This window comes from Nostoc sp., assembly GCF_036919575.1.
Classification (GTDB): domain Bacteria; phylum Cyanobacteriota; class Cyanobacteriia; order Cyanobacteriales; family Nostocaceae; genus Nostoc.
The window spans coordinates 1-57,671 of record NZ_JBALBY010000025.1 but is presented as its reverse complement, the minus strand read 5'-3'; the positions used below and the strand labels follow the sequence as shown (position 1 = coordinate 57,671).

Sequence of the window (57,671 nt, the reverse complement as noted above, 5' to 3'; positions counted from 1 at the left end):
TGATGGGGCTTATGAATTCCTGGTGTATCTACAAATATTAACTGCGCCTCTGGTGTCGTTAATATACCGCGCAAACGGTTACGTGTTGTTTGTGCGATCGGTGATGTAATGGCAATTTTTTCTCCTACCAATTGATTCATCAAAGTAGATTTACCGACATTAGGACGACCAATAATGCCGATAAAACCTGATTTAAATTCAGGAGGAGCCTGCGGGATTGTGGCTTCTCCTGAAAAAGAGAAGTTGTAATTATCAATACTAGTCACCTTTGGCTCCACCCTCATATTTTACAGCTGGGATAACTTGATTTTTTCTTAAACACAAAACAAACATAAAATCCCCCTGGCATTTTTAGCGATTATTTTTGCCGAGGTTTAATCTACTACTGGCTCTACACTTATATTTTACAGCTGAGATAACTTGATTTTGTTTTTAGATTCAAAACAAACAGTTCCATGACAAAGTTTGTATTAGCCTCAAGGGACTCTGTGTATAATTGAGCAATCAATTCCTCCGTAGGGGCAATTCATGATCCGTAGGGGCAATTCATGAATTGCCCCTACTATTCATAAAAGTAAGTGAATTTACAGATGACCGATAAACGAGAGCTTTCAGAACAGGATATTTGTACACAGTATATTTTACCTGCTTTGCTTAAATCAGGGTGGGATGTCAGCAAGCAAGTCCGAGAACAGGTCTATTTCACTGATGGTCGGATTTATGTAAAAGGGAATCAAACGCAACGCGGGAAGGGGAAAAAAGCCGATTATATTCTTTATTACAAGCCGAATATTCCGATTGCTGTTATTGAGGCTAAGAAAAACATTTATCCTGTTGGTCACGGGATGCAACAGGCTTTAAACTATGCAGATATTTTAGATTTACCTGTGGCTTTTAGTTCTAATGGTGATAGTTTTTTAGAACATGATAAATCTGGTTTTTCTAGTTTAATTGAACGAGAATTAAGTCTTGATAATTTCCCGACACCTGATCAACTTTGGCAGAAATATAAGAAGTTTAAGGAGATTGAAACCCCAGAAGTGGAAGAAATAGCAACTTTTGATTACTTTTTTGATGCTAAAGGTCGCCAACCGCGCTATTATCAGCAAATTGCGATTAATCGGACGGTGGAAGCGATGTCTACGACGGGCTACGCCTACGCTAAAGGTCAAGATCGTTTTCTATTAGTGATGGCAACGGGTTCTGGCAAGACTTACACCGCTTTTCAGATTATTTATCGGCTATGGAAAAATGGCATCAAAAAACGAGTTTTGTTTTTAGCTGATCGCCAATCTTTAATTAGTCAAACAAAACGCGGTGATTTTAAGCATTTTAAAAGCAAAATGACGGTGATTAAAAATAAGAATATTGACACCGCTAATGACTAGCTTTAATGAAGCGAATAAAATCTAATGCTTCAGTTAGTAACTCTGGCGGTAATGACTCGATTTCTTGAGCTAATAATTCTCTCTTCAGCATCTTACACCAAACTTAACTATTTTTAATCCTAGCAGCATGATTGTATTTTATATAAAAAACCGACTCTACAGATCTCTTTATGGAATCGAATAATATAGTGTTTCCTAATCACATCAGGTACGTCTTAGCCCCCTCTCAAAGAGCGGGGAGGGGGTTGGGGGTGGGGTTCTTATACCTCACTCAACCGATAACCGCTATAAATCAAACAGTGGCGTAGAGGCAGAAATTTAAATTTAGTTGTTAACTAATAATTCCCAATACAAACTCGCCTTGATTCACAGCTTGATTGGTTGCAACATCATAAACCAAACCATCTTTTTGAGCGCGGACATCAATTACACTCGGTAAATTACCCTCTTTATTAAAACTGAGAATTTGATAGAGTTTTTCTCCAGCTTTTACATAACTACCTAATTCTATTCTCCATTGAATCATCCCACCTGCGATCGCATAATATTTTTTCCGATTGCTACTAGATGCAAAAGTCATTTCATGGTTTTTTATCTCATCCGATAAATTAGGAATTTGCAGTATACCTTTTTGCGCTAAATAGTTTTTCAAACCGCGTACACCTTTAGCGACTGAATCAGGGTTTATTTGCATTCCTGTTCCTAATTCCAATGTCCAAGCCTCCACATCAAACTTGATTTCTCTACCAAACTCTTTAAAACAAGCTTCCAGTGCTAACCAAGGTTTGATAAAAGCTTCATCAAAAGCATCACCATCGTATTTATCAAGTAAAATTCCAAAATCAAGCCCGAAGTATTTTGCACTGTCTTCTCGATTTCGGAAGTAATAAAGATAGTCTAATGCTTGATTTGAAGAAGTATGTAAGTCAATTAAGTAGTCTGCATCTAAACTCAGATTTTGTAGTTTATAGCTAAAAAGCTCAGTGTAAGGCACACTACTGGGAGAATTAATTTTTTCTAAACTTTTGGCAAATTGTTGCTTAATTATAGTTAGATAATTTTGTCGAACGACCTCTAAATCAAGATGAAGTTGAGATTTCGTAAAAGCTACTAAATTATCAGCTTCTTTCTCGTAATCCCAAAATATGCGATTCCAGTCTTTGGCTTCGTAAACGCAATATCGTCCAGGGGAAAAATGGTGCGATCGCTCATTCGTCCCCATTGGATTACAAACAGGAACTAGCCAAATTTCTCCAACTAAATCTGAATCATTTATTGTTAGCAAAAACTCAATTAACTGATGAATAACGGCATTACCAGCAATTTCTGCACCGTGCAGATTAGATTGAATGTAAACCTTTTTACCAGGTTGATCGCCGATAAATTTGTAAACTTGTAAAGACAAGCGATCGCCCGAAGCCATTTGACGTAAAGCAATAGTTCCAATAACTGGCAGCATAAAAGAACTTGGTGATAATTTGAGTTAATTATGTCCGTATCTGCCTTTAGCTTGCAACCTTTTCTAAAAAACTGTCGAAAGTATTCATGTTAATTAAACCATTTTCTAGCAATACTCGACGTACAGCTAGCAAATGTACAAGCTGAACATACGCTTGCTGTTCGTAAGGTGGTAAGATGACTAAAGTTCCCAATGATGGATGTTGATAGACTTGTTGAGAGCCAGTTGTTGGTACTTTTGCAAAACCTATTTTTAAAAGTAATTCTTCTAGGTCAATAAACTGAATATTTCTAAACATTATGACGAATCACTCCCTTTAACTGCTTTAGAATATTTAATTGTAGATAAATCTGACCATTTTCAATCTCATTGTTGACATCATACGTAAAGATGATTAAATCAAAACCATAATCATACTCAACTCGCTCTACAGAATAACCGGATAAAAACACATATTTTTCGACATGATTGACGCTTAAATCTGCTATGATATGCTCTCTCGGTCGCTTCTTTTTTGCCATTAATTAAGTTTATTATCAAAACAGAATTCCGGTGTCACATATCAGCATGAATTTACCAGAATTTGGTTTTCATTATCTTATTTTAAGATTTAGAGGGTGTTTGAAAAGTATTTAGTTGTGATTTTAGGCACTTCTAGATCCCCCCTAACCCCCCTTAAAAAGGGGGGAACCGGAATCAAAGTCCCCCAATTTATCGGGGGATTTAGGGGGATCTAGAACGTTTTGCTACCAAGAAGAGGACTTTTCAAACAACCTCTTAGCTAAAATCGCTGATTTTACCGTTGAGGGGCAAAGTCTTTTAGAAAACCAAGCAAAGCCTCGTTGACTTTTTGGGGATACTCTGCGGGAACCCAGTGACCAGCACTAGGGACAATAATCTGTCCTTTCAAGTTCGGAACCAACTCCGCCATTGCATTAAGATTCATTCCTGGAAACTTCAATACAACATCTTTCTCACCAGCAATAAACAATGCTGGTTGCGATATCTTTTTACCTGACAACTGGGGAGTAATTTCCATATTGCGATCCATGTTGCGATACCAGTTCAGGTTGCCACGAAAGCCGCTCTGTTTGTACTGTTCAACATAATAGTCTAGATCCTCTTCTGTCATGCCTTTTGGTAGCTGCTGGGGATCGATCAGTCCGTCAAGAAAACCAGAAGTTGATGGTTTCGGATTCAGCGTGATTCCTTCAGGAGCAGAAGCGCTAATACTATAGTGAATTATACGTATGGAACGACGGATATCTGTTTCAAATTCCGCTTCGGCAATTCCGGGCTTTTGGAAGTAGACCATATACCAGAAGTTGTCCCCAAAATTCTCTTGCTTTGTTAATGCTCCAATCGGGTAACGCGAGTAAGGAACACTCATTCCCACAACAGCATTAACTCGTTCCTCATATAGCAGTGCTGTATTCCAAGCTACAGGCGCACCCCAATCATGTCCCACAACAATGAAAGTTTCCTGACCGAGAGCGTCAGCGATTCCGACAACATCCCCCGTTAAATTAAGTATGTCGTAAGCCTCGATCTCTTGTGGAGCATCACTACCGTCATATCCCCGTTGGTTGGGAACGGCCACTTGGAAGCCTGCTTCTACAAGCGGATCGATCTGATGACGCCATAGATACCAGCACTGCGGCCATCCATGAAGCAGGATAACCAAAGGTCCCTGACCCTCAACAACTGTGTTTAGACGAACTCCATTTGTCTCAATCGTGCGAAAGTTGCGGTTTTTCATAATTGAAACTCCTTATCGACATACCCACCAGCTATCAAATAATTTACATGACAATGACTATAGTCAAACCGAGAACAACAATAATTTTCAAAGGTTGAATGCGTGGAGCAATCTAATCAGGACTGACGCAAACAATAGTCGAAAAGAGTGATTTTCTTCTTAGGGCAATTCATGAATTGCCCCAGAGAGCGTGTGGTTTTGCGTAAGTCCTACTAATCTGCGATTATCGATAAATAATCAGACTCACACTGCCCTTTACAGAAATGGAGGATAAAGCAATGGTGCAATATCTGATCAGTCAACAACATTATTATTTCACTCTAAAGTTTTTCTCAGCACTGGGCTGCGGGTTGATAGCCGGAGTCTTCTTTGCCTTCTCGACCTTTGTAATGAATGCCCTTGCCCGACTCCAGCCAGCACAGGGCATTACCGCCATGCAATCCATCAATATCACGGTGATCAATCCGTTATTTATGGCAGTGTTCTTGGGAACGGCTGCGGCTTGCATCCTTCTGGCTATCTCCTCGCTATTAAGGTGGCATCAACCCAGCGCCGTCTACTTGCTCCTCGGCAGCTTGCTCTACCTCGTTGGCACCTTCGGCGTGACAATCGTTTTCAATGTGCCGCTCAACGAAGCGCTGGCGAGAGTCGAGCCGGACAGTACTATAGGTGCGAGCCTATGGTCTAGCTACCTTGCCAACTGGACAATCTGGAACCACATTCGGGCGGCAGCAGCGCTAGCAGCCGCAGCATCGCTCACGATCGCACTCTGCGATCAAGGGGCGTAATCGTAATGTTATGCGATCGCTTGTCTTCATCATCTGCAAGGCGGAAAGAAAAAAGTCAGAAGCGGGTTTATAAGAAGAATTCAGAACTCAGGAGCGGAGCCGGAGACGTTTCCGTTAGCTCCGGTCAGAATGAGCCTATGAATTCTGTACGAGTGAGTGATGAATATTGGTTAAAAGCGAGTGGAATGGTGGGCGAAAAAAATTAAAATATTCTCGCCTTAAAACTCAATACCTTTATGGGTAGAGTATTCACCAATTCTGAATTCTGAATTCTGACTCCTGTTTTATCACTGGCTGTTCCCTTGTTGTCGTAGCAGGTAGTCTAAAATCCGGTCGATACGCTCTAATGCGGCGTTGTTACTACGCTGATTTTCCTCAAGTCGCTCTAAAACCGTTGCCTGTTGGTTAAACAGACGTTGTGTTTGATTTACAAATTCGTTTAGGCGCTCAGAAAGTTGGTCAACCCTTCCCCCTATCTGGTCAACCCGCACCCCTAATTGGTCAAGCTGAGATTGGGTACGGTCTTGTTTTATAGTCAATTCATCAAGCCGCCTGTTTGCTGATTCGGCGTAGCTAGCAGTAGACACTAGCAATCGTTTAACAGTTTCAAGTTCATCTTCTACATGGTCTAGTCGCTGGGCGTTGGTCATTTTAGCGATCGCCTCTTTATCTGTCTGCTAATTTCCATTATTTCAGTTATGCATATCTCGTCTCAATACCATATTTATAAACTTTAAGGATTATTATACTAAATACGTATGTAATTATTTTCTCACATATTTTTCTTAACTGGGAAGCTACAACCGATTTCATTTTCTTAAAAGAACCGCACTCAATTTAATTCGCTACGAATTAATGAAATGCTGTACTCAGAAAACCTTGGCGTGAGGTTTTTAGAAAAATCATTACATACAGGTAATATTTGGAGGCAATATTCATGCAGCACTTGCATCAGGTACTAGAAATAAAAAACTCGGAGTTAGCCCGGTTACTGCGGTTTAGCCTGTATGGACTAGAGGCTACTTTAAATCAGGCTCGCACAGAATTTCCACTAGATCCAGGCGCCAAGGTATGCGATGATCTGCTGCAAGAACTTCATAATCTGTTGCAACCTGCACCCCCACAGCAAAATACTGGTTGGGAAGATGCGCCAGATGATTTAAAATTAAGTCGCCTCCGGGAAGCTTTCGATTCTGACTTAGAACTTAGTTATTATCTGGGTAATTCCCAACTGCAAAGCCAAACAGATTCTGATTTGTGGAATGAGATTCAACGCAAACTGCTGCGGATACCAGAGGATTTGGCTGCATCTTGGCGATCGCACACTTTGGATCTGGCTCAAGAAGTTGGTGCGATCGCAGATAATTCTAATCTGTTTCAACTTCCCTTTATCCGCGATGAAATTATCTACCCCGGTCTGAGTGGTACTATTCAGACTCAGGGATTGAGTTTATCTCAACAAGCTCTTTTAAACTCTCAAATTACCCAAGATAATACATCTGATTTACCAGCAGGTTTCCTATATTTATATATAAAATTTATTGAAATAGACCCGGATTTACATCATGCTTTAAAAAGCGTTTTTAGCTTTGATGTCATCTCTTTAGACTCCAAACCAGAACAGCGACATCAATATATTGACGCTTTAAGCGATCGCTTCCAACGCACCCAAAAAGCTGAGGAAAACGCTGATCCTCTGTCAATTCTCCGTGCTTGGATTGACATGGACGAAGCAATACACTCTTTAGTATTCGTACCACCGGCTGAACGCTATTCTTGGTGGGGAAAGCTGCAACACGAATCACGACGAATCCTGAAGAAAGTCACAAATCAAGCGATTAATGCTGGTAATGAAGTGCGAATTCGCCAATTATCGGGACTTTATGCGGATATCTGTGCTTTATCTAAGGATGACTTACAACTAGACTGTGGTGGTATTCCTGGCGAAGTCTTAACTTGTCTTCGGGTATATGCGCGAATTAATCAAGAAGAATCTCCAGGTCGTGTAATATTTCGCTCATCACGCTAGTTGCTGGCGAGTTTTCTAATTCTTGACATTATCAGGCAAGGCAGACGATTTTGCGATCGCCCCCTTGCCTGATAATCTATTACAGCAGAAATCATGTATTTGAACCACATCTGTCGTAGGGGCACAGCATTGCTGTGCCCCTACCGCGTGGTCTATTTACCTGAAAAAACCTTTAAATCTAGAGGATGCCCCAGAAGTGTAAAATCCCTTGACCAGAAAACGCTTCAAGTGCAACGGCAGATAAAAAACCAATCATTGCAAAACGACCGTTCCAGTTTTCGCTCTGAGGAGTGAAACCCCAGCGCAAAGCATTAGGATCTTCTGAAACCGAAGGCGTAGTCTTCTTAACGTCTGCCATAAATAATACTCCGAGCTTTTATGTTCTAACAGTTATGACTGCATGTAAAGTAATGTAACAGATTTTTACAAAAATGCAACATTTACAAAAATAAATTTAGTTAGCTAGCATATATTAAGTATACGTAATTTTCTGTTAATATGCTGGCGATGGTTAGGATTAAAAGGTCATGTATTTTGAAGAAGAATTCAGAAGTCAGAATTCAGGAGTCAGAATCAATCAGTCGGGGATTCAGACCGCGCAGGAATTGAAGACCACCAAATTTTCAATTTGGTGGGGGTGCAAAAACGCCGATTATTCATCCGCCAGTCGTACAGAATTCATTCTGAATTCTGACTCCTGACTCCTGAATTCTGTTTGATCAAAAAACTAAATTAATATGACATTCATAATTACCTATAGTAGCTGAGGTGTAGTGCGGTGAGTCAGGTGTTAAGCTTGGAATTAAGTGATGAAGTTTACGCGGCATTGCAGCAAAAAGCTGAGGTTACAGGCGTATCTCTTGCAGAATTAGTAGCTACTTCCATAGAACAGCAGTATAGTTCTCTAAGACGTGAAAAGTCGCAAACTGAAATAGAGAAAGAAGCATCTCGTCAACGCTTCCGAAGTCATGCTGGAAGCATTAACCTCGGTTATGCTACAGGAGCGCACAATGAAAGCATCGACGCTGATTTGGTCAAAGCATATAGTGATAGCTCTGAGTAAACAAATTGAGTATTTGTTATTACCCTAAGTGTGACGATTTCTACGAATTATGCTCAAAAGTCCCCTACGATATCCTGGTGGTAAATCGAAAGCAATCAATCAAATAGTTGAATATTTACCAGAGAGCTTTTCTGAATTTCGAGAGCCTTTTGTCGGCGGTGGTTCTGTATTCATTTATTTAAGACAAAAGTTTCCTAATCTAAAAATCTGGATTAATGATTTAAACCGCGAACTATTCTTATTCTGGAAGCTTGCCCAATCCGATCTAGCTCAGTTAGTTAAAGAAGTTCGACATATTAAAGTTAAATATACAGATGGCAAATTACTCTTTGCAGAATTGGCCAATGTAGATGTCAGTAATTTATCTGATTTAGAAAGAGCCATTCGCTTTTTTGTCCTTAACAGAATTACTTTTTCTGGAACTGTAGAATCAGGTGGCTTTTCTGAAGAAGCATTTCATAAAAGATTTACTGATTCTTCAATAGAACGACTAGAAAAGTTAGAAGATATTCTATCAGAAAATGTCCAAATCACTAATTTAGATTATAGTCACCTATTAAAAGAAGGAGAAGATGTATTTTTATTTTTAGATCCACCATATTTTAGCGTTACTAAATCAAGGCTATATGGGAAAAGGGGTGACTTGCACACCTCTTTTGAACATCAGAGATTTGCTGAACTTTTGCAACAATGTCATCATCCCTGGCTAATTACCTACGACAACTCACTGCAAATTCGAGAAAGTTTTCAATGGGCTAATATTTCAGAGTGGGAATTGCAGTATGGGATGAATAACTATAAACAAAATGGTGCGGCTAAAGGAAAAGAGTTATTCATTACAAACTACGAAGTTAAACTTTATTTGGATGAAAAATTACAAGTTCAGAATCTTGCTAACCCAGCTTTGCAGTTAAGCCTTGATCTTTCAAACTAACTTTGATAGCTGACAATTTTCCGGTAGGATAACCCATAGCTCTCAATATAGCGACAACATACAACCCTTAGCTATGATAACTTCCCCGATCGCTGCTCAAGAATCCTCTGTTAGCTGGTATCTCCTGCTGCAACAATTAACAGATGGCCAATCATTGTCCCGTACTCAATCTGCTAAATTGATGCAAGGATGGCTCAGTGAAGCGGTTCCCCCAGAGTTATCAGGGGCTATTTTAACAGCGCTGAACTTTCAAGGCATTTCTGCCGACGAGTTAACCGGCATGGCTGAAGTATTACAATCTCAATGTTCCCCACTCAGCGCTCACCAGTCAGCACTCACTACTGTAATAGATACCTGTGGCACTGGTGGAGATGGGTCATCAACCTTTAATATTTCCACAGCAGTTGCATTTGTCGCCGCAGCCTATGGCATACCTGTCGCCAAACACGGCAATCGTTCTGCTTCAAGTCTCACGGGAAGTGCCGATGTCTTGGAAACCTTGGGTGTAAACTTGAGTGCCTCTAGTGAAAAAGTGCAAGCAGCACTACAAGAAGTGGGGATCACTTTCTTATTTGCCGCTGGTTGGCATCCAGCACTCAAAGCGGTTGCCCAATTGCGACGGACTTTGAAGGTGCGAACAGTTTTTAATTTGCTTGGGCCCTTAGTAAATCCCTTGCGTCCAACTGGGCAAGTGGTAGGGTTATTTACTCCCAAACTTTTGGCAACTGTTGCCCAAGCTTTACAGAATTTGGGCAAGGAAAAGGCGATTGTGCTGCACGGGCGAGAAAAACTCGATGAGGCTGGGTTAGGAGATTTAACTGATTTGGCGGTGTTATCAGAAGGAGAAGTGCAGTTAACTACGATTAATCCTCTGGATTTGGATTTAACGCCTGCTCCCATAGGTATGCTTCGGGGTGGGGATGTCCAAGAAAATGCGGAGATTCTTAAGGCGGTGCTGCAAGGTAAGGGAACTCAGGCGCAACAGGATGCAGTAGCGTTGAATGCGTCGTTGGCGCTGCAAGTAGCGGGTGCGATCGCATTCCTCGATCACGCCCAAGGGATTAAAATCGCTAAGGATATCCTACAAAGTGGGGCGGCTTGGACGAAGTTGGAGCAGTTAGTTGAGTTTCTGGGGGATTGATTTGCGATCGCAGTTGCGGGCGGAATTCTACCACATTACGTTTGATAGTGACATCGTAGTTGCCAAAAAAGTCATGTCCTAAAAGTCCAGTTTCAAGTTCCGCACCGGCGATCGCTACTGCGACTTTATTCACTATTACCCCGCCAACTGCCATCGAATTAACATAGCCCACAGGAAATTCTACAGCTCTGGAACTCGCGGTGTTTGCCTTCGCTTTCCCCACTGGCACGATTCCCAAAGCATCAGCCATCTCTTGGGTGATGACAGTGCCACTCGCTCCGGTATCCACAATCATCTCAAATTTTTGCTGGCCATTGAAAGTGACTTCGACAATTGGCGTGCCACCAATCCGCCTTTTAATCGGGGCTGTAAATACTGCTTGATCGGGAATCAGCACTGCTGACGAGGGCAAACCTGGCTCTGGTGATAACGGTTTTGTTGCGACAGGAGGTAATGAACGTAAGGTAAACTTTGGTGTAGTTGCTGCCTGGGGAACAACAACTACTATTCTCTGACGTTCGGCAACGCGCACAGGGCGAGGATTCGCTTGCTGTTGGGCATATTTGATTTCCCGCCGATATTCACTAATCTTGGTTTGAGCGATCGCAAATTCTAGGCTTTGCCGTCGTACTTTTCGCATCAGCGCGATCGCATCCTGATACTGCCTCACCACCAAATTCCAATCCTCTGGAGATTGAGCAGATTGGCTGATACTCCAAGCGCCAACAGCTTTGTCTCGCCCCATCTCAAAAAGACTTGGTTCACTTTCAGACGGCTCTAGCGGCTGCGCTTCTGGGATAGCTGCTGGTTTTACTGGTTTGACAGTCGGCTGTACTGATGCCAGATCCCCAATTGGCGTAGGTTGCTCATTGCCACCAGTCGCAGTGTCCCGTTTGTCTTCACTACAGGCAACACACAAAACTGCCAGAGCGCTTGATAGAAAAATTAGAGTTGCACGGGATAAAAAAGACTGAAGCATAATTAATTCTAACTGCCCAAGCTTTGCCAAATCCATTCCCGCTACTTTATTTAATTCCCTTTTAATTTTAATTAACTATCCTAAAAATTCCCAATTGCTCAACTCATGGCATAATTAACAATCGTAGTATTGGGAATGGGGAATAGGGAGTAGGGAATAGGGAAGAGTTTTCCCAATGCCCAATGCCCGATCCTCACTCCCCACTCCCCACTCCCCACTCCCCACTCCCCACTCCCCAATCTACTATGACTGACACAATACCAGCTTTACTTGTCCTAGCAGATGGAACCACTTATCGCGGTTGGTCTTTCGGTGCTACGGGAACCGCGATCGGAGAAGTGGTGTTCAACACTGGTATGACCGGCTACCAAGAAGTATTAACCGACCCTAGTTACTCCGGTCAAATTGTGATTTTTACCTATCCTGAATTGGGGAATACTGGTGTCAATCCTGAAGATGAAGAATCATCTCATCCTCAAGTGCAAGGTGCGATCGCGCGTAATATTTGTCAACGACCAAGTAACTGGCGATCGACACAATCCTTACCTGACTACCTGAAACAAAACCAAGTACCAGGGATCTACGGCATCGATACCCGCGCCCTCACCCGCAAAATTCGGATGTTCGGAGCGATGAACGGTGGCATTTCCACAGCCATTCTCGATGAGGCAGAATTGCTAGAGCAGGTACTAGCGGCTCCCAACATGGCGGGATTGAATCTGGTTGGTGAAGTCACCACCTCAACGGCTTATGAATGGTCAGATGCCACAATTCCAGCTTGGGAATTTAACTCTGAGGCTGCGGAAAATCTTGGGGAACCTTTTATTGTTGTTGCCCTTGACTTCGGCGTAAAACGTAATATTTTGCGTCGCCTCGCAAGTTACGGTTGTCGGGTGATTGTTGTGCCTGCTGATACCTCACCAGAAGAAATTCTCAACTACAATCCAGATGGTGTGTTTCTTTCTAATGGCCCTGGCGACCCTGCTGCCGTCACTGAAGGGATTGCAACTGCAAAAGCGCTCCTGTTGAGTCAAAAACCCATCTTTGGTATTTGTATGGGACACCAAATTTTAGGTCATGCACTAGGGGCAGAAACCTATAAACTCAAATTTGGTCATCGTGGTTTGAATCAGCCTGCTGGCTCACAACAACGAGTAGAAATTACCAGCCAAAACCATAGTTTTGCGATTAACCCAGATTCTTTACCTACGGCAGTTGTGGAAATCAGCCACCTAAACTTAAACGATCGCACCATTGCCGGGATACGTCACAAATCTCTACCTGTATTCTCCGTACAGTATCACCCAGAAGCCAGTCCTGGCCCCCACGATGCTGATTACTTGTTTGAGCAATTTGTTCAAGCCATGCGAACAGCACGTCAAACTGTGGCAGAGGTGAGGTAAAAATAGGGAGTAGGGAGTAGGGAGTAGGGGAGTGGGGGAGTGAGGGAGTGAGGGAGAAGAATTTAGTAACCAATGCCCAATGACAAATGACAAATGACAAATGACAAATGACAAATGCCCAATGCCCTATTCCAGCAGATTGTAGACAACTTGCTCAAAAACCATCTATACTTGAGCGTTCACTTTAACTCATGAGGAGGGAATTATTGCTGAGCCACTAAATCTAACCGTTAGCCTGAGGGGCACTCGTGAAGTCCGGGATAACTGTCAGCTATTCCGCCTCACAGGTTTGTTAGATGCTTTTTCTGAGCCGACATTTCGCAAGACACTTGGCAGCAAGATTGTCGAAGGGCCGAAGCACATTATTTTGGATCTCTCACAAATCGATTTTGTTGATAGCTCTGGCTTGGGTGCTTTGGTGCAGCTAGCCAAGCAGGCTCAAACTGCTGAGGGTACTTTGCAAATTGTCACAAATGCCCGCGTCACTCAAACGGTCAAGCTTGTTCGCCTAGAGAAGTTTCTCTCCCTGCAAAAATCAGTTGAAGACGCTCTAGAAAACGTCAAGTAGTCTTGATTGCTTGAACCCAGAGACAAATTCAGCTATCCAAATTCAACATCGGATAGCTTAATTTTAAAACTTCTGGCAGAAAACCTCTCTCCTTGTGGGAGAGGCACAAAGCCAGTTGAGCTATTATGTTTAAAGTTGAGCAGATATAGATACCCAGTTTTGGGGTATGTAATTATTGGCTAGAATATTTGGATAAACAACCAACTATGAAAAAGTTGTCAGAAATACAAAGCCAGCAGATTTATCTATAGTTTAACTTGACTTAATACTGTATAGTTAAAAATTGTCGCTTACTAAGTAAGCATGGCAACGGGATCAAGTAACAGGGTGAGTTTGATGTCAGAATTTTACACCATCTTAGGCACAGAACACAACAAGCAGGCGAAATTTGGTTTATAGACGTTGACATCAGGGTGATCAAAATGCCAACTCTCAATCAAAAAGATGAAATTAGGAAGTAATTCTGATAGTATTGATTATGCTAAGTATACTATCATGGCATACTTCATAAAAATCAGTCTTTGCGAAGAATGCCTGCCAAATTTAGCCCGTCAAGGAATGATTTATTTGTGAAGTCAGAGGAGGAAGAGCTATTAGATGGACAAGATGAAACTCCCAAACAGAGCTTATCTTGGACTCAAGCACTCTTGGCAACCACAGCGCCATTCCAACAGATTTCTTTCTCACAAGTGCAAAAAATTTCTCCTGCTGCTTTAGCATTTTTGGGGGATGCAATTTATGAGTTGTATGTTAGAATCTTCTATCTGCTGCCATTGCAGCGTTCAGGAATTTACCATCGTTTGGTAGTGGAGCAGGTAAGAGCGGAAACCCAAGCGCTACATTTGCGATCGCTGATTCCTCATCTCAGGGACACCGAATTAGAAATTGTCCGACGGGGTAGAAACGCCGCGACAGGACGCCCTAAGCGACTTAATCCCGAAATTTATCAACAGGCAACTAGTCTAGAAACCTTAATTGGCTACTTATATCTCACCGATTACCAGCGTCTAACCGAATTGTTGCAAATACTTCATATAGAAAAAGAGTGAGAACTCAATTTCACAATGGCCACAACATTAGATTAGGCTCAATAAATTGAGGTAATCGGGATAATCAACCATACGCTATATCCATAACTCAAATGCAGAATAAACCGAGAAAAGTCAAGACTTCTAGCGAACCCAATCGTGGACAACCGGTAAAAATTCAAGGTAAACGTGTTGTTACAAATCCAACTCGCAATCCCAGGAAAGTAGATAGCAACCCGATTTCTGTTGCCAATCCGACTCGCAATCCCCGGAAAATAGATAGCAACCCGATTTCTGTTGCCAATCCGACTCGCAATCCCCGGAAAATAGATAGCAACCCGATTTCTGGCAACTCCCGCCAACGATATAGCAACTTATCCCAGCCATCTGTATCTACAGAATCGACAGAAGATAGCGATCTCATCTACGGTCGTCATCCAGTATTGAGTGCGTTGCAAAATCAGCGCAATCTCAACCGTCTCTGGATTACTACCCGTCTGCGCTACGATCCCAGCTTTCACCATTTTCTTTTACAAGCGAAGGAAAATGGCACAGTTATTGATGAGGTTGAACCCAAGCGCTTAGACTATCTCACCAACGGGGCTAATCATCAAGGTGTGGCAGCACAAATTGCTCCCTACGGTTATATCGAATTGCCCGATCTTATTGAGCAGTCCAAATCTGTAAGCGATGCCGTAATTGTCGTGGCTGACGGAATTACTGATCCCCACAACTTGGGAGCAATTATTCGCACCGCCGAAGCAATCGGCGCTCAAGGATTGGTGATTCCCCAAAGAAGAGCATCTGGGATCACTTCTACTGTGATGAAAGTGGCAGCAGGTGCTTTAGAAAATTTTGCAGTAGCGAGAGTTGTCAACCTCAGCCGCGCTTTAGAAGACTTAAAAGAAGCTGGCTTTTGGATTTACGGCGCGGCTGCAAGTGGGAGTGAACCTGTGCATACAATCAATTTCACTGGCCCAATCGTTTTGGTCATCGGCTCAGAAGGTGAAGGTCTGGGTATGTTGACTCAACGCTCCTGTGATTTCTTAGTATCGATTCCTCTACAAGGTAAGACTCCCAGCCTGAATGCCTCGGTAGCGGCGGGTATGGCGCTTTATGAAATTTATCGCCAGCGATCGCAAAGTACGCTGTACTTAGATAAATTACAAAAAATTTCTTTGAAAAAATAACATTAACAGAGTATAAAGAAATGTAAAAGATAATAAAGTAGCATGTCGTTTAACACCCTCTAGCACGTTTATAAATCAGCGAAAACCATGAGAACCATTTGGCATAACCTGAAGGAAGTGTTGATTAATGCATTCGACTATATCGGCTTGGCTTGGTGGGTAGAGATTGTAACGCAGAATCCCCGATGTACCTATTACTTCGGGCCATTTCTGAGTTCTTCTGATGCCAGATTGTCAAGCATTGGATATATAGAAGATTTGGAGATCGAAGGGGCGCAGGGAATTGCTGTGCATATCAAGCGCTGCAAACCCAATACCTTAACAATCGCTGAAGACTTGGGGGAAAGATTTGACCGCAAAGTACAGCCTGTCTTTGGCGGTCAAATTTAAATTAGGCCACTTCCCTACAAGGAAAGGAAGGGGAGTAAAAATCAAAGCCTCTCTCCGCTTCGGGGAGAGGTTTGGAGAGGGGTTCTAAGAAGTAAGTTGCACATCGCGTTAATTCGTAATTTCGAGTTCTAATTACGAATTATTTGCTCAAGAGTCAAAAACTCTTGGACTGTTAACTAGCAATTACCTGCGGGTGTTCTTCCAGCCAATGATCAATATCATTCAGCACCAGCTGGGGAACTTCCCACGGGAAAAGATGGGCGGTGTTGGGATAGCACTGCCACTGAGAATTTTGGAGATGTTGAGCAGTTTCTAAGCTGGAATCAGATGTGATGTGGCGGTCTTGATCTCCAGCAAGTATTAAACTAGGACATTGTATTTGTTGCAAATCTGGAAGTCGGTTGTATCCCGATTGAATTGCACTATAGAGGGCGCGAGTAGCAGCAGGAGAGGTTTGCAAATAAGCTGGTACTGCAACGGTTGCGATGTAATTGTAAGTAGTGGGTGTGTGTTGTTGGATTAGGTAGCGAAAAAGCGATCGCTTGCCGAAAGTTTCAATATTCCATTGCCAACCCGGTTTTATATAGTTTAGTAGGGCAGCAACCCCAGTATATAAATTATCTTGCCAAGTGATAGTCGGATGACTGCCACGGGGTTTTGCGGCTGTGGCCACCAAAATCAGCCCTGTAATGCGCTCTGGCAAACGTAATGCCAACTCCATTGCCAGAATGCCCCCAAGTGACCATCCCAATACTAGGCACTTTTCAATCTCAAAGCGGTCTAGCAGCGCTTCTAAATCAGTCAAATGGTCATTCATATCAAAATTGCTATTGCAGCGACTTTTGCCGTATCCCCGTAAATCAGGGGCAAAAGTTTGATAACGTTTTGATAAATGATTAGTGAAGACAGAAAGACTATGACCAGAACCAGGATGACCGTGTAAACCCAGAATGGGAAATCCTTGACCTTGGATGTAGACATTGAGACGTCTAGCAGTAGTATGATGATGGCGATCGCTCATGACTCGCCGTTCTCCTGTCTACCGAACAAGTGTTCTAAAATGCGTTGAGTCTCAGTTCTCAATCCTCTAATTTCAGTTCTAATTTCTCTGAGTTCAGTGACAATCCCTTCAAAGTTACGCTGAGTTGCTTCATGGTTTAGCTGATGTATCTCAACTACCTGCACCAAAGAATTTACGGTTGAGCGTAGTTGATCCATCGCAACTCTATCAGCTTCTCTAGCAGCCGCGTTCGCTTCTATAGCAGCCGCGTTCGCTTCTATAGCAGCCGCGTTCGCTTCTATAGCAGCCGCGTTCGCTTCAGCCCTTCGTGCTGTCCGCTCTAAGATTGCTTCAATTCGGTCTAACCTTTCTGTCATATAGGAATCATATTTGATTTCTGAAAAAATCTCGGTAGTCTTGTAGTGGACTGTCTACGCTAAAATGTTGCAAAAAAATTGTAGGTTGGGTTACGCAAAGCCTCTACCCAACAGCCTGATATATGTTGGGTTGCGCTCCGCTCCACCCAACCTACGTCTACTTCAATTCAGTCTAACCTTTCTGTCATAGTAGTTCGATCATCTTATTCCTCTAATTGTGTCATACAGCTAATTCTGCTTTGAGGATTTTAAGAAATCGGTTCAAAAACCATTTGGGGAATCAACACTTCGTCTTGTAATTGCCCAATACCTAAAAAGCGAGTTTCTTGATCATAAACTCGCACTATTTCAGAAACATCGAAAGTTAGAGAAATTCGCTGACCTTGACACCATTTTTGAGCAGATGTTGCTGGTAAAGTCACGGATGACAAATGTTTCAATGCTGCATCAGATACAAGAGGTTGAAATGTCTCGGCTTGGAGTTTAGTTTCTAAGTCTGACAAAGTGAGACTATCTGTTAAATCGAAACCACTGCTTTTAGTGCGGATCAAAGCTGCAAGAGTGCCACCAGTTTCTAAGATTGCACCTAAGTCACGAGCGATCGCTCTAATATATGTACCAGAACCACAGGCGATCGCCACATCCAATTCCGGGAAATCTCCTTCTCTCCAGTCCAAAATATCTATCTGAAAAACTTCCACTGTTCGCACTGGAACTTCCACCGTTTTCCCTTGGCGTGCTAAGTCGTAGAGACGTTGACCATTCACTTGGATTGCAGAAAAACTCGGTGGTATTTGCTCAATCTTGCCTTCAAATTGTGCCAGTGCAGTTTTCACTTCTGCTAAACTCAATCCAGCACAAGATCCAGAAGTGATGATTTCGCCTTCTAAATCATCGGTTGTAGTACGTACACCCAGCCGAATGGTAGCCTTGTAAGCTTTGTTTTCTGGGAGATATTGCAATAATCTTGTGGCTTTACCAAGTGCGATCGGTAACACCCCAGTAGCTGCTGGATCTAAGGTTCCCGCATGTCCGACACGTTTGAGGCGCAACAGTTTTCGCACCCGCGCTACGCAGTCGTGGGAAGTCCAGCCAAATGGTTTGTTTAAGTTGAGAAAACCTTGAAATAACACAAAATGAATAGTTACAGCTTCTAAATTCTATTAAATACTTATTTAATGCGATGTGCGACTTATTCTTGAAACCCCGCTTCCATTCCTCTCCCCGAAGCGGAGAGAGGCTTTGATTCTTGCTCCCCAACGCTGGCAGGGAAGGGGTTGAGGGTTAGGTTTGAGAGAAAGTTGCACACAGCGTTATTTAATGCCCAAAGCATTAATATTTAGCAATCCAGGCTTAAGACCCCCACTCGATAGCGTAGCAATAGCGAGTCCGCGTACTCCTGCAAAGAAGCAAGCTACGCGTATCGTCTCGTAGAGAGCGTCTTGATTCTGAATTCTGGATTCTGAATTCTGAATTCTGAATTCTTCTTCCTCCGTGTCCTCCGCGCCTCTGCGGTTTGTTTCTCCCAAAATGCTCAATCAAAACCAAACACCTCTATTAGATGCCTTAAAAGCCAATGCAGCAAGACCTCATGCGCCTTTTTACACTCCAGGACATAAAAAAGGTGAGGGAATATCTCAACCCTTGACTGATTTACTTGGCAAAGCTGTCTTTCGCGCTGATTTAACCGAATTAGCAGATTTAGATAATCTCTTTGCACCCCAAGGCGTTATTCAAGAAGCACAACAGCTAGCGGCTGAGGCTTTTGGCGCTTCGCAAACATGGTTCCTTGTCAATGGTTCAACCTGTGGTGTTGAAGCAGCAATTCTCGCTACTTGTGGCACGGGTGATAAAATTATTTTGCCTCGGAATGTGCATTCTTCTGCGATCGCTGGTTTAATTCTCTCCGGTGCAATACCCATTTTTCTTAATCCTGAATACGATCCAGTTTTAGATATTGCCCACAGCATCACGCCCCATGCTGTAGAATCTGCACTCCAACAGCATCCCGACGCGAAAGCAGTGTTGACAGTTTACCCCACATATTACGGCGTTTGTGGAAATTTGAATGCGATCGCTCACATTACACATCAATATAATATCCCTCTACTCGTAGATGAAGCACACGGCGCACACTTTGCCTTTCATCCAGAATTACCCACTCCAGCTTTAGCCGCAGGTGCCGATTTAACTGTACAATCCATTCACAAAGTACTCGGTGCGATGACACAAGCATCAATGCTGCACATCCAAGGTAATCGGATAGATAGCGATCGCATCAGTAAAGCTTTGCAACTTGTACAATCTACCAGTCCTAGTTATTTACTTTTAGCTTCTTTAGATGCAGCGCGTCAGCAAATGGCACTCCAGGGAAAAATGCTGATGTCTCGCACTTTGCAACTTGCTGAGGAAGCGAGAACGAGAATCAGCGAAATTCCGGGATTATCAGTTTTGAAAATGCCTCGGTTGGGGAAATCTCCCGGCTTTCTGGCTTTAGATAAAACACGGCTAACTGTGACTGTTTCTGGTTTAGGCTTAACCGGATTTGAGGCAGATGAAATTCTGGATGAGAAATTTGCTGTCACTGCGGAATTCGCCTCACTGCAACATCTCACCTCGATCATTAGTTTGGGCAACACCCCAGCCGATATTGAGCAATTAGTCCAAGGTTTTACCACCCTTGCCAAAGAATATCGCCGAACCAACTTGACTGTTAAAAGCCATCTTTGGCAGGATCTTTTCACTACACAGTGTCATGCTTTATGTTGTTCTCCCCGTGAAGCCTTTTTTGCTGTCAGTGAAATACTACCTTTGATACAGACTAATAAACACATCTGTGCCGAAATCGTCTGTCCCTATCCCCCAGGAATTCCCGTGTTAATGCCGGGAGAAGTCATCACCAAATCTGTCCTTGATTACCTGCAACAAATTCAGGCAAAGGGGGGATTTATCAGTGGTTGCAATGACACTAGCCTGAAAACTTTGAAAGTTGTGAAAAAACGTCCTAACTCATAACTCCTGAATTATTGTTGATAAACATTTAATTAATGCAGTCAACAGTAAATCTACGCCTCAACGGAGAATGTAAGTAAAAACACACACTAATGCTGCCAGATATGAAACTTCAATGAAAATAGGTAGCAGACTTATGCCATCTGTGATTTATACCCGTAGCATGATGTTGATGATTCATTCATAAATCAAAAGATGAAATCAAAAACCTATGATATTTGGGGAGTAGTAGTAGCTCCGATTGTAGTCACTCTAGCGCTGGGTTTCTCAGCAAGAGCGAATGCCGTTGAGTTAGGCGCTGCCTCTGATTACAATGTATTTGTTTTAGGAGATATCTCTCAACAATATACAGATATTGAAGGAAAACTTGCTGCTGGCGGTAACGTGAATTTCGTCGGCGGACTGGGAAGTAAACTTTCTAACAATAGCGGCAACGTAGTAGTAGCTGGACAAAACTTAACTCTGAGTAATGGTCAAGTCAACCACGGTAATGCTGTCTACGGAGGTAGTGCCAATGTGTCCAGCAATGAGGGATTTCCACAGGGAACTCTTAGCAAGAGTAATCCCATTGACTTCAATGAAGCCGGGAAAGAATTGCGAGGGCTATCTCAATATTTGGCAACCTTAACTCCTACTGGTAAAACAACAGTTCAATCTTGGGGTGGTATTAACCTTAGTGGCAGTGGTACTGCTTTCAATGTTTTTAATCTTGCAGGCTCATCTGTCTCCAAGACAAACGATTTTCAAATCAAAGGGGACGCAAATTCGACTATTGTTGTCAATATCAGTGGTAAGGATGTGTCGCTGCAAAACTTTGGGTTCAATATCCAAGGCACAGATAAACAAAAGGTGATCTACAACTTCTATGAAGCGACAAACATAACTGCCAGTGCGATCAGTATACTAGGTAGTATTCTTGCTCCTTTGGCTAATTTCAATTTCACTAACGGTCAAGTTAACGGCAACGTGGTAGTAGCTTCTTTGACAGGAAATGGCGAGTCTCACAATTATCTGTTTAATGGTGATCTGCCGGATCTGCCAACTCAGTACTACACTAAGCCTCCTATTCGTACTCAGGTTCCAGAGCCTGCAAATCTGCCCGGTTTAGGATTAATTGCTGTAGTATTTGGTTTATTTCGCCACAAACGCAATCAAGCAACTTGCTTAAAATAATCAGAAATTTTTGGCAGCATGGCGTATGACGCGAATTTTTTAGAGATTTTCGCTCATGCGCTCTTTCCTTGCTCCCTACCTTCTACAATAAAGATAGACTTTATTGAGATTTGTATAGTTGGGGATAAGCTGTCATGGCTCCCGCCGTTTTCATTCAAAATCTGCAAAAGCGCTACGGTACAGTTGTCGCCGTCCAAGATGTTTCCTTTCAGGTAGAACCAGGAGAAATCTTTGGTTTACTAGGCCCCAACGGTGCTGGTAAAACTACTACCTTGCGTGCCTTGTGTACACTGACCACACCAGATGCTGGCAAAATCGAAGTATCTGGGATCTCTGTGTTGGATAATCCGAAAGTAGCAAGACAACGACTAGGCTATGTAGCTCAGGAAGTCGCTATAGATAAGGTGTTGACTGGAAAAGAACTGCTGCAATTACAAGCAGCACTTTATCACCTCCCAGGCGCGATCGCCAAACAGCGCATTCAGACAGTATTAGATTTACTCGGTTTGCAAGAATACGCCAATAAAAAAACCGGAACCTACTCTGGCGGTTTACGCAAGCGCCTAGACTTGGCTGCTGGATTGCTCCATTCACCAGATGTTTTGGTATTGGATGAGCCAACTGTAGGGCTTGACATAGAAACCCGTTTTGTGGTATGGGAATTCCTGAGAAAATTACGCGCCTCTGGGACGACGGTAGTAATTACCAGCCATTACTTAGAAGAAATTGATGCTCTAGCCGATCGTGTGGCAATTATAGATCGGGGCGTTGTGATTGCTAGTGGTACACCTTCACAATTAAAAGATCAAGTCGGGGGCGATCGCATCACCTTGCGAATCCGCGAGTTTTCCGCCATTGAAGAAGCTGAAAAAGCGAAAAACCTCCTGCAACCTTTGCCATTTGTGCAAGAAGTGATCATCAACAGCGCTCAAGGTAATTCCCTCAACTTGGTGGTAACACCTCAGAATGACGGTCTGATTAACATACAGCAAGCGCTGAATGCTGCTGGCTTGCCCATATTTGGCATCGCCCAATCTCGCCCCAGCCTCGATGACGTTTACCTCGCCGCGACAGGACGCACACTGATGGATGCAGAACTCGCAGCAGTTGCCATCCGCGATCCCAAGGCTGAGAAAAAGCAGAATATGAGATAGGGGATAGGGAGTAGGGAGTGGGGAGTAGGGAGTAGGGAATAGTAAAAAATAACAGGTAATCAGCAATGCCCAATTCTCCAGTCCCAATTCTCCAGTCCCAATTCTCCAGTCCCAATTCTCCACTCGCAATTCTCCACTCGCAATTCTCCACTCCCCACTCCCCACTCCCCACTCCCCACTCGCAATTCTCCACTCCCCACTCCCCACTCCCCACTCCCCACTCGCAATTCTCCACTCCCCACTCCCCACTCCCCACTCCCCACTCGCAATTCTCCACTCCCCACTCCCCACTCCCCACTCCCCAATTAATTATGAGCGTTACTCCTAAATCTGATATCAATTGGCAGCCAGCGACATTACCACAAATTGACGCTAATGCTGCACCTAACTTTTTCGGTGAATTGGTACAAGAGACGTTGGCTTTAACTCGTCGCTTGTTTATTCAGTTGCAACGCCGTCCCTCATCTTTGGTTGCTGGAATTATTCAACCAGTGATGTGGTTAGTGCTATTTGGGGCTTTGTTCCAAAATGCACCTAAAGGTATATTTGGCAATACAACAAATTATGGACAATTTTTGGCCGCTGGCATAATTGTGTTTACAGCCTTTGCTGGGGCGCTGAATGCTGGTTTACCCGTAATGTTTGACCGCGAGTTCGGCTTTTTGAATCGTTTACTCGTAGCACCCTTAGCATCGCGGTTTTCCATTGTTTTTGCTTCGGCAATTTTCATCATTAGCCAAAGTTTGCTGCAAGCAGCAGTGATTGTAGCGGCGGCGGCGTTTTTGGGGGCTGGACTACCAGATGTAGCGGGTTTAAGTGCGATCGCTCTAATTGTCTTTCTCTTAGCTTTGGGTGTAACAGCCATCTCTCTCGGTTTAGCTTTTACCCTACCCGGACACATTGAATTGATTGCAGTGATTTTTGTCACTAACCTGCCATTATTGTTTGCTAGTACTGCTTTGGCACCTCTATCCTTCATGCCTCAGTGGTTGCAGGTTGTAGCTACCCTGAATCCTCTCAGCTATGCGATCGAACCAATTCGTTATCTTTATCTTCATAACAGTTGGGGATTAGGTAGTGTAGTCATGCAGGCTCCTTGGGGTAATGTTACCTTTGGGGGAGCGTTGCTGGTGTTGTTTGGCTTTGCCCTTGTCGCCTTGCTGAGTATTCAACCCCAACTGCGTCGGACTCTTGCTTAAGATAAAATAGAGCAATTTTAGGGTCAAAAAACCATGAAAAAACCATTTTTACAAATTACTAGACTCTTTGTAGCTACCGTGGCCGGAATTAGCTTTGCTTCCTTGCTGATGGCTCAACCAAGTTCGGCTCAAGTCAGCAGCCCAGCAGATGCTTTTCCCAGTACTAGTACAACAGACCAAAATACCGATCCGTTCTCCCGTTCAAACTCAGACAATTTCAATATGCTTGACTTGGTTCATCGGGCGAATTTCGGAACTCTCAACTGGAATTCTGACCAACAGAACGAAGAATTAGACTCAGCAGCAGCAGCCTTTAAAGCAAGGCAACAAAAACTAATTCCAGGTCAACAACGAGCAACTCCCGGTTCCCCATCGGTCATCATACAACCATCACTTACCCCGCGATCGCTTACACCACCATCAGGTAACTGAATTCAAACAAAGAACCCCAAGCCTTTAGGGTTTGGGGTTGAGACTACGCTCTTAAAAAATCCTTAGTTATCAGGTAAAAAACTACAGCCCAAGTGCAGCTAAAAGATCGCTAGCATGGGTGGTGGTATTTACAGCACTATCAACATGGATAATTTTGCCGTAGGGGTCAATTACGTAGGTAACGCGCTTGGCATAACCGCCGCCATCCACATCGAAAGCTTTGATCAGGGATTTGTCGCTGTCAGCCAGTAGGGGAAAATTCAAATTATATTTTTGGGTGAATGCCTGATGGGAGACTTGATCATCTGCACTCACTCCCAAGATGACAACATTTTTACCTTGATATTGAGACTGGGCATCCCGAAAACTACAGGCTTGTTTGGTGCAGCCTGGCGTGTCATCTTTGGGGTAAAAATACAAAACGACCGTCTTTCCGGCAAAATCAGCTGACGAGACTGTGTTGCCGTTTGTATCTTTGGCGGTAAATGCCGGTGCATTCGTACCAACTGCTAGAGACATAATTAACCTTTCCTGTTTGAGATTGTTGATGCACTTGAAATTTTACATTACATTATTGATTAAAATAATTACCGAAGAAGAATTCAGAATACATCCGCCTGAATCCAGAATGGATTCTGTACGATGGTTACGTAGCTCTGCCGAACTACTGGATGGAGAATCGAGGTTTAGAGCAAGCGATTTGAAACGCGCGTGATATTAAATTCTTTCCGTGACCGAAACCCCTGACTTGACTGCTGGGGTATTCTGAATTCGGAATTCTGACTCCTTCTCATTGAAAAATATCATAACTCTAGTTTAAATAACTAATTTTGGTTAAATCAGGTAGCTGGGACAAGAAAAAATATATCCTTAAATAAATCTTATTAGAAGAAAAATTTCTACCCATACACAATGGCTGCCGTTGATTCCCAAAACCCAAATATTTTTGTCTATCCTCAAAGCACAGTAGAAAGAGCCGAGCGATCGCTAGTGTGTTCACCCTTTAATCTATCTTTATTTGAAGTCATGGGACATCAGAGTGTGTCATTGAGTGCGATCGCTCTGGAAAATGGACTCAAGCAGGGCTATACTAAACGCCCTTTATCAGAATTAGCCTGTGACAACGCCTTGGGCTGGCTGATCCAAGTGGGTGTATTGCGGCGAGAAGTCGATGGGCAAGGAATTACAGATAGTTTTCGCCTCACTCCCTTGGGACGGCAGTTGGTGGAACAATATCAGGGAAAAAATTGGCGGACTCCTTCATGGCGCGATCGTTTCTATGATGCTGTGATTCGTTGGTTGCGGATACCTTTTTAGAAAAAAAAACCAAAGAGTTAGGATTAGGCAATCAAAGGGAACAATATATACGGAAACATCACATCTATTCATGAAGTCTTTACCATAATCATTTGACTAAAATTTGTGATGCTGGGCATTGGGCATTGGGCATTGGGCATTGGGCATTGGGCATTGGGCATTGGGCATTGGGCATTGGGCATTGGGCATTGGGCATCGTATATAGTTCATCTCCCCCATCTCCCTCATCTCCCTCATCTCCCCCATCTCCCCCATCTCCCCCATCTCCCCCTGCTCCCCTATTGTTTGCTCCTAAAAATTCATCCTGTATCTGGAAAAACTAACTAATAGCGACTATGAAATCAATTATGGTGGTGGGGACAACATCTCATGCAGGGAAATCACTTTTAACTACAGCTATTTGTCGCATTCTGTCGCGGCGTGGCTGGCGAGTGGCTCCCTTTAAAGGTCAAAACATGGCTTTAAATGCTTATGTCACTGCCAGTGGTGGAGAAATTGGCTATGCCCAAGCAGTACAAGCTTGGGCTGCGGGAGTCGTGCCTTGGGTAGAAATGAACCCAATTTTACTCAAACCCCAAGGGGATATGACTTCCCAAGTAATTATCAAAGGTAGGTCTGTAGGCAAAGTGAGTGCCTCAGATTACTACGAGCAATATTTTGAGCTAGGGTGGCGGGCAATTGAAGAATCGCTACAGCATTTAGGTACAGAATTTGACTTGGTAGTTTGTGAAGGTGCCGGTAGTCCAGCAGAGATTAACCTCAAACACCGCGACTTAACTAATATGCGGGTGGCAAAATATTTAAATGCGCCAACCATGTTAGTAGTTGATATTGATCGGGGTGGTGCTTTTGCCCATGTCGTTGGCACCTTAGAGTTATTAGAACCAGATGAACGCGCCTTAATTAAGGGTGTAGTAATTAACAAGTTTCGAGGACAGCGATCGCTCCTAGATCCGGGAATAAAATGGTTAGAAGAACGTACAGGTATCCCCGTTATCGGTGTTATACCTTACTTACAAGATGTGTTTCCAGCAGAAGACTCTCTTGACCTACTAGAACGTCAATCATCGTCGAATAAAGCCCAAACTGACCTCAACATTGCTGTCATCCGCTTACCCAGAATTGCCAACTTCACCGACTTTGACCCACTGGAATCAGAAAGTACAGTTTCAGTAAAATACCTCAGTCCTAAGCAAGATTTGGGACATCCTGATGCCGTGATTATCCCAGGAACAAAAACCACAATTGCTGATTTGCTACTGCTGCAAAAAAGCGGTATGGCAGAAGCTATCCAAAACTATGCTGCTTCTGGTGGAACGGTTTTAGGTATCTGTGGCGGCTATCAAATGCTCGGTCAAATCATTGCTGATCCAGAAGGGATAGAGGGACAAGCTGGTAGATTTCAAGGGTTAAATCTTTTACCAATTAGAACTGTAATTACAGGACAAAAAATTGCTCGTCAACGCCAAGTTACCTCAAATTATCCCCAACAGGGCTTGCCAGTGAATGGCTTTGAAATCCACCAAGGGCGATCGCGCATTGAACAGCAAGGCATAGATCCCGAATCCTACCATGCCCTATTTGACGATATTAATTTAGGGTTAGTAGATAGTTGTCAATCGGTGTGGGGAAGTTACCTGCACGGGCTTTTTGACAATGGACCTTGGCGACGGGCTTGGTTAAATCGCCTTCGTCAACAGAGGGGTTTAAAATCTTTGCCCACAGGTGTTGCTAACTACCGGGAACAGCGAGAGCAGATTTTGGACTCCCTAGCCACTGAGGTTGAAAGCCATTTAGACTTAAGTCTGTTTTTGTCTTAAACTAAAGTGCTTGAAGAAGAATGCAGAATTCAGAATTCAGAATTCACCAATCTTTCAGTCAGGGATTGGGACCCGCCACTACGAAAGTTGACCACCAAATCGTAGATTTGGTGGGGTCTTAAACCCGGTTATTCATCCGCTTTTTCGGTCAGAATTCATTCTGACTCCTGACTCCTGACTTCTGAATTCTGTTCGATGACAATACTCAATTAAATGCGTAATTATTGATGATTGTTCGTGTCCACTTTTTACCAGATGATGTCACAGTAGATGCCGAAGTGGGAGAAGCCCTGTTAGATGTAGCAGATCGGGCTGGGGTATTTATTCCCACAGGTTGTCTCATGGGATCTTGTCACGCTTGCACCGTCGAATTAGAGGATGGAGAGATCATCCGCGCTTGTATCACCGCAGTACCGCCACGCGAGGAATTGACGATTAATTTGTTTAGCGACCCAACTTGGTAATGTCCCTCCTGTTACAATACCCTTGGATTAAGCATTTTTTTCTTCTCTCTGTTTCCTCTGCGCCTCTGCGGTACCCTGCGGGAAGCCGCTTTGCGTCTACGTTAAATTGACTTTTGATAAAGAGTTTTAGCCTTAACCCAAGCGTATTGCCTCCTGTTATTGATTAGATTTTTTGGATAGACAGCAAGAAACTTTGACCCATTGTTTCTGACTGTGGCGATCGCATTTTTTAAGAAAATTAATGCCAAAGAAAATCCGGTAACTGAAGCAAATGCTTTGTCAATCAGGTTTTACAGAAGTCCCACGAAAAGGCAGTCACACCAACTGGGTGCATCCCCTCTATAGTGGAAAAATCACGATTTCAGGCAAAGATGGAGCAGATGCTAAACGCTACCAAGAGAAGGAAGTAAAACAGGCAATTGAGGAAGTAGAAGGAAAAAAAGAAGATGAGTAAGCTTAAGTACCAAATGGTTATTCAGTGGTCTGAGGAAGATGATTGTTTTTTAGTAGGATTCCCTGATTTTCAAGGACAACGCTGGCGGACTCATGGGGATACTTACGAGTTGGCTGTGGTAAATGGAATTGAAGCCTTAGAGTCTCTAATTATTGCTTACGAAGCTGTAGGTGATCCACTTCCAGAACCAACAGTAAGTAGGATGCGTTAACGCAATTTACTAGGTTGTAACTAATGCTTAACAATTTGCGCGATCGCGGGTTATTTTGGTTTAAATAGTATTTTCACGTATTATTACTGATTTTTTACATTTAGAGAATTTTTATAGTTAAGGACTAGGAATCCTATTGTCATAACAGGCAATAGTTAATATGTCAAATCAAATAGTTGCAAGGATTACACGTAGAATTACCAAGCCTATTTTATATATTATTGCGGTTATTTTGTATTTAAAAAATTTGTCTAGTTTAGTGAATAAGAAGCTTGCTGTAAAAGAAGATTTTCGCTTAAGTCAAAAAGGAATAGATTGGCTGGAAGAATGGAATACTGAAGCAGAAATAGCTACCAGTATTTCTCAAATCGCTCAAAAAGTTGTTGAAATATTAGTCAATGTCCCAGGTATAACTCAAGCCCACAGTAGAGATTTCAGAAGAGCAAGACCGGGCGAATAGAATTCGCGGCTACACAAACGAAGTCCGCCTGCGCGGACTAAGGTTTCTTAAGGTTTCTTAACCCACGGAGGTGGGTTTTGCCTGTGTAGACGCGGTTTCTAACCGCCCTTTTAACGTTAAGTTGACACCAATGAGCAATGCTGTGCCCCTACCAAGGTATTTGTATCATTATTAAAGTAAAACGGTATGACTTCTGAATTCTGACTTCTGACTTCTTCTTCAAAAATCAAAGGTTGTGCGAATCACACCCACATACTGCGGATCATTTCTGCTGTCGTTTTCCGGGTTAAGAATCACCCAAAAACCAGGAGTCACTGAGATGTTATCATTTAGTCGGTAGCGATAGAATGCTTCGATATGGTAAGTGTTGTCTCGGTCTTGACGGACATTACTGTTAGAGACATGCGGCGGTATACCAAAGAGAATTCCTGGCAAGTTACCCCTACCCCCCACATCTGGAAACGACATCCCAATCGCCCCAAACCAGACATTGGCATTGTCACCACTGTTAACAAATAGAGAATCGCTTCCACCCCTGCCATTGGAAATATCACTCAAACCAGAGTTCTTGGCATTTGCCCAGATATATCCACCCCAAGCATGGATTTGGAAATTCGGGGAGAAGCGATAGAATCCCTGTGCGCCGACAATATCGTTGGAAGTAGCAATGTTGTTGCCAAAGGGAGCGTTTGACAGGACACTACCCGTCCCAGCAGCGATATCGACTACTCCAGCAGGGCTATAGCCATGAGAGTAGGCCACACCAATAGCTCCTTGCTTACCATAATAAGCTAAGTGCGCCAGGGCGTTGTAGCCGCCATCAAACAAGCCGTTGCTAGCCGATGGGACATTGGGACTGCTTGCTAAATAGCCCAAGGTGAGAATCAAGTCTTTGCTAATGTTCCAGTTAGCGGCTGCACCGCCGCCACCTCGCCGGAATAAGGGACTGTATGACCCAAAAAGTGAGAGAACGCCATTGCCGTCGTCAGCGATTGTGGCGGGAGTGACGGTGGTTGAAATATCGGTGTAACCAATGCCTGTGGGACCAACAACGAAGTTAAGAGAATCACTGACTGGGAAGTAGTAACGAATGTGGGGAACTAAAAGTGTATTGTTGCTATCATAATCGAAGTTCAGGCGTGTCATCCCTGTGCCTGTGGCTGCGGCAATTTGGCTTGTACCATTGGAATTCGTAAAGTTGCCAAACTCCAGCCGGACTCGCAACAAATCTTTGCCGGTGAAACTGCTCTCAAAGTTTAGACGACCCCGGTTTGCAAAGTAGATACCGGATTCATTGCGATTTCCACCCACCCTATTACCAAAGGTATCGCTAATGGCGGTAATAATTTGAGCATTCAGTCTGGTAGTGGTGGAAAATTGCTGCCCTTCTAGCGTTGCTGTATGTGCCTCCAGCGTATCCACCCGCCCACGCAGAGTTGTCAATTCTGCCGCAAACTCTGTTTGCAAATTTTGCAGCACTGCCAAATCTTCTTTCTTGACTAAATCGCTAGTACCCGCAGCAATTAATTCATTCACCCGGTCTAAGCAGGCATTTAAACCAGCTGCAAACTCGTAACGACTCAAAGCACGATTGCCGCGATAGGTTGCGTTAGGATAACCGGCAATACAGCCATAACGTTCGACTAGCGATTGCAGCGCCTGGAATGCCCAATCGCTCGGTTTGATATCAGAAAACTGGGAAACAGAATTGACTTGCCCCTGCAAATTTGTATTAGCATCTGCTGCATTGGAATCATCTTTTTGAGGTGCTGCCCAAACTGCTGGAATTGCCAAAAATAAGATAAAAAAACTATGAAAAAGAATTTTAATCATTGACTTATTACTTGAAAATGGTTGAATTCTGACTTTCTAACTAAAGAGATTACACTCGAACCAAAGCTTCGAGATTATGAGCCAATACGCTTTAGTTAAGGCTTAACTCTTTGTCGAAGTAAATTTTTTTAACGAACCGCTAAGGACGCAAAGAACGCAAAGGAAGAGAAGGAAGAGAAGGAAGAGAAGGAAGAGAAGGAAGAGAAGGAAGAGAAGGAATAAACGCTTAACTCAACTGTATTAGGTTATGAGCTAATCAGCATGAAAGTTACATATTTTAAGTTGAGGTTTTAGCTTACTTAAAGTAACGCTATGACTTTTTGCTCATTGCTACTTTTAGTCGCCGCTTCTATAATTCTCATTACATTAATTCCGTCTTCGGCAGTAACCGCAATTGGCTGATTATCAACAATTGATTTGTACACTGCATCGTAATAACCTAAATAACTGCCTTGTGAACTTTTTACTTTTTCCCGAATTACTTTTGTGTCTTTTTCTGTATGAAGTAAGCCATATTCACTTTCCGGCTCTGTATACCAATCAAGTGTGTTAGGCTTCATACCCGCTACTAAATACTCTTCTTGTTTATCAGCCCTGCTTTTCAGAAAAGAACCCTTAGTACCATGTATGATATAGGCAGGCGTAGGCTCACGCACAAGGAAACTTGCTTTTAATTTGACGCGCAGTTTGTCATAGTATAGTATCAACTCAAAATAATCATCTACCTGCGATCGCAGCCTAGTGATGCGGATGTCTGCAAAAATAGCATCAGGCATCCCAAATAAATGCAAAGCCTGATCTATTAAGTGCGGGCCTAAATTGTTTAATGTTCCTGCCCCCCAACCTGGAATTTCTACATGTTGTTTACGACTGAGGGTTGGTTTATATTTTTGAATTTGAAATTCTGCTTCAACAATATCACCCAGCAAGCCCTCCTGTACAATTTTTTTAACTGTTTTAAAATCACTATCCCACCTGCGGTTTTGATATACAGATAATTTCTTTCCCTGTTTGTGTGCCAATTCTTTCAGGTTTTTGGCTTCTGCTACCGTTGTGGTAAATGCTTTTTCTACCACTACATGTTTGTTTGCAAGCAAAGCCTGTTTAGTATAATCGTAATGGGTATAAGTGGGTGTATTTATTACCACTAATATCACTTGATCATCTGCTAGCAATGCTTCCAAAGAAGGATAGCTTTTTACTCCAGGATAATCTTGCTGTATCAGTTTTTTGGATCTTTCCCAAGAACCGGCTAATTTAAATCCGGGATGCAAATCAATGAACGGCGCATGAAATACCATGCCGGACACACCATAAGAACAAAGAGCCGTATTGATAGTTTCCATCTTTTTACTGATTGACTGAAGCGAGAGTTTGTATTTAGTTCACCAAATTAATTTTGAGAAGTTCGTAGTGGGTGGCTCTAGTACCGCAAGGCGGAAGTCAAAAGTCAAAAGTCAAAAGTCAAAAGATTGATATAGCGCTTCTCGGCCTTGTGAGGTACAAGAACCCCACCCCCAACCCCCTCCCCGCAAGCGAGGAGGGGACTATGATGTACTTCATGTGATTAGGAAACGCTATATATCAAGGCTTGTGCCTGTTTGAAATGGTAGGTTTATTTACGCCGTGTTGTACTAGCCCTTGTCTAAGCACTAAAGTACTTACTACAAGCTCCCTTAACCTGTGATAATATTTGTGGCAAAATCAGGACTGTGAGACTACGAATTACGAATTAGGAATTACGAATTACTAATTACATATCTTCTAACTCAATTCCTTTGGTTTCTTTAATAAAAAAGAGAATGAAAAAGAATGAGATAGCCGCCGCAATTGTATAAAGTCCATAGGCAGAACCTAGACCGAAATATTGCAATATGGGAGGAAATGTTGTGGAAATGACGAAGTTGGCAACCCATTGCATGGAAGCAGCAACTGAAAGTGCAGCAGCTCGAATTTTGTTATTAAACATTTCTCCTAATAGCACCCAAACTACTGGACCCCAGGAGAAACCGAAGCAAAACACATAGAGGTTGGCTGCGATGAGAGCCACGGTACCTGCGCTTCCGGTGAGATTGGGGTTCCCAGCAGCATCTAGGGGAGCAGTGCCAAAAATAGAAGCCATCGTCCCCAAGGTGAAGGTCATGCCAATCGACCCTAGTATGAGCAAGGGCTTGCGACCAAATTTATCTACGAAGGCGATCGCAATCAATGTTGTAATAATATTTACGGCTCCTGTAATCACTGTGATTGTTAAAGAATCTTTTTCGGAAAACCCGACTGCCCGCCACAAAACACTGCTGTAGTAGAAGATTACATTAATACCAACAAATTGCTGTAATACAGATAAGCCTATTCCTATCCAAACAATGGGGAGGAGTCCGCCACTTCTGCCTAAGAGGTCAGAAAACTTGGGTTCGCGCTCTTGAAGCACTGTTTGCCGAATTTCTTCGATTTTTGCCAGGACATCACCCCCCAATATCTTGGTCAGAACGTTAGTAGCTTCTGGCTCGCGTCCTTTGGCAACTAAGTAACGGGGGGATTCAGGAATTGTAAAAGCCACCATCCCGTAGAATACTGCTGGTGGGACTGCTGTCCAAAACATCCAGCGCCAGGCTGCAATCCCAAACAAAAACGGCGAGTCTGCTGAACCTGCTGACACAGCAATAAAGTAATCGGTCAATAAGGCGATGAAAATTCCTACTACGATCGCTAATTGTTGCAGAGATCCTAACCTTCCGCGCAAATGGGTGGGAGAACATTCGGCAATGTAAGCTGGCGCGATGACGCTAGCAACGCCGATTCCAATCCCACCCAATACTCGCCAAAAGATAAAATCCCAGATAGTGAAGGCCATCCCAGAGCCAATGGCACTGATAGTAAACAACGCCGAAGCAACTACCATTGCCTTGACTCGACCATAACGGTCTGCAATCTGTCCGGCAAAAAAGGCTCCTACCGCAGAACCCAGTAACGCTAGGGACACTGCTAGCCCTGTTAACCAACTACTGATGTTAAAAGCTTTTGCTATAGATAAAACCGCGCCGTTGATAACTGCGGTGTCAAAACCGAATAGAAACCCGCCGAGTGCCGCAGCACCAGCAATCAAAATTACATAAAATGTGTTGGATTTACGACGAATAGTAGTGGAAGACATAGTTATAAGGAGTGGGGAGTGGGGAGTGGGGAGTGGGGAGTGGGGGGTAGGAGAGTAGAAACCAAAGGTTCATATAATGGAGTTCCAAGGCTCATTAATGGAGTTCAAAGGTTCATTAATGGAGTTCAAAGGCTCATTAATGGAGTTCAAAGACTCATTAATGGAGTTCAAAGGCTCATTAATGGAGTTCAAAGACTCATTAATGGAGTTCAAAGACTCATTAATGGAGTTCAAAGACTCATTAATGGAGTTCAAAGGCTCATTAATGGAGTTCAAAGACTCATTAATGGAGTTCAAAGGCTCATTAATGGAGTTCAAAGACTGATTAATGGAGTTCAAAGACTGATTAATGGAGTTCAAAGACTGATTAATGGAGTTCAAAGACTCATCCTCTATTCTCAATGCCCAATACTTTGACAACGCTCAGTACAAGTGGCCAATGCCCAATTCCCAAAGAAATTAATTCTTTACCGTCTGGAACGTCTGCGTAACCGATCAATCATTACTGCCAAAATAATTACTAGTCCTTTGACGACTAGTTGCCAGAAGTAAGATAGGTTCAACAAGGTTAAACCGTTGTTGAGAATAGCAATGATTAATGCACCTAGAAGGGTGCCGCCAATGGTACCAATACCACCTGTGAAGCTGGTTCCACCTAGAATAACAGCTGCGATCGCATCTAATTCATAACCCTGACCTAATACGCCACTAGCACTATAAAGACGGCTAGCACTCATGATTCCGGCTAAACCTGCCAGTAATCCACTAATACCATAGACGAATAGCAAGACACGATTAACTTTAATTCCAGTTAATCTCGCTGCCCGCTCGTTACCACCAACTGCATATATCTGCACTCCTAAAACAGTTTGTCGCAACACAAACCAGCTAGCGATTACAGTCAGTAGCGCAATGATTACTAGGCAAGGAAGGGGACCGACATAACTATTACCCACCCAAGCAAAATTGATATCCCGGTTAATCAGCGTTGTCCCCTTGGCAACCAAAAAGGCTACACCTCGCAAGGCAGTCAGTGAACCCAAGGTAACAATAAAAGGTGGTACATCTAAGAAGGTGATGAGGGCACCGTTGAGTAAGCCTAAAAACAATCCTGCCAGTAATGCAGCAGGCACAGCCGCCCAACTTAAAGCCGGTAGTAGCGATACCAGCAACGCAACTACCGCAGAAACAGCTAAGATTGACCCAACTGAAAGGTCAATACCTCCGGTGAGAATCACAAAGGTCATTCCGGTCGCCAGCACAATATTGATTGATGCCTGACGCAAGATGTTAACGATGTTACCGCCGGTGAGGAAGTTGGGAGAAAGGAATGCAAATAAGATGCAGATAATTACTAGGATTGGCAAAATACCCGCAACTTCCAGGAGAGTGCTAATTGATTTCTGGTTGCGGAATATGGGATTGTTGGCTAATTTATTGGGCGGTCTGACTGTTTGACTCATGATGCTAATACCTCCGATGCTCCAGTTGCATAGTGCATAATCTTTTCTTGGGTGATTTCTTTACCAAGACTGCCATCCAGTTCGCCTACCAGCTGTCCTTCTCGCATCACTAAGACGCGATCGCTCATGCCGACAATCTCCGATAGTTCGCTGGAAACCATTAAAATAGCAACACCTTGCGCTGCTAATTCGCTCATAATTCGGTAAATTTCGCTTTTGGCACCGATATCTACGCCGCGTGTCGGCTCATCTAACATCAGTACTCTCGGCTTTATAGCTAACCAACGCGCTAGCAGTAACTTCTGTTGATTACCACCAGAAAGATCGAGCGCTCTAATTTCCAAATTGGCCAGGCGGATATTAAAGTTTTCCACCGCGTCTGTTGACAGGCGATTAACTGAAGCCCAATTAACAATTCCAACCTTTGCATCCTGCTTGAGTGTGTTGATAGCAATATTCTTCCGGGCGCTCATCTCCAGAAATAAACCTTGATCTTTGCGGTCTTCTGGGACGTAGCCAATTCCCGCAGCAATGGCATCACTGGGCGTATTAATTTCCAGTTTTTTACCATTCAAAAATACTTCACCACTGGCCTTGCGGTCTGCACCAAAAATCAGCCGCGATAGTTCTGTGCGTCCTGCACCAACCAGCCCTGCTAAACCAACAATTTCTCCAGCATGAACTTTAAAACTAGCCGGCTCAATCTTCTTACGCGCGTCGCTCATATTTCTGACTTCCAGCACGACTGGGCCAGGATTCATTTGCCGTTGATGTTCATAAAAGTCTTGCATGGAGCGACCGACCATCATCTGCACTAATCGCTGTGGAGAAATTTCACTGCGTGTGAGACTGCCAATATATTGACCATCACGCAACACGCTAATCCGGTCAGCTAAGGCATAGATTTCTTCCATGCGATGGCTGATGTAAATAATGGCAATGCCATCACTCCGCAGTTTGCGAATTACGTGAAACAAATGCTCGGTTTCGCGGTCAGATAGTGCTGCTGTTGGTTCATCCATCACCAAAACGCGGCTTTTATCCTTCAGCGCCCGCGCAATTTCTACTTGCTGCTGTTCTGCGATCGATAAGGTACCAACTACAGTCTGTGCTGTAAAATTGGCTCCAAGGCTCTCCAGCACTTCCTCTGCTTCCAGTTGCATCCCTTTGCGGTCTAAAAACTGACCTCGCTGCAACTCGCTACCCATAAACATATTTTCGGTAACGGTTAAATTCGGTGCAACATTCAGTTCTTGATAAATGAGATTAATACCCGACTTACGTGCTGTCGCCGGATCGGTAATTTTCAAGGTTTGACCATTGATGCGAATTTCTCCTTCATCGGCAATGTAAGCCCCAGCCAGGATTTTCATCAATGTGCTTTTGCCTGCTCCGTTTTCACCCATGAGGGCGTGAACTTCTCCCGGATAAATCGTCAGATTAACATTTTGGAGCGCAGATACACCATGAAATCGTTTTGTAATTCCTTGCATTTCTAACACTGGGGTGCTAGTTGGTGCATCAGGAAATGAGGTTTCAATACTTGTTGTCATGAGCAGACCCTGTAAAAAAAATTTAAAATTCGCATTTGTGAGTTAGGAATTAATCAACTCATAATCTGATCACAAAATCATGTTTTAAAAAGCGATTACTAGTTTGAAAATAGGGGGCATCTCAACGAGTGTAAAAAGCCTTGTAAAACCTCACCCCAACCCTTTCCTTGGTAAGGAGAGGGAGCAAGAATATTGTTTCTTATCTGGTATATTTGCAAAACTGAAATGCTCCCTATTTTCATACTTCGTTGTTAACGTTAGTTGATGGAGATTATCTGGGAAAGTCTGAGTACTAGAAATAGGTACTCAGACTTTCCACTGATGCACATACATAGCGGTTCTCGATTGCAGTACATAGAGTTTTGACCTCTCTCCAAACCTCTCCCCTAAAAGGGGAGAGGCTTTGAATTTTACTCCCCTTCCCTTGTAGGGAAGGGGCTGGGGGTTAGGTTTTGTATTTAACTTAAGCGAAAACCGCCGGAGATTATAGGTATGTGCGAAAACTTTACAAATGCATCAAAGGATTCACAATTTTTATTATTTACCAGCCTTTTTCTGTGCTGACGTTATCTTTTGTGATCAACTTAACTGGAATCAAAATGGTAGAACTACTTGGTTTTTTCCCATTTAAGATGTCGTTGCCAACTTGAACTGCTTTTTCGGCCATCCCTCGCGGATTTTGAGTAGCAGTCGCCGCATATAAACCATCTTTATTTGCGATCGCAGTTATTGCTTCTGGCGCACCATCAACCCCAACAATAAAGAAATCTTTACGTTGTGCTTGGTTAGCTGCTAATTCTGCGCCAACTCCACTCGGATCATTGATGGCAAAAACAGCATCAATTTTCGGAAAGGTTGTGAGCAAATCAGTCATAACTCTGAGTCCTCCATCCCGGCTACCCTCTGCATTCTGGTTTTTGGAGAGTATTTTGATATCGGGATATTTAGATAATACATTCTCGCAGCCAGTAACTCGCTGAATCACCGAGTCCACTGGCGGGCCATTAACTATTACAACACTGCCTTTACCTTTGAGTCGGTCAGCAATATATTTGCAACTAACTTCTCCAGCTTGGACATTATTAGTAGTAATGGTGGCATCCACACCTCCTTCAGCACCTGTATCTACCGCGATCACAATTCTACCTGCTTGTTTTGCTTTTTCAATTGCTGGCTTAATGCCACTTTTATCAGCAGCATTTACGATAATAACGTCAGTATTAGAAGCAGTGAAATTTTCAATTTGATTGGCTTGTTGGTTGAGGTCATAGGCACTGGAAACGACGCTAACGTTGACATCCTTACCGCCGATTTTTTTTGCTTCTGCCTCAGTTGCTTGTCCCATGAGGACGAAGAAGGGATTGCTTAAATCACCAACAGTAAAGGCAACTGATCGTAATTTTGGATTTCCAGTGACAGTTTTATTCTCTGCACTTATATTCGTAGCAGGTTTGCTATCAGTGTTAGTAGCAGTGTTGCGATCGGGAGGAGTATTTGTACAGCCGACAATACTACCACCGATGATACCTAATAAGCTAGCTGCGATTACGCGAAGCGTAACACCAGGGGTGAACGTAATCTTTTTCACATTCATATATCTCCTAAAACTCATTCTTAATTACACAAAATTTGAAACTGATGTATTTTAAAAAAACAGGGTCAAGTACTGTAACCTTCCTGTATCAAGCCTTTTTCCGTATGTTGTAATTACGAATTACGAATTACGAATTATGAATTACCAGCCTTTATAGCTGCTGAGGTTTTCTCTAGTAACCAAGTTGACTGGAATCAGAATGTTAGGTGATTCAGGTTTTTTGCCCTGGATGATATCGTTGCCAATCTGAACCGCTTTTTCGGCCATGCCTGCGGGATTTTGAGCAGCAGTTGCAGCAAATACACCATCTTTATCTTCCATTGCTTTGGTTGCATCTGGTGAACCGTCAACCCCAACAATAAAAAATTCTTTACGTCTTGCTTGTCTAGCTGCTAAATCTGCGCCGACACCGCTTTGATCGTTAGTGGCAAAAACGGCATCAATTTTGGGAAAGGTTGTAAGCAAATCGCTCATCACTCTCAGTCCTCCATCCCTAGTTCCTTCGGCGTTTTGCTCTTTAGAGATGAGTTTGATATTCGGATATTTGGACAATGACTTCTCGCAGCCACTCACGCGCTGATTGATTGAGTCCATTGGAGTCCCGTTGAGAATGACTACACTACCTTGACCTTTGATGCGATCGGCTATATATTGGCAACCAATCTCTCCCGCTTGGGTATTGTTAGAGCTAATCATTGCATCCACATCTGCATCGACGGCTGAATCTACTGCAATGACAATTTTACCTGCAAGCCTTGCTTGGTCAATTACCGGTTTAACTCCTTTTTTGTCAACAGCGCTGAGGATAATTAGGTCAGTATTTGCAGCCGTAAAATTTTCGATTTGGTTGCTTTGTTGGTTCAGATCAAAGGCACTAGAAACCGCATTAACTCTGATATTATTCCCAATTTTCTTGGCTTCTGTCTCAGCCCCCTTCTGCACTGCATTATAGAAGGGATTGCCCAAGTCACCCAAAGCAACGCCGATTGTTTGCAATTTTCTATTTGGAGTACTAAGACTCTCTGCACTTATATTGGTAGCAGTGTTAGCAGTATTAGTAGCAGTGTTGTGATTTTGAATGCCATTTGTGCAACCAACAACCGCGAAACCTAATATGCCAACGGTGAGCGCAATTCTTTTCATATTCATCTATCTCTGACAACGTATTTAAATTTGATTGAAAAAGGTCAGTAGAATATAAATTTGCCAAGTTATCACAAGATTAGCTAGGTCTGAAAACTTCAGATATAACCTAGCAGTACTACTGGTTTTGGCAATTCCAACTCCTCTCAAAGGTCTTATATTGTTACCTGATTGGAGTTAGCGCTATTAATTGCCCTAAATTAGATGTTTTGTTTTTTAAAGCAAAACTATAAGCACTACACTACGTCAAAAATTCACATTTTTTTTGTGAAACTACATTTGGAAGTGCGTGGGCGAAAAACAGCTTTTAACTAAAATTACTAGAGCCTAATCTTATCAAAGTTGTGAATTTGTTTGTATTTTGTTTTACATTGGTTTTAGTTTAACCTGCATTATTCCAAATCTGATCCCGCTTTATCGAACTTTACAAAGTCAAGGAAACTACTCCATCTCGATATAGTTTTAAACTTTTCTGACTGGAGCATTTGCGAAAATTAAGTACTTTTCCGCTTTGGGGCAGTTTAAAAAACTTAACATATTACACTCAAGTTGAATTGAGAAAAGTTAATACTCTAGGAGGGAAGTCTTGGCCTTTAAATCTATCTTTTAGAGGTAGAAACTTATAGCCCATTACCATATCTAAAAACCCTGCTACTTTTTTTAAATTCATTGGCTTTGCTAATAGCGGAGATTTATAATTTTAAGGTTCTGGGTAAATATTTCGCCACTAAATCTTCATAGTAAGGCTTTAATTTTTGCCAATCTGGAGGAATAGGGTTCTTTGAATATAAATCGTAGGGATTGAATAACTTCACCCATTTAAACATTTCTTTATCGTGTTTATCCATCAAATGTTTGTAAGCATTTTCACGATGTTGAGGATAAAATGAGTGGTAGCGGAGGATATACAATGCAGGTTCAGGCAAATAATTTTTCATCATGTAATATACATACTCATCATGTCCCCATGACATATGTACATTACTCAAGCCACAATTCGGCTCGTAAACACCATATATAGTGTTATATATAGGGTTATTGTAATCAGGGTTTTCTTTAAAAAATTCCGAGAAAACAATTTTATCAGAAAATGCACAACCCACAGGATAGGTATCGCCTACTGTAGCCCATTGGGGTTCACCAAATAAGCAAAGTACCTTCCCCATATCGTGAAACAAGCCAGTAAGTACCATCCAGTCTGGGTGATTATCAGCGCGAATGGCTTCTGATGTTTGCAATAGATGCTGTAACTGATCTAAGTCTGTATCAGGATCGGAATCATCAACCAATTGATTCAAAAATTCCAATGCATCCCAGACAGACATTTCTTTCTTATCCAACTTCAGAAAGTGTTCTTTTTTCTCTAATACAAAATCATACGTTTGATTAATATGATTTAACCGATAGAACTCTTTCACCATGTCTCTAGTAGGTGCTTCGTAATTCCTGTACTCTTGAGTAGTTTTACCTTCTTTAACTATGCTGTCTGGATCTGGATAGCGATTAAGTAAGTCTTTTTCCCATTCTTCTAGCGAATGTAAGGGATTGTTTTGAGCCTGAGTAATGGCATTATTTAGAGTTTGAGACATATCTTTTTACTTGTCGATATTGATTTGTTAAATGGTATTTTTCCATTTATGCACAGGTGTGCAAAAACTGTATTGAACTTATCTTTGCACACCTGTGCATAAATGTGTATTAAGTTTCTTTTCGTCTTTGATGCTTTCGTAGAGACGTAATTAATCTTAATCTTACGGTTGTTACCAATAAGCTAAATTCCCAAAGCCGTTCTAATGTTTTGGACAATTAACTGGGGTGGCTGTGCAATATCCATAGATATGGTATCCAATGGCTCTTCAAGAGTATAAAACTGGCTGTTGAGCAGTTTTTCGCTCATGTAATGATTATGACGCTCTTGCAGGCGCATTTGAATCAACTCATAAGACCCTTTAAGGTAAACTAGCTTGATGCGTTCGCGATCGCTATCCAATACCAAAAATTGCCGATAGCTATCTTTTAAAGCCGAACACGCCAGCACCACATTTTGATTTTCTTGCAGCCAGTGTTTAATAGCTGTTTGCAAATCTTGTAACCAAGGCATCCTGTCAGCTTCACTCAGAGGGATACCGCGCCGCATTTTCTCAACATTCTCTGGCGAGTGGAAAGCATCAGCGTCGCTAAACTCCCATTCTAAGGAGTCTGCTAGCAGTTTTCCGATGGTGCTTTTGCCAGAACCAGATACACCCATTACGATAATAATCATTGACTGCTTGCTCATATTTTTCTTAAGAAAAGTTAAGTTATTGAAACGGAGGCAGAATTCACGACTCCTGACTCCTTTCCATTAAAATGTGAGTTGTATTAAAATCTCTTGACAAATGACGATTATTTTCTATAATACATTTAATGCACACCTGTGCATGAATATAAAAGTATTAAAATAAAAAATGAATAAACGAAGAATTTCAATTGAAGATATTGCTCAAAGAGCAGGCGTTTCTCATTCTACAGTTTCACGCGCTTTGCGAGATAACGCTCTAATTAGCCCGAAAGTGCGAGAAGAGATTAAGCGACTGGCGCAGGAGATGAGCTATGTGCCGAATGCTATTGCTCAAAGCTTGCAAAATAAACGTACTAATACTATTGGTGTAGTAGTGACTTCGATCGCAGATCCCTTTTTCGCTGAGGTAGTAGAAGGAATCGAGAAGATAGCTAGGCCAGCAGGCTTGAGCGTTTTGTTAAGTGCTTCCCACCGAAATTTTGAGCAGGAAATAGCAGCTATTGATACTTTTCATCGCCGGAGAGTAGATGGGATCTTAGTAGCCGATTCACGAATTAGTAAACAGCATATCAAACAACTAACGCAAATTGCTGTGCCAACAGTTCTGATTAATAGCCAGACCGAAGATCAATCCGAAATATTTCACTCAGTAGCAATAGACGATCGCTTAGGTGCTAAATTAGCCGTAGAGCATCTCATAAGTCTGGGACATACCGCTATTGGTTATCTAGGTGTAGGCGATCGCAGCAGGTCGAACCAGCAACGCCTGGAAGGATATCGAATGGCTCTCGCTAAAGCTGGTCTACCACAAAATACTGATTGGATTGCAATTAGTGATGAAGATGATACCAGAACCAGCGATGTTGCTACCGGACAAAATATGCTTTCTAAACTATTAACTGCTGAAGTAACAGGCATCTTTTGTTACAACGATATGGTGGCGGTTGGCGCTTTGTTAGCCTGCCAAGAACTAGGTATTTTAGTACCGCGAAGTTTAAGCCTCGTGGGATTTGATGGTATTGCTTTGGGTCGTTATGTTACGCCAGCCCTGACCACAGTCAGCCAACCAATGTTAGAAATTGGTGGCTATGCCATGCAAATGTTACTTGATTTATTAGAAGAAAAAACTGTGGAAAACCGCGTTTTATCTCCTTTTCTAGTACAGCGTGGAAGTAGTGCAGCATTACAGCAATTTTCAGGTATTTAGACCACGACTGAGACGGGGAGTGGGGAGTGGGGAGTGGGGAGTAGTAATTTGAAAAAATTTTAATCAAACAAAAATTATGTTAACCAAAAAACCGAGCTTATCTAGCGATCGCTGTTTTTCTCCAGAACCAGTTCAAAGACGACTAGCCCATGAATTTTTTGACAGCATATCTGCGCTCCCCTTGGTCTGCCCACACGGCCACGTAGATCCAGCCTTATTAGCTAATCCAGCAGCCCGTTTTGGTTCACCGACCGAATTACTGATTATCCCTGACCACTATCTTTTGCGTATGCTCTATAGTCGGGGTGTACCTCTGCAAGCTTTGGGCATACCTACCAGTGATGGTTCACCAGTAGAAACTGATCACCGCAAAATCTGGCAATTGTTCGCTGAACATTTTTATCTATTCCAGGGTACTCCGTCTGGGTTGTGGCTGAAAGATGAACTAACTAACGTCTTTGGTGTAGATGAACCTTTAAACTGTCGCAATGCCGGACATATCTATAATTACCTGGAAGGTTTGTTAGTCTTGCCTGAGTTCTCCCCTCGTACTTTATTCAAACGCTTTAACATCGAAGTGCTTTGTACTACCGATGCAGCCAGTGATAACCTAGAGAATCAGCGATCGCTCCACGAAGAAGGTTTTACTCAAATCAGACCAACTTTTCGACCAGATGCAGTAGTTAACCTGGATGCTCCTGGTTGGCGCGAAAATCTGACCAAATTGGAAAGCACTATCGGTAGAGAAATTAATACTTACGCTGCTTTTGTGCAAGCTTTAGAAGAACGTCGAGCTTTCTTTAAAAAAATGGGTGCCACAGCTACCGATCAAGGTGCAGCTACACCTTATACCACACGCCTTTCCGACCAAGAAGCAGAAGCTATCTTTGCTAGAGCATTAACCGACAAGCTGAATCCGGGTGATGTAGAACATTTTACCGGTCATATGTTCATGGAAATGGCGCGGATGAGTGTGGAAGATGGCTTAGTGATGCAAATGCATTGTGGTGTTATGCGTAACCATAATCCGGCTTTATTTAAGCTGTTTGGATCTGATAAAGGTGCTGATATTCCCCTAAAAATAGAATGGACTCAAAATCTGCGCCCGTTGTTGTCAGCTTACGGTAACGATCAGCGCTTCCACTTAATCATTTTTGGCATGGATGAAAGCACCTTGAGCCGCGAGATGGCTCCGCTAGCTGGTCATTATCCTACCATACTGCTTGGGCCGCCCTGGTGGTTTCACGACAGCGTAAATGGGATGGAGCGCTATTTCAATCAGGTAATGGAAACTGCTGGACTTTATAATACTGCTGGGTTTAATGATGATACACGGGCTTTCGTTTCTATTCCGGCTCGTCATAATGTTTGGCGGCGAGTAGCTTGTAACTGGTTAGCTGGATTGGCAGGGCGTGGATTGGTTGAGGAGGAGGAAGGGTATGATATGGCTCGCGCTTTGGCTTATGACCTCGCTAAAGTTGCTTACAAATTAGACTAATACAAATCAAGCTACTAGGATTAGCCCTCTCAACGTGACTCGTAAAATAAGATTGTTTTTTCTCAGCGCTCTCTGTGTCTCTGCGGTTTCAAAGAAATTTATTTAACCACAGAGGCGCAGAGGACACAGAGTAAAGAGCTTAAACAGGAATTTATTAATCAAACTTTTTACCCACCTTGAAAGGGCTAGTCCTGATATTGATTTCTTTAATTACGAATTACGAATTACGAATTACGAATTGAAATAAGATGTCAGACTGGATTTTAAATAAACTTTTTAGCTTGAAAGAGCAGGTAGCAGTAGTCACAGGCGGTTCTGGTGTGCTTGGTGCGGCTATGGCAAAGGGTTTGGCTTTTGCTGGTGCGCGAGTCGCCGTTTTGGGTCGCAATGAAGCACGGGCGGGTGCAGTAGTCGCTGAGATTATTGCTAATGGTGGAGAAAGTATTGCTGTGCTGGCAGATGTTAGCGATCGCTCCCAATTAGAAATAGCGAGGGCTGCAATTATACAGCGTTGGGGTAACATAGACATCCTTGTAAACATGGCTGGTGGTAATATTCCTGCTGCCACAATTACTGCTGACGCTACTATTTTTGATATGCCACATGCAGCTTTTGAGGAAGTAGTTAGCCTCAACTTACTCGGTACTCTACTGCCCAGCCAAGTTTTTGGTCAAGCAATGGTCGAAAGAAATCAGCCCCACGGTTGTATTGTGAATATTTCTTCCATGTCTGCCATTCGAGTGATCAGCCGCGTGGTTGGCTACTCAGCCGCTAAAGCGGGGATAGATAACTTTACTCGCTGGCTAGCGGTAGAACTCGCGCAAAAGTATGGTGATGGACTGCGAGTAAATGCGATCGCGCCAGGTTTTTTTATTGGAGAGCAAAATCGAGATTTACTGTTAAATCCAGATGGAAGCTTGACTATACGCGGACAAAAAATTATCGACCATACCCCCGCCGGACGTTTCGGAAAACCGGAGGAATTACTCAGCACCTTAATTTGGTTATGTAGTTCTGGTTCTAGTTTCGTCAACGGGGTAGTTGTGCCGGTAGACGGTGGATTTAGTATCTACAGTGGAGTTTAATCATGTATTCACTGGCTGTAAATAACGGAACACTTTCAGATGAGCAAGTTTCCGATCTAATTCATCAAGCTTTGGCAGACCCTAAGTTGGATGGACAGCGCATCTTAATATTAATTCCAGATGGTACCCGCACTGCTCCCATACCTCAAATGTTTCGATTGCTTCATAATGAGTTGGGTAAGAGGGTTGCGGCTCTGGATTTTTTGATCGCTCTGGGTACACATAATCCCATGAGTGAGGAACAAATTAATCACTTAGTAGGAGTGACACCAGAGGAGCGAGAGACAACCTTTAAAAAAGTTCGCATCTTTAACCACCTTTGGCATCAGCCGGATACCTTTATTTCTTGTGGAGTAATATCAGCAGATGAGATAGCAGAGATCAGCCGGGGAATGCTACATCAAGCAGTTGAAGTACGTGTTAACAAACTTGTAACAGAGTACGATCTAATAATGATTTGCGGCCCGGTCTTTCCGCATGAAGTTGTCGGTTTTTCTGGTGGAAATAAATACTTTTTTCCCGGTATTGGTGGTCAGGAAGTAATTGATCTATCACACTGGTTAGGTGCTTTAATCACCTGTTATGAAATTATTGGTACACCGGGAATAACACCAGTTCGGCGCTTGATTAACCGAGCCGCTAGCCTGATTTCTACCCCGAAGCTTTGCCTAGCGATGGTGGTCGCCCCAAAAACGAATCAGCTAGCTGGACTATATATAGATAAACCAGAGTCAGCCTGGGAAGATGCTGCAAAATTATCAGCTAAACTGCATATTAAATATGTAGATCAGCCGTTTAAACAAGTGCTTTCAATAATGCCCCAAATGTATGACGACATTTGGACAGCAGCTAAAGGAATGTACAAGCTAGAGCCAGTAGTGGCCGACGGAGGTGAAGTAATTATATATGCTCCTCACATTACCGAGTTTAGCTATACACACGGCGAAATCCTGTCGCAAATTGGCTATCATGTGCGCGATTACTTCCTCAAACAGTGGGATAAATTCCAAGCATATCCCGGTGGAGTGCTGGCTCATAGTACTCACTTAAAAGGTATGGGTACTTTTGATCCTATACAAGGGGAACAAGCGCGGATTCGCGTTACTTTAGCTACTGGTATTTCTGCTGAACGCTGTGCTGCTCATAACTTGAACTATCGTGACCCAACTACGATTCGACCCACTGAATGGGCTAACCGTGAGGATGAAAGTATCTTGCTTGTGCCAAAGGCTGGCGAGATACTATACCGTTTGAACCTCACACGACTTAAAGTCGCGTGATTCCTGCTTCAACGATCTCTGCCTGAAGTAACTCAGGACTTACAAGCTCTCCACAGGCGTTTGGAGCCTCCGGGATACCCACGGCGGCTATTAACCTCAAGCCCTCTCCCAATATGTTTAAACTTGCATTTACGTCTCTCAAGTTGTAATTACTGCAACCCGGACAAGACCATTCACGCAACTTTAAATCCTTAACTAGTAGATTGATAAAACCACAACAGTTACAAGTTTGAGATGAGGGATAAAACGTGCCGACTTTTTGTACAAGTCTATCATGCCACAAAGCTTTGTATTCGAGCATGGTAACGAATTTAGCCCAACTAGCGTCTGAAATACTCAAAGCTAATTTGTGATTCTTGACCATGTTGGCAACTCGCAAATCCTCGATACAGATAATGCTGTTTTCTTTGATTAACCGCGAAATGCGCCACGGGGATACTCCCCGGTGGACACTTTCGCGAGTTGATAGCTTGTGCAGAAAGTCATCTCTCAGATTCGTAATTTGTTCGTAGGTACGAGCCAGCTTGATTTTCGCTTTAACTCTATTAGTACTACCTTTTACACTGCGAGATAGTTTTTTATGTGCCTTGCGTAGCTTACGAGTTTGAGTTCTGTAATACTTCGGATTATCTACAACTTCACCATTACTGGTTACAAGATAGGAATTAATTCCCAAATCTAAGCCAATATTCTGTGTTACCTGGGGATATTTTTCTATCTCAGTCTCACACAGAATACTAGCAATATACTTACCTCTAGAAGTGCGACTAATGGTAACGTTTACAAGCTTCCCAGTAATGTCTTGGGAATTGTGAAACTTGACCCACCCTAACTTTGGGAGTTTTAAACGATTCTCTATTATCTGTATGTTGCCGTTGGTGAGATTAGTTTTGTAAGACTGCTTGCACCCATCTTTCTTTTTGAACTTAGGAAAACCTACACCCTTCTTGCCTTTGACTTTCTTTAAGTCAGCAAAAAAGTTTTTGTATGCTGTCTCTAAATTTTTGAGTGAATTCTGTAAGGCAAACTTATCTACTTCCTTTAACCATTCAATTTCTTTCTTGAGTATAGTTAGCTGTTGACTACAAGCATTGTAGTTTAAGGTTTTTCCCTCACTTGCATATAACTCTTTCTTCAGCGCCAAAAAGCGGTTATATACAAATCTTGCAGATCCAATAGTCTTATTGATTAAGACTTCTTGATTATGTGTAGGGATGAGAGTAACTTTAAATGCTTTTTGGATGGATGACAATTTATTGAATTTTCTGAATACCTTTCAATTTTAACACAAAGTCACACTTAATATAGAGCGCCTAACTCATGACTGGAAGTCACAAGTGTGCGGCTTGAAGAAATCAAAGCCAGTTACCAACTAAAACATAAGGTGCCCAGTAACCAGGACGACTGTAATTAGGATAATCTTTTAACAACTTTACTTGGGCACGACGCAAAGCTTCAGCCTTTGTCACCTTAGTTTTAACTAACTCACGATAAAATTCACCAATTAAGATCGCAGTAGATTTATCACTGATATACCACAGTGAAGCCAAAGTACTACGGGCACCAGCTTTCACGGATGCCCCTGCTAGCCCTAGCGTGGCGCGATTGTCACCATTAGCAGTTTCGCAAGCACTCAAAACCAGCATTTCCAAGGCTTCTGAGCGAGTTTCATCCCGACGGCGCAGCAAGCTATCAAATTGCGTGACGTTGATCGGCCCATCAGCAGCAAGTATAAAAGTATTCTCAGCATTGGAGCTAAATTGCCCGTGGGTTGCCAGATGTAACACATTAAATGGCACACTATTCACCTTACTCTCTAGGTTTTTGCTGTTGAAGTCCCCATTTAGTAACTCGGTGGTAGAGGCGATCGCTTGCGAAATTGAGTTGAATTCTGATTTAATTTCTGGTAACGGTGGAAATTGCTGTTGAAAGTTTTGTGGTGGCTGCACTAACCCGGCAGCTAGAACATTAAGTTTTGTTTCTGTCAAGGGTTTGGGTGCGAGTAACTGGAGTCCTAAGCTGAGTCCTACAGCATATTTTTCTACCAGATATTGCTGACCGTCATACAGTATAGCCATTGGCACATTTCGCAATATTCCATCCAGTACAAATACAAGGGTTTTGACTCCACTTTCTTTTAAATCTGACTCAATTTCTTTGATTAACCACCCATAAACTTCCTGTGACAGCGCCTGCACATCCTCAGTCCTATCAGGTTCTAAAAGATACTCTCTGAGTTGTCTTAGAGTACCTTCTACTTCCTTCTGTGACTTGTTTACTGTATAATTACGCAGTGGATGTTTAGGAATTTTGACAATCACTTGGAGTTGAGAAGGCAGAATAATTGGATAAATGATTGCGGCTGTAGGATTATCTTTATCTACCACTGTATCAAGCAAAACAGTTTTGGCATTAATGCAAGCTTCCCGGAAAAAGTCGTCTAATTCCGCCAGTTGTAGCGCTTCAATCCTCTGTCTAGCTTTGTCTAGGGTTGCTTCGCTCGGATCAGTTTTCTGAGACTGCAACAGTAATTCTACGGACTCTCGATATACAGGTTCTACACTTTCTTTAAAGGAAAACTGGACATCTCGATTCACCACAACTAAGTCACTACGCAGAGTCTGCAACTCACTGACCGCAGTATCATAGGCAGAAATAGCGCCGATAATCTGTCCTTGCTGTTTTAACAAGCGTCCCAACTGCCAATGCCAACGATAAGCGATATCTGGGGCGTTGATTGTTTGGGCTACGATTAGTGCGCGTTGAGTGAGATTCTGGGCAATTGACCATTGTTTAGTTTCCTCGTATACACTGCCCAGAGTCCCAAGGGCAAAACTTTCGGCTCGTTTATCCGCCAAATCTTCAGCTTGTTTCAAGGCGATCGCGCAGATTTGAGCGATCGCTTGGGGTGTAGTTCCAAATTTCATCAAGCTTTGAGCTAGATTAATCCGGGCATAGATAGTTGTCACAGAAGGAGGTAGTTCTGCCAGTTGAGTTTGGATTTGCGGCAATAGTATCTGCACGGCTGGTGTTTGTCCCGTGTTCACTAGCAAGCTCAACTGATTTATTTCAGCTTGAACTTTGGTAATCGGGTTAGGAGCGATCGCCGCAGCTTGCTGATAGAATTCTATTGCCCCTTTAAAATCTTGCTGTACTTGTGCTGTGTTGCCTAAACTGAACAAAGCAGCGCTGACATTTTGGGGAGAATCCAATTGTTGGGCAATTGACAAACTTTGCTGTAATACCTGACGAGATTGTTTCAAATCTCCCGCTAATTGCAGAGCATCACCGAAAGACCGTAATTCTACTGCTTTGGTGACTGACTTAGGTTTTAATTGGAACTGCTGTTGCAATTGAGTCAAGATTGTTAAGCCCCGACGGTAAAATCCTAAAATTTGCCATGCTTGTGCTTGGTTGATGCGATCGCGGGTAATGCCATTTTGATCGCCTAATTGCTTATAGCTGACTTCCGCACGTTGCCAGGTGTTAAGTGCCTGTTCAGCTTGTCCCAAGTCTAGTTGAATACTACCTTGAATATCCAGAATTGGAGCCAGAACCCGAAGATTTTGGGAATTAGAGGGTTTTTCGAGCAACTTCAAGCTATCTGTAATTGCCTGTTGCGCTGGTGTCAAATTACCCAGTTTTTGATATGCCAATGCCAAATTACTTAATGCTACAGCTTGCCGCAATTCATTGCCTTGGCTGCCATAACTTTTAACTGCTTGTTGCAAAACTTTAACTGCTTCTGCAAACTGTCCTGCTTCATATAGCACTTTACCCTGTTGCAGCAAGTCTTGTGTTTGTGCAGTCGGATTTTGGGTTGACACTCCAAGAGTTGCGATATGTTGTGGAGAGCATCTCAGTTTTGCAAACATACCAGATGAGAAACAAGATTCCTGCTCCCTCTCCTTACCAAGGAGAGGGTTGGGGTGAGGTTTTACAAGGCTTTTTACGAAAGTGAAATGCTCCCTATGTTGTGTCTCTACAGTTGCAGCAACAGGAAAAGTAATAACGCACAAAAAAGCTGTCACTAGAACCAAGAGAATGAAAACAGGCAAGTCACGGATTTTAAAAAGACGAATGAACCATCTGTTATCCATGCGTTGCCACTGATTGTTTTTATGACTCTTGGGTTTCATGGGAATTCCTCCCCATACTTTTGGGGTAACGAATTATTGATTACAGGATATGGCAGAGGGAATGCCCAAAAAGCGATGCCTACGGCGGCAAGCCACGCAATTCCCATCTCCACAGAAACAGCAATTGTTGAATCAAGGTTAGTTTGTATAATGATTGTAGTGATGGGTATTTTAGGCTGTGTCATCGCTTTGGCGTTAGCGTTCGCGGAGCGTCTCGTAGAGAAGCTCGCCGAAGGCATCACTTCAATGCTTTGGCCTAATTTTATTCTGCTAAGAGTAGTGAAAATTAATAACTTTTCTTAACAAATACTTAGATAATTGGAATTTCTCCCCCTTAGTCTTCTAAGATACAAGGTTGGGTTTCCTTACGTCAACCCAACCGACAATTTTTTTGCAACATTTGAGTCTAGACACGCCAGTAGAGTGCGTTATGGACAGGCCGAAATAACAAATGAGTTCGCCGATATAACAAATGCGTTGGCGAAGCCCGCCCTAGGCATCACCGAAATAACAAATGCGATCGCCGAAATCACAAATGCGATCGCCGATATAATAAATGCGATCGCCGAAATAACAAATGAGTTCGCCGAAATCACAAATGCGATCGCCGAAATCACAAATGAGTTCGCCGATATAACAAATGCGATCGCCGATATAACAAATGCGTTGGCGAAGCCCGCCGTAGGCATCACCGAAATAACAAATGCGATCGCCGATATAACAAATGAGTTCGCCGATATAACAAATGAGTTCGCCGATATAACAAATGCGTTGGCGAAGCCCGCCGTAGGCATCGCCGATATAACAAATGCGTTGGCGAAGCCCGCCGTAGGCATCGCCGATATAACAAATGCGTTGGCGAAGCCCGCCGTAGGCATCGCCGAAATGGCCAACAACAAAGCCGGAAATAGCGCAATATCCATCAAACAGACACTTGAAAATTTCCCCTCGCAAGCATTAAGGGGTTTTACAAAATATTGACAACCACAGGTTAAATGCTGTACCGTTTTCAAAGTGTGTTGAACTCATCGACACCAAACGCAGACGATCGTAGAGCAGTCGCTTTTAATCCATAATCAGGATTGTTGACTATATCATTGCCGTAGGGTGTCAGACCAGAAAAATTTCCGTCCTGGGACATCTGCCGACTTGAACAACCGTCCTTCCACCAACACCAAGCCAACCACCCGATTTCTTTTTCTTTTAATGTTTGCAAGAATGCCTGATACGTAAAACTATTCTGGGGGGCATGGTTCTCATTAGTGCCATCCAAATCGTAATAGCAGTACTGAGTTTCCCCATTGATATCCTCGTCTTGCTTGTTAGCAATTTCGCCAAAGACGATCGGTAGATTGGCATTGATGGCAGCGTCAAGATAAGGCAGTCCGTCATAAGCAGCCCAGTAAGCGTGTCCACTCAATAGAAGATTGTGGTCTGGATCGTGATCGATTAACTCCTGACCAATGTTTGTAAATACCTCGATCGAGGTTCCACAATCCGGTGCATCAATCGTAATCGGTACATGCAAGTATTGCCGAATCGTTGTGATGGCAGTCTTGTACGCAGTCTTGTACGTATCTAATGCGCTCACTGAATTATCAGCCCAGCGGTAAAGCCCTAATTCATTGGCTACATTAATAATGAGATAACGCTGATGTTTTGTGAGTACAGCAAGGACAGGCTCAGAAGTCCACCAAGGAATTAACTGAGTATTGAGCAGCGTTGTATCAGAACCACAAGTGAGATCCCACAAACCGATGATCGCAATGATCTGGCTTACTTTACATCTTGTGAGAAACCTGTCCAAATCTTCGATCGAGTAAGCGGGGCGACTCGGCTGACCATAATCTATGTACCACTGGATTCTAACGGCATTCGCTCCAGTTTTTTCGAGTTCTGCTAGCTTATCGCTTTGAGGAAAATCCCAGTCATCCAGCAGTGGTAGATTGATTCCTCGCAAGATAATCTTTTCACCACTCGAATCATAGAGATATCGTCCGCTTGTACGCAACACACTCATTGATTTCCTAATGGGTATAGCAAATTGAGCCAAAACAGGTGTAAGGTTACTCAGTAGAGCGACACTTGCTAATCCAGCAACAAAGCCACTACCTACTTGTAAAAGGTAACGCCGAGAAAGTTCATCAGACATAGCAGATCCCCCTCTTGAATTATTGAGTGCAACTAAGGAATAAGAATTGTTTTATCCACCCACATTGTTTAATACGAAGCATTTTCTGATTTATGCACCTAAACAAATGACTGGAAGATAATGTACAGGACTCAAACCCTGATGATTTGGTGACGATTTGCGGTCAAATCTCACAATTAAGCGAAGCTTATCAATCCACATAACTATATAGCTCTGATTTCTTACCAGAGAATAACCCTTTCAGGTTCGAAATATAAACCCCGCTTATGACAGGGCTGATAATTGAGTTGCTAAGAGAAAGCGAACCACCAGGACTTTACCAACATTGAGATTGGGGAACGAATCATTGATTACAGGACATGGGAGAGGGAATAGAAGAACTTTGCCCAGATTGAGCCACAAGGATAATATCACCGTTAGCATCGACAATCCATCCTTGAGCCTCCACAATCTGATTAGTAGATTTGGTAATAGGTACAATAGGTTTTTTATCTGGAATTTCCACAGCTAATTTATCTGTTACTTTCTCTATTGCTTGTGGGGGCAAATCTACCCAACCTGTAATCACTGCTCGTCCCCGCAGAGGCTCGTTGGGGCTAAGGGGTAATCCACCGCGTCCTGTGGCGATAAAACGACTGGCGTTTTTTCCTCTTCTGGAAGTGCAACCTTGGGCGATTTGTTGGGATGCATCTACGAGGTTAGAGGGTAGTTGAGTTAAGCCGCGAGAAGGGTCTACGTCAGGGGTGTTAATGGTTACTGTACCACTCACTCCCAATTGGGAACTCGCTGTAATGTCGCTCTTTTCGGTTGGGCTTTTTTGCGGGACAATACCGAAAAGCCCGTCTGTTGTAATGTCAACTCTACCACCTATACCAGTGAAGGCGTTAGCGCTGATATCGCTGTTTTCGTTGGGGACGGCGACAATGAAGGGGGTATTGATGGTGATGTTACCGCCATCGCCACCGAATTCGTCATTCCCGGCAGTGGTGGAAATTTGAGCGCCATGACGGAGTAAGAGTAAGTCGCTGTTGACATTAATATTACCACCGTTACCGGATGCAGAAGAAGCGTTGAGTTCGCCTTGGTTATCTAAGGTAATTTGGGGTGAGTTGACTTCGATATCGCCTGTGATTCCTGAACTAGTAGAACTGACAAATAAGCCACTGTTAGCGCCTATATTTAGCACATTGTCAGAAAATTTAGTAATGCGATCGCTGTAACTAGGGTCAATACCACTAATTGTTAGCTTATCATCAGCGTTGACAGTTATTTTACCTGCACCTCCATTGCTTGAGGTAGCGGTGGTGAGTTGTCCACCGTTGAGTGCTTCAAAGACGTTTGCATTTGCCGTAATATCGCCACCCTTTTGATTATTTGCGGTGTTTGCATCCAGTAAAGCGCCGTCTGATATGCGAAACATATTGGTGTTTACGGTGATATCACCACCAATGCCAGTGGAAGTAGAATCAGTAAATGTAAATAAACCACTAGAATCTCCGCTTTCTTGACTAGTTCCAGAAACAGTTACTGCATCTTTTGCATTGATGCGAATATTCCCCGCATTCCCCTGTCCAAAAGTTGAGGCAACAAGTTGAGCGCCATTGGTAACAGAGAGCGATCTAGTGATGATGTTGATGTTGCCGCCCTGTCCGCTATTTGTAGTTCTAGCAAGCAGTGCGCTTGGCTCATGGAAGGAGCCTTGGTTGAGTCTTCCACTGAGAGAAATAAAGTCACGGGCATTGACGATAATGTTTCCAGCATTCCCTTGCCCAAAGGTGTTGGCGGTGAGTTGTCCACCATTGGTAACGAATAGAGATCCGGTGGTGATGCGAATATCTCCCCCTTGCCCACTGCCACTGTCTACACCACTAATGATTTGACTGAGTGCAGGTTCTCCATTTTCTCGAAGCATCACTTGCCCATTTTGATCCACTCCAAACCCATCCACCTTAACCGTATCCCTGGCATTGATCGCTACATTCCCGGCATTCAATCCATTAGTGGTGTTGGCAGCAATTTGAGCACCTCCGGTAACCGAGAGCGATCGCGTATCAATGAAAATATTGCCTGCATTTCCTTGTCCAGTGGTAGCTACATTTAGCGTTGATCCGTTCGTGAGAGAAAGGGTATTCGTCTTAATAGAGATACTCCCGCCTTCTCCACTAACAGCCGGGTTCGCATCACTGAAAATCCCACCCCCCTGAAACCCTGTATCCAGGAAAACCGTTGGAGCGGCGATCGCAATATTGCCTGCATTGCCTTGCCCAAAGGTGCTGGTGTTGATTTCGCCGCCATCGGTGATCGAGAGCGACGATCTGGCTGTAATCAGAATGTTTCCGGCATTGCCAACAGAATTCGCCTGAGTACTCACCGTGTTAGAAAGGTGACTCCTTTCCCCATCACTGGATTGACCGCTCAAGGTAATTGCACCCGTTGCATTTAACCTAATATCTCCTGCCTGCGTTCCGTTTAACCCTCCCCCAATCCCAGCTAAAAGTTTGCTGCCTTCCAAAATGCGGATATCTCGTGCATAAATTGAGATATTGCCGCCACTTTCAGCAAGAACACCGATTGTACTTCCGTGCCTGAATGATACATCTCCCCGTGCCAACTGATCTGGAAAACTTAGGCTCAGAAGATTACCATCCGGTGTTGGCATTCTGGAGAGTTGGACAATGCCAGCCCCAGCGATACTCCCCAGTTCAACTTGCCCTTCATAATTGTCAGCAGTACCTAAAACGCTTGATGTACCGTCTGGACTACTGCCTTCAGAATCGAAGCTGAGATTTCCGCCGAGTAAGACCAAACTCTGCCTTCCCTGAACTGTGAGGGAACTACCGAAGGTTTGAATGCTCCCAGGTTGCCGCTGAGAAGCCAGGAAACCACTCGGATCGCCTACTATCGTCAGTAAGCTACTCGGTTTACCGGGATTAGTTGCACTAAATTGAGCACCATTAGGAAACACGATCGCATCGACCGTTGTTGCCAAAAAAGAACCGACATTTAAACTGGCATTAGGTCCAAAAATAATTCCATTGGGATTAAGTAGAAACAGGTTAGTGGTGCGGTTAGCGGTGCCGTTAGTTTGGATTAACCCATCAATATTAGACACCGCTCTACCTGTTACTCGGCTGATAATGTTCTGAATATCAAGACCATTGTTAAAAAAAGCAGTGCCACCAGTAGGAATAGAAAACTCGCTAAAACTGTGGAACAGATTGCCACCCACTTTGGTTCCGCCTTCAATAATTCTGGTGTTCCCTTCTAGTTTGATGGTGGAATTATTCGGTAGAGTGGTATCGGGGGTAATTTGAGCAAAAGCGCAATTTGCCCAAAAAGCAGCGATGCCTACGGCGGCAAGCCACGCAATTCCCATCCCCACAGAAACAGCAATTTTTGAATCAAGGTTAGTTTGTATAGTAATTGTAGTGATGGGTATTTTAGGCTGTGTCATCGCTGTGTCATCGCTTTGGCAATCACTTCAATGCTTTGGCCTAATTTTATTCTGCTAAGAGTAGTGAAAATTAATAACTTTTCTTAACAAATACTTAGATAATCGAAATTTCTCCCCCTTAGTCTTCTACAGTGTACACACAAGTATGACCAGCATATAGGACTAGTATTTGATTTTTGAAATGTACGTAGTAGACTGTCTAGGCTAAAATAGTGGATTAGACGTAGACGTAGGTTGGGTAGACCGGAGCGTAACCCAACTGATTATCAGGATGTTGGGTTACGCAAAGCTCCACCCAACAAAGCAATTTTTTTGCAACATTTTAGCTTGTGGGGTGGGCATCTTGCCCGCCTTCGGCTACGGTCTCTCGTGTCGCCCACCCCACAAGAAATAGTTGAGTATTTTTTTATTTGGAAGTCCCTTATGTCCACGCCGATATAACAAATGCGTTGGCAAAGCCTGCCGTAGGCATCGCCGATATAACAAATGCGTTGGCAAAGCCTGCCGTAGGCATCGCTCAAATAACAAATGAGTTCGCCGATATAACAACTGGAGTTTAGACTAAAAGCAGGCGATTGCTAAAAAAGTGCGCGTGGTTTTTTGGTATAGATTTTAACTTCTGGAGTTGAGACTATCAAGAAGA

54 protein-coding genes and 1 pseudogene (1 of these 55 running past the window's edge) are annotated in these 57,671 nt (G+C 43.1%); 30 read left to right on the top strand and 25 right to left on the bottom strand.

Annotated features, from left to right (window positions below; genetic code table 11):
* On the bottom strand, nt 1-284 hold the beginning of the coding sequence (gene era / locus V7K27_RS08130; RefSeq protein WP_334946030.1) for a GTPase Era. 691 nt of this gene lie to the left of the window's left edge; only the first 284 of its 975 coding nucleotides appear in the window; its start codon is at nt 282-284; its stop codon lies beyond the left edge, outside the window.
* A gap of 306 nt (nt 285-590) precedes the next feature.
* On the opposite strand from era, the pseudogene V7K27_RS08125 reads away from it, so the two are divergent.
* A pseudogene (locus tag V7K27_RS08125) lies at nt 591-1,379 on the top strand (DEAD/DEAH box helicase family protein); the annotation flags it as partial.
* A gap of 340 nt (nt 1,380-1,719) precedes the next feature.
* Here the strand turns inward: V7K27_RS08125 and V7K27_RS08120 are convergent.
* From V7K27_RS08120 to V7K27_RS08105, 4 genes are all read right to left on the bottom strand, one after another.
* Nucleotides 1,720-2,847 carry a succinylglutamate desuccinylase/aspartoacylase family protein gene (locus V7K27_RS08120; protein WP_334946026.1) on the bottom strand — a complete coding sequence of 376 codons (1,128 nt, stop codon included), beginning with the start codon at nt 2,845-2,847 and terminating at the stop codon, nt 1,720-1,722.
* A gap of 46 nt (nt 2,848-2,893) precedes the next feature.
* A complete protein-coding gene (locus tag V7K27_RS08115; RefSeq protein ID WP_334946024.1) occupies nt 2,894-3,145 on the bottom strand; it encodes a type II toxin-antitoxin system HicA family toxin in 252 nt (83 codons plus the stop codon).
* Complete coding sequence (locus V7K27_RS08110; protein WP_334946022.1) at nt 3,138-3,368, bottom strand: hypothetical protein; 231 nt, start codon at nt 3,366-3,368, stop codon at nt 3,138-3,140. Before V7K27_RS08110 ends, V7K27_RS08115 begins: the two co-directional genes overlap by 8 nt.
* Nucleotides 3,369-3,643: 275 nt before the next feature.
* Entirely contained in the window at nt 3,644-4,606 is a 963-nt protein-coding gene (locus tag V7K27_RS08105; RefSeq protein WP_334946020.1) for an alpha/beta fold hydrolase, read from the bottom strand.
* 278 nt (nt 4,607-4,884) lie between these two features.
* On the opposite strand from V7K27_RS08105, the gene V7K27_RS08100 reads away from it, so the two are divergent.
* Nucleotides 4,885-5,394 (top strand): anthrone oxygenase family protein, encoded by a 510-nt coding sequence (locus tag V7K27_RS08100; RefSeq protein ID WP_334946018.1) that lies wholly within the window; start codon nt 4,885-4,887, stop codon nt 5,392-5,394.
* A gap of 287 nt (nt 5,395-5,681) precedes the next feature.
* Here the strand turns inward: V7K27_RS08100 and V7K27_RS08095 are convergent, their stop codons facing one another.
* A complete protein-coding gene (locus V7K27_RS08095; protein ID WP_334946016.1) occupies nt 5,682-6,044 on the bottom strand; it encodes a hypothetical protein in 363 nt (120 codons plus the stop codon).
* 287 nt (nt 6,045-6,331) lie between these two features.
* On the opposite strand from V7K27_RS08095, the gene V7K27_RS08090 reads away from it, so the two are divergent.
* Nucleotides 6,332-7,423: a hypothetical protein gene (locus V7K27_RS08090; protein WP_334946014.1), complete on the top strand. Its 1,092-nt coding sequence runs from the start codon at nt 6,332-6,334 to the stop codon at nt 7,421-7,423.
* A 178-nt stretch (nt 7,424-7,601) separates the two neighbouring features.
* Here V7K27_RS08090 and V7K27_RS08085 read toward each other — a convergent pair whose 3' ends face one another.
* On the bottom strand, nt 7,602-7,781 hold the full coding sequence (locus V7K27_RS08085) for a high light inducible protein (protein ID WP_334946012.1): 180 nt from the start codon (nt 7,779-7,781) through the stop codon (nt 7,602-7,604).
* Between the two features lie 420 nt (nt 7,782-8,201).
* On the opposite strand from V7K27_RS08085, the gene V7K27_RS08080 reads away from it, so the two are divergent.
* The 3 genes from V7K27_RS08080 (at nt 8,202) to trpD (ending at nt 10,561) form a co-directional block, all read left to right on the top strand.
* A complete protein-coding gene (locus V7K27_RS08080) occupies nt 8,202-8,486 on the top strand; it encodes a hypothetical protein (protein ID WP_334946010.1) in 285 nt (94 codons plus the stop codon).
* 49 nt (nt 8,487-8,535) lie between these two features.
* Nucleotides 8,536-9,420, top strand: coding sequence for a DNA adenine methylase (locus V7K27_RS08075; protein ID WP_334946008.1), 885 nt, complete (start codon nt 8,536-8,538; stop codon nt 9,418-9,420).
* Between the two features lie 73 nt (nt 9,421-9,493).
* Complete coding sequence (trpD, locus tag V7K27_RS08070) at nt 9,494-10,561, top strand: anthranilate phosphoribosyltransferase (RefSeq protein WP_334946006.1); 1,068 nt, start codon at nt 9,494-9,496, stop codon at nt 10,559-10,561.
* On the opposite strand, the gene V7K27_RS08065 is transcribed toward trpD, so the two are convergent.
* On the bottom strand, nt 10,491-11,540 hold the full coding sequence (locus V7K27_RS08065) for a retropepsin-like aspartic protease family protein (protein WP_334946040.1): 1,050 nt from the start codon (nt 11,538-11,540) through the stop codon (nt 10,491-10,493). The genes trpD and V7K27_RS08065 overlap by 71 nt on opposite strands.
* A gap of 245 nt (nt 11,541-11,785) precedes the next feature.
* Between V7K27_RS08065 and carA the strand changes: the two genes are divergently transcribed.
* The 5 genes from carA to V7K27_RS08040 all read left to right on the top strand — a co-directional run bounded on the left by carA (nt 11,786) and on the right by V7K27_RS08040 (nt 16,119).
* Entirely contained in the window at nt 11,786-12,943 is a 1,158-nt protein-coding gene (gene carA / locus V7K27_RS08060; RefSeq protein ID WP_334946038.1) for a glutamine-hydrolyzing carbamoyl-phosphate synthase small subunit, read from the top strand.
* 202 nt (nt 12,944-13,145) lie between these two features.
* Nucleotides 13,146-13,511, top strand: a complete 366-nt coding sequence (locus V7K27_RS08055; RefSeq protein ID WP_300422105.1) for an STAS domain-containing protein — start codon at nt 13,146-13,148, stop codon at nt 13,509-13,511.
* A 569-nt stretch (nt 13,512-14,080) separates the two neighbouring features.
* Entirely contained in the window at nt 14,081-14,560 is a 480-nt protein-coding gene (locus tag V7K27_RS08050; protein ID WP_334946036.1) for a Mini-ribonuclease 3, read from the top strand.
* 92 nt (nt 14,561-14,652) lie between these two features.
* On the top strand, nt 14,653-15,729 hold the full coding sequence (rlmB, locus tag V7K27_RS08045; protein WP_334946004.1) for a 23S rRNA (guanosine(2251)-2'-O)-methyltransferase RlmB: 1,077 nt from the start codon (nt 14,653-14,655) through the stop codon (nt 15,727-15,729).
* Nucleotides 15,730-15,816: 87 nt separating this feature from the next.
* A complete protein-coding gene (locus V7K27_RS08040) occupies nt 15,817-16,119 on the top strand; it encodes a DUF1816 domain-containing protein (protein ID WP_334946002.1) in 303 nt (100 codons plus the stop codon).
* Between the two features lie 172 nt (nt 16,120-16,291).
* Here the strand turns inward: V7K27_RS08040 and V7K27_RS08035 are convergent, their stop codons facing one another.
* The 3 genes from V7K27_RS08035 to truB all read right to left on the bottom strand — a co-directional run bounded on the left by V7K27_RS08035 (nt 16,292) and on the right by truB (nt 18,629).
* Complete coding sequence (locus V7K27_RS08035) at nt 16,292-17,140, bottom strand: alpha/beta fold hydrolase (RefSeq protein WP_334946000.1); 849 nt, start codon at nt 17,138-17,140, stop codon at nt 16,292-16,294.
* Nucleotides 17,137-17,496, bottom strand: a complete 360-nt coding sequence (locus tag V7K27_RS08030) for a hypothetical protein (protein WP_334945999.1) — start codon at nt 17,494-17,496, stop codon at nt 17,137-17,139. Before V7K27_RS08030 ends, V7K27_RS08035 begins: the two co-directional genes overlap by 4 nt.
* A 248-nt stretch (nt 17,497-17,744) precedes the next feature.
* Nucleotides 17,745-18,629: a tRNA pseudouridine(55) synthase TruB gene (gene truB / locus V7K27_RS08025; protein WP_334945998.1), complete on the bottom strand. Its 885-nt coding sequence runs from the start codon at nt 18,627-18,629 to the stop codon at nt 17,745-17,747.
* 397 nt (nt 18,630-19,026) lie between these two features.
* Here truB and V7K27_RS08020 point away from each other — a divergent pair, with 397 nt between their 5' ends.
* The 5 genes from V7K27_RS08020 to V7K27_RS08000 all read left to right on the top strand — a co-directional run bounded on the left by V7K27_RS08020 (nt 19,027) and on the right by V7K27_RS08000 (nt 24,466).
* Complete coding sequence (locus V7K27_RS08020; RefSeq protein ID WP_334945997.1) at nt 19,027-20,511, top strand: aminotransferase class I/II-fold pyridoxal phosphate-dependent enzyme; 1,485 nt, start codon at nt 19,027-19,029, stop codon at nt 20,509-20,511.
* 192 nt (nt 20,512-20,703) lie between these two features.
* Nucleotides 20,704-21,681: a choice-of-anchor A family protein gene (locus tag V7K27_RS08015; RefSeq protein WP_334945995.1), complete on the top strand. Its 978-nt coding sequence runs from the start codon at nt 20,704-20,706 to the stop codon at nt 21,679-21,681.
* 134 nt (nt 21,682-21,815) lie between these two features.
* Nucleotides 21,816-22,835 (top strand): ABC transporter ATP-binding protein, encoded by a 1,020-nt coding sequence (locus V7K27_RS08010; protein ID WP_334945993.1) that lies wholly within the window; start codon nt 21,816-21,818, stop codon nt 22,833-22,835.
* Between the two features lie 311 nt (nt 22,836-23,146).
* Nucleotides 23,147-24,034 carry an ABC transporter permease gene (locus V7K27_RS08005; protein WP_334946034.1) on the top strand — a complete coding sequence of 296 codons (888 nt, stop codon included), beginning with the start codon at nt 23,147-23,149 and terminating at the stop codon, nt 24,032-24,034.
* A 33-nt stretch (nt 24,035-24,067) separates the two neighbouring features.
* Nucleotides 24,068-24,466, top strand: coding sequence for a hypothetical protein (locus V7K27_RS08000; RefSeq protein ID WP_334945991.1), 399 nt, complete (start codon nt 24,068-24,070; stop codon nt 24,464-24,466).
* Between the two features lie 81 nt (nt 24,467-24,547).
* On the opposite strand, the gene V7K27_RS07995 is transcribed toward V7K27_RS08000, so the two are convergent.
* Entirely contained in the window at nt 24,548-24,985 is a 438-nt protein-coding gene (locus V7K27_RS07995; protein WP_334945989.1) for a peroxiredoxin, read from the bottom strand.
* 393 nt (nt 24,986-25,378) lie between these two features.
* On the opposite strand from V7K27_RS07995, the gene V7K27_RS07990 reads away from it, so the two are divergent.
* The 7 genes from V7K27_RS07990 (at nt 25,379) to V7K27_RS07960 (ending at nt 29,192) form a co-directional block, all read left to right on the top strand.
* Nucleotides 25,379-25,783: an Npun_F0494 family protein gene (locus V7K27_RS07990; RefSeq protein ID WP_334945988.1), complete on the top strand. Its 405-nt coding sequence runs from the start codon at nt 25,379-25,381 to the stop codon at nt 25,781-25,783.
* A 92-nt stretch (nt 25,784-25,875) separates the two neighbouring features.
* Entirely contained in the window at nt 25,876-26,106 is a 231-nt protein-coding gene (locus tag V7K27_RS07985; RefSeq protein WP_334945986.1) for a hypothetical protein, read from the top strand.
* 12 nt (nt 26,107-26,118) lie between these two features.
* On the top strand, nt 26,119-27,603 hold the full coding sequence (cobQ, locus tag V7K27_RS07980) for a cobyric acid synthase CobQ (RefSeq protein ID WP_334945984.1): 1,485 nt from the start codon (nt 26,119-26,121) through the stop codon (nt 27,601-27,603).
* A gap of 227 nt (nt 27,604-27,830) precedes the next feature.
* Entirely contained in the window at nt 27,831-28,067 is a 237-nt protein-coding gene (locus V7K27_RS07975) for a 2Fe-2S iron-sulfur cluster-binding protein (protein WP_118161629.1), read from the top strand.
* A 271-nt stretch (nt 28,068-28,338) separates the two neighbouring features.
* Nucleotides 28,339-28,521, top strand: a complete 183-nt coding sequence (locus V7K27_RS07970) for a type II toxin-antitoxin system HicA family toxin (RefSeq protein WP_334945982.1) — start codon at nt 28,339-28,341, stop codon at nt 28,519-28,521.
* Nucleotides 28,514-28,732, top strand: coding sequence for a type II toxin-antitoxin system HicB family antitoxin (locus V7K27_RS07965; RefSeq protein ID WP_334945980.1), 219 nt, complete (start codon nt 28,514-28,516; stop codon nt 28,730-28,732). Before V7K27_RS07970 ends, V7K27_RS07965 begins: the two co-directional genes overlap by 8 nt.
* Before the next feature lie 160 nt (nt 28,733-28,892).
* Nucleotides 28,893-29,192, top strand: a complete 300-nt coding sequence (locus tag V7K27_RS07960) for a hypothetical protein (protein ID WP_334945978.1) — start codon at nt 28,893-28,895, stop codon at nt 29,190-29,192.
* Nucleotides 29,193-29,411: 219 nt separating this feature from the next.
* On the opposite strand, the gene V7K27_RS07955 is transcribed toward V7K27_RS07960, so the two are convergent.
* The 3 genes from V7K27_RS07955 to V7K27_RS07945 all read right to left on the bottom strand — a co-directional run bounded on the left by V7K27_RS07955 (nt 29,412) and on the right by V7K27_RS07945 (nt 34,179).
* Nucleotides 29,412-31,025, bottom strand: a complete 1,614-nt coding sequence (locus V7K27_RS07955) for an iron uptake porin (protein ID WP_334945976.1) — start codon at nt 31,023-31,025, stop codon at nt 29,412-29,414.
* A gap of 299 nt (nt 31,026-31,324) precedes the next feature.
* Nucleotides 31,325-32,371: a Gfo/Idh/MocA family oxidoreductase gene (locus V7K27_RS07950; protein WP_334945974.1), complete on the bottom strand. Its 1,047-nt coding sequence runs from the start codon at nt 32,369-32,371 to the stop codon at nt 31,325-31,327.
* A gap of 407 nt (nt 32,372-32,778) precedes the next feature.
* Nucleotides 32,779-34,179 (bottom strand): sugar porter family MFS transporter, encoded by a 1,401-nt coding sequence (locus V7K27_RS07945; protein ID WP_334945972.1) that lies wholly within the window; start codon nt 34,177-34,179, stop codon nt 32,779-32,781.
* A gap of 18 nt (nt 34,180-34,197) precedes the next feature.
* Between V7K27_RS07945 and V7K27_RS07940 the strand changes: the two genes are divergently transcribed.
* Entirely contained in the window at nt 34,198-34,596 is a 399-nt protein-coding gene (locus V7K27_RS07940; protein ID WP_334945970.1) for a hypothetical protein, read from the top strand.
* A gap of 50 nt (nt 34,597-34,646) precedes the next feature.
* Here the strand turns inward: V7K27_RS07940 and V7K27_RS07935 are convergent, their stop codons facing one another.
* The 6 genes from V7K27_RS07935 to V7K27_RS07910 all read right to left on the bottom strand — a co-directional run bounded on the left by V7K27_RS07935 (nt 34,647) and on the right by V7K27_RS07910 (nt 42,195).
* Entirely contained in the window at nt 34,647-35,642 is a 996-nt protein-coding gene (locus tag V7K27_RS07935) for an ABC transporter permease subunit (protein WP_334945969.1), read from the bottom strand.
* Complete coding sequence (locus V7K27_RS07930; protein ID WP_334945967.1) at nt 35,639-37,195, bottom strand: sugar ABC transporter ATP-binding protein; 1,557 nt, start codon at nt 37,193-37,195, stop codon at nt 35,639-35,641. Before V7K27_RS07930 ends, V7K27_RS07935 begins: the two co-directional genes overlap by 4 nt.
* A 541-nt stretch (nt 37,196-37,736) precedes the next feature.
* Nucleotides 37,737-38,789, bottom strand: a complete 1,053-nt coding sequence (locus V7K27_RS07925) for an ABC transporter substrate-binding protein (protein WP_334945965.1) — start codon at nt 38,787-38,789, stop codon at nt 37,737-37,739.
* A 141-nt stretch (nt 38,790-38,930) separates the two neighbouring features.
* On the bottom strand, nt 38,931-39,932 hold the full coding sequence (locus V7K27_RS07920; protein WP_334945963.1) for a substrate-binding domain-containing protein: 1,002 nt from the start codon (nt 39,930-39,932) through the stop codon (nt 38,931-38,933).
* Nucleotides 39,933-40,624: 692 nt separating this feature from the next.
* Nucleotides 40,625-41,521, bottom strand: a complete 897-nt coding sequence (locus V7K27_RS07915) for an inositol oxygenase family protein (RefSeq protein ID WP_334945962.1) — start codon at nt 41,519-41,521, stop codon at nt 40,625-40,627.
* A gap of 182 nt (nt 41,522-41,703) precedes the next feature.
* The gene (locus tag V7K27_RS07910) at nt 41,704-42,195 is read right to left on the bottom strand and encodes a gluconokinase (RefSeq protein WP_334945960.1); all 492 of its coding nucleotides are present in this window, start codon (nt 42,193-42,195) and stop codon (nt 41,704-41,706) included.
* Nucleotides 42,196-42,379: 184 nt separating this feature from the next.
* On the opposite strand from V7K27_RS07910, the gene V7K27_RS07905 reads away from it, so the two are divergent.
* From V7K27_RS07905 to V7K27_RS07890, 4 genes are all read left to right on the top strand, one after another.
* Nucleotides 42,380-43,420: a LacI family DNA-binding transcriptional regulator gene (locus tag V7K27_RS07905; protein WP_334945958.1), complete on the top strand. Its 1,041-nt coding sequence runs from the start codon at nt 42,380-42,382 to the stop codon at nt 43,418-43,420.
* 76 nt (nt 43,421-43,496) lie between these two features.
* The gene (gene uxaC, locus V7K27_RS07900) at nt 43,497-44,918 is read left to right on the top strand and encodes a glucuronate isomerase (RefSeq protein WP_334945956.1); all 1,422 of its coding nucleotides are present in this window, start codon (nt 43,497-43,499) and stop codon (nt 44,916-44,918) included.
* A gap of 248 nt (nt 44,919-45,166) precedes the next feature.
* A complete protein-coding gene (locus V7K27_RS07895) occupies nt 45,167-46,003 on the top strand; it encodes an SDR family oxidoreductase (protein WP_334945954.1) in 837 nt (278 codons plus the stop codon).
* 2 nt (nt 46,004-46,005) lie between these two features.
* Nucleotides 46,006-47,283 (top strand): lactate racemase domain-containing protein, encoded by a 1,278-nt coding sequence (locus V7K27_RS07890; RefSeq protein ID WP_334945952.1) that lies wholly within the window; start codon nt 46,006-46,008, stop codon nt 47,281-47,283.
* On the opposite strand, the gene tnpB is transcribed toward V7K27_RS07890, so the two are convergent.
* Together tnpB and V7K27_RS07880 are read right to left on the bottom strand one after the other, a co-directional pair.
* Nucleotides 47,270-48,535: an IS200/IS605 family element RNA-guided endonuclease TnpB gene (gene tnpB, locus V7K27_RS07885; protein ID WP_334945950.1), complete on the bottom strand. Its 1,266-nt coding sequence runs from the start codon at nt 48,533-48,535 to the stop codon at nt 47,270-47,272. The two genes, V7K27_RS07890 and tnpB, sit on opposite strands and share 14 nt — an antisense overlap.
* 103 nt (nt 48,536-48,638) lie before the next feature.
* Nucleotides 48,639-51,158, bottom strand: a complete 2,520-nt coding sequence (locus V7K27_RS07880; protein ID WP_442947599.1) for a CHAT domain-containing protein — start codon at nt 51,156-51,158, stop codon at nt 48,639-48,641.
* 246 nt (nt 51,159-51,404) lie between these two features.
* Between V7K27_RS07880 and V7K27_RS07875 the strand changes: the two genes are divergently transcribed.
* Nucleotides 51,405-51,725 (top strand): hypothetical protein, encoded by a 321-nt coding sequence (locus tag V7K27_RS07875; RefSeq protein WP_334945946.1) that lies wholly within the window; start codon nt 51,405-51,407, stop codon nt 51,723-51,725.
* Nucleotides 51,726-51,899: 174 nt separating this feature from the next.
* A complete protein-coding gene (locus V7K27_RS07870; protein WP_334945945.1) occupies nt 51,900-52,403 on the top strand; it encodes a hypothetical protein in 504 nt (167 codons plus the stop codon).
* A gap of 28 nt (nt 52,404-52,431) precedes the next feature.
* On the opposite strand, the gene V7K27_RS07865 is transcribed toward V7K27_RS07870, so the two are convergent.
* Both V7K27_RS07865 and V7K27_RS07860 read right to left on the bottom strand, forming a co-directional pair.
* On the bottom strand, nt 52,432-53,574 hold the full coding sequence (locus V7K27_RS07865) for a cellulase family glycosylhydrolase (RefSeq protein ID WP_334945943.1): 1,143 nt from the start codon (nt 53,572-53,574) through the stop codon (nt 52,432-52,434).
* Nucleotides 53,575-53,917: 343 nt separating this feature from the next.
* Nucleotides 53,918-57,028 carry an S-layer family protein gene (locus V7K27_RS07860; protein WP_334945941.1) on the bottom strand — a complete coding sequence of 1,037 codons (3,111 nt, stop codon included), beginning with the start codon at nt 57,026-57,028 and terminating at the stop codon, nt 53,918-53,920.
* Nucleotides 57,029-57,671: the final 643 nt, after the last annotated feature.

Excerpts from the sequence above, each read along its gene's own strand:
- V7K27_RS08120 (WP_334946026.1), bottom strand. The coding sequence starts at position 2,847 with ATGCTGCCAGTTATTGGAACTATTGCTTTACGTCAAATGGCTTCGGGC.
- V7K27_RS08115 (WP_334946024.1), bottom strand. The coding sequence starts at position 3,145 with ATGTTTAGAAATATTCAGTTTATTGACCTAGAAGAATTACTTTTAAAA.
- V7K27_RS08110 (WP_334946022.1), bottom strand. The coding sequence starts at position 3,368 with ATGGCAAAAAAGAAGCGACCGAGAGAGCATATCATAGCAGATTTAAGC.
- V7K27_RS08105 (WP_334946020.1), bottom strand. The coding sequence starts at position 4,606 with ATGAAAAACCGCAACTTTCGCACGATTGAGACAAATGGAGTTCGTCTA.
- V7K27_RS08100 (WP_334946018.1), top strand. The coding sequence starts at position 4,885 with ATGGTGCAATATCTGATCAGTCAACAACATTATTATTTCACTCTAAAG.
- V7K27_RS08095 (WP_334946016.1), bottom strand. The coding sequence starts at position 6,044 with ATGACCAACGCCCAGCGACTAGACCATGTAGAAGATGAACTTGAAACT.
- V7K27_RS08090 (WP_334946014.1), top strand. The coding sequence starts at position 6,332 with ATGCAGCACTTGCATCAGGTACTAGAAATAAAAAACTCGGAGTTAGCC.
- V7K27_RS08085 (WP_334946012.1), bottom strand. The coding sequence starts at position 7,781 with ATGGCAGACGTTAAGAAGACTACGCCTTCGGTTTCAGAAGATCCTAAT.
- V7K27_RS08075 (WP_334946008.1), top strand. The coding sequence starts at position 8,536 with ATGCTCAAAAGTCCCCTACGATATCCTGGTGGTAAATCGAAAGCAATC.
- trpD (WP_334946006.1), top strand. The coding sequence starts at position 9,494 with ATGATAACTTCCCCGATCGCTGCTCAAGAATCCTCTGTTAGCTGGTAT.
- V7K27_RS08065 (WP_334946040.1), bottom strand. The coding sequence starts at position 11,540 with ATGCTTCAGTCTTTTTTATCCCGTGCAACTCTAATTTTTCTATCAAGC.
- carA (WP_334946038.1), top strand. The coding sequence starts at position 11,786 with ATGACTGACACAATACCAGCTTTACTTGTCCTAGCAGATGGAACCACT.
- rlmB (WP_334946004.1), top strand. The coding sequence starts at position 14,653 with ATGCAGAATAAACCGAGAAAAGTCAAGACTTCTAGCGAACCCAATCGT.
- V7K27_RS08040 (WP_334946002.1), top strand. The coding sequence starts at position 15,817 with ATGAGAACCATTTGGCATAACCTGAAGGAAGTGTTGATTAATGCATTC.
- V7K27_RS08035 (WP_334946000.1), bottom strand. The coding sequence starts at position 17,140 with ATGAGCGATCGCCATCATCATACTACTGCTAGACGTCTCAATGTCTAC.
- V7K27_RS08030 (WP_334945999.1), bottom strand. The coding sequence starts at position 17,496 with ATGACAGAAAGGTTAGACCGAATTGAAGCAATCTTAGAGCGGACAGCA.
- V7K27_RS08020 (WP_334945997.1), top strand. The coding sequence starts at position 19,027 with ATGCTCAATCAAAACCAAACACCTCTATTAGATGCCTTAAAAGCCAAT.
- V7K27_RS08015 (WP_334945995.1), top strand. The coding sequence starts at position 20,704 with ATGAAATCAAAAACCTATGATATTTGGGGAGTAGTAGTAGCTCCGATT.
- V7K27_RS08010 (WP_334945993.1), top strand. The coding sequence starts at position 21,816 with ATGGCTCCCGCCGTTTTCATTCAAAATCTGCAAAAGCGCTACGGTACA.
- V7K27_RS08005 (WP_334946034.1), top strand. The coding sequence starts at position 23,147 with ATGAGCGTTACTCCTAAATCTGATATCAATTGGCAGCCAGCGACATTA.
- V7K27_RS08000 (WP_334945991.1), top strand. The coding sequence starts at position 24,068 with ATGAAAAAACCATTTTTACAAATTACTAGACTCTTTGTAGCTACCGTG.
- V7K27_RS07995 (WP_334945989.1), bottom strand. The coding sequence starts at position 24,985 with ATGTCTCTAGCAGTTGGTACGAATGCACCGGCATTTACCGCCAAAGAT.
- V7K27_RS07990 (WP_334945988.1), top strand. The coding sequence starts at position 25,379 with ATGGCTGCCGTTGATTCCCAAAACCCAAATATTTTTGTCTATCCTCAA.
- cobQ (WP_334945984.1), top strand. The coding sequence starts at position 26,119 with ATGAAATCAATTATGGTGGTGGGGACAACATCTCATGCAGGGAAATCA.
- V7K27_RS07975 (WP_118161629.1), top strand. The coding sequence starts at position 27,831 with ATGATTGTTCGTGTCCACTTTTTACCAGATGATGTCACAGTAGATGCC.
- V7K27_RS07970 (WP_334945982.1), top strand. The coding sequence starts at position 28,339 with ATGCTTTGTCAATCAGGTTTTACAGAAGTCCCACGAAAAGGCAGTCAC.
- V7K27_RS07965 (WP_334945980.1), top strand. The coding sequence starts at position 28,514 with ATGAGTAAGCTTAAGTACCAAATGGTTATTCAGTGGTCTGAGGAAGAT.
- V7K27_RS07960 (WP_334945978.1), top strand. The coding sequence starts at position 28,893 with ATGTCAAATCAAATAGTTGCAAGGATTACACGTAGAATTACCAAGCCT.
- V7K27_RS07955 (WP_334945976.1), bottom strand. The coding sequence starts at position 31,025 with ATGATTAAAATTCTTTTTCATAGTTTTTTTATCTTATTTTTGGCAATT.
- V7K27_RS07950 (WP_334945974.1), bottom strand. The coding sequence starts at position 32,371 with ATGGAAACTATCAATACGGCTCTTTGTTCTTATGGTGTGTCCGGCATG.
- V7K27_RS07945 (WP_334945972.1), bottom strand. The coding sequence starts at position 34,179 with ATGTCTTCCACTACTATTCGTCGTAAATCCAACACATTTTATGTAATT.
- V7K27_RS07935 (WP_334945969.1), bottom strand. The coding sequence starts at position 35,642 with ATGAGTCAAACAGTCAGACCGCCCAATAAATTAGCCAACAATCCCATA.
- V7K27_RS07930 (WP_334945967.1), bottom strand. The coding sequence starts at position 37,195 with ATGACAACAAGTATTGAAACCTCATTTCCTGATGCACCAACTAGCACC.
- V7K27_RS07925 (WP_334945965.1), bottom strand. The coding sequence starts at position 38,789 with ATGAATGTGAAAAAGATTACGTTCACCCCTGGTGTTACGCTTCGCGTA.
- V7K27_RS07920 (WP_334945963.1), bottom strand. The coding sequence starts at position 39,932 with ATGAAAAGAATTGCGCTCACCGTTGGCATATTAGGTTTCGCGGTTGTT.
- V7K27_RS07915 (WP_334945962.1), bottom strand. The coding sequence starts at position 41,521 with ATGTCTCAAACTCTAAATAATGCCATTACTCAGGCTCAAAACAATCCC.
- V7K27_RS07910 (WP_334945960.1), bottom strand. The coding sequence starts at position 42,195 with ATGATTATTATCGTAATGGGTGTATCTGGTTCTGGCAAAAGCACCATC.
- V7K27_RS07905 (WP_334945958.1), top strand. The coding sequence starts at position 42,380 with ATGAATAAACGAAGAATTTCAATTGAAGATATTGCTCAAAGAGCAGGC.
- uxaC (WP_334945956.1), top strand. The coding sequence starts at position 43,497 with ATGTTAACCAAAAAACCGAGCTTATCTAGCGATCGCTGTTTTTCTCCA.
- V7K27_RS07895 (WP_334945954.1), top strand. The coding sequence starts at position 45,167 with ATGTCAGACTGGATTTTAAATAAACTTTTTAGCTTGAAAGAGCAGGTA.
- V7K27_RS07890 (WP_334945952.1), top strand. The coding sequence starts at position 46,006 with ATGTATTCACTGGCTGTAAATAACGGAACACTTTCAGATGAGCAAGTT.
- V7K27_RS07880 (WP_442947599.1), bottom strand. The coding sequence starts at position 51,158 with ATGTTTGCAAAACTGAGATGCTCTCCACAACATATCGCAACTCTTGGA.
- V7K27_RS07875 (WP_334945946.1), top strand. The coding sequence starts at position 51,405 with ATGACTCTTGGGTTTCATGGGAATTCCTCCCCATACTTTTGGGGTAAC.
- V7K27_RS07865 (WP_334945943.1), bottom strand. The coding sequence starts at position 53,574 with ATGTCTGATGAACTTTCTCGGCGTTACCTTTTACAAGTAGGTAGTGGC.
- V7K27_RS07860 (WP_334945941.1), bottom strand. The coding sequence starts at position 57,028 with ATGACACAGCCTAAAATACCCATCACTACAATTACTATACAAACTAAC.